At 46.2% G+C, this 57,671-nt stretch carries 60 protein-coding genes (1 of these 60 running past the window's edge); 25 read left to right on the top strand and 35 right to left on the bottom strand.

From position 1 onward, the window contains the following. The first annotated feature begins 131 nt into the window (after positions 1–131). Complete coding sequence (locus tag AB4585_RS15170) at positions 132–677, top strand: gamma carbonic anhydrase family protein (RefSeq protein WP_017058763.1); 546 nt, start codon at positions 132–134, stop codon at positions 675–677. Here AB4585_RS15170 and AB4585_RS15175 read toward each other — a convergent pair. The 4 genes from AB4585_RS15175 to AB4585_RS15190 all read right to left on the bottom strand — a co-directional run bounded on the left by AB4585_RS15175 (position 674) and on the right by AB4585_RS15190 (position 3,363). After that, positions 674–943 (bottom strand): DUF1488 domain-containing protein, encoded by a 270-nt coding sequence (locus AB4585_RS15175; protein WP_017058764.1) that lies wholly within the window; start codon positions 941–943, stop codon positions 674–676. The two genes, AB4585_RS15170 and AB4585_RS15175, sit on opposite strands and share 4 nt — an antisense overlap. A gap of 17 nt (positions 944–960) precedes the next feature. Next, positions 961–1,791, bottom strand: coding sequence for a shikimate dehydrogenase (gene aroE, locus AB4585_RS15180; protein ID WP_017067739.1), 831 nt, complete (start codon positions 1,789–1,791; stop codon positions 961–963). A 77-nt stretch (positions 1,792–1,868) separates the two neighbouring features. After that, positions 1,869–2,786, bottom strand: coding sequence for an oxygen-dependent coproporphyrinogen oxidase (hemF, locus tag AB4585_RS15185; RefSeq protein ID WP_017069580.1), 918 nt, complete (start codon positions 2,784–2,786; stop codon positions 1,869–1,871). Between the two features lie 19 nt (positions 2,787–2,805). Beyond that, positions 2,806–3,363: an L-threonylcarbamoyladenylate synthase gene (locus tag AB4585_RS15190; RefSeq protein WP_017058767.1), complete on the bottom strand. Its 558-nt coding sequence runs from the start codon at positions 3,361–3,363 to the stop codon at positions 2,806–2,808. Between the two features lie 195 nt (positions 3,364–3,558). Between AB4585_RS15190 and purE the strand changes: the two genes are divergently transcribed. Beyond that, the gene (purE, locus tag AB4585_RS15195; protein WP_004735777.1) at positions 3,559–4,044 is read left to right on the top strand and encodes a 5-(carboxyamino)imidazole ribonucleotide mutase; all 486 of its coding nucleotides are present in this window, start codon (positions 3,559–3,561) and stop codon (positions 4,042–4,044) included. Between the two features lie 5 nt (positions 4,045–4,049). After that, positions 4,050–5,180 carry a 5-(carboxyamino)imidazole ribonucleotide synthase gene (locus tag AB4585_RS15200; RefSeq protein WP_136974244.1) on the top strand — a complete coding sequence of 377 codons (1,131 nt, stop codon included), beginning with the start codon at positions 4,050–4,052 and terminating at the stop codon, positions 5,178–5,180. Positions 5,181–5,268: 88 nt separating this feature from the next. Here the strand turns inward: AB4585_RS15200 and AB4585_RS15205 are convergent, their stop codons facing one another. From AB4585_RS15205 to AB4585_RS15220, 4 genes are read right to left on the bottom strand one after another with little or no spacing between them, the layout of a single operon-like run. Continuing rightward, on the bottom strand, positions 5,269–5,838 hold the full coding sequence (locus AB4585_RS15205; RefSeq protein ID WP_136974243.1) for a type I DNA topoisomerase: 570 nt from the start codon (positions 5,836–5,838) through the stop codon (positions 5,269–5,271). 12 nt (positions 5,839–5,850) lie between these two features. Next, the gene (locus tag AB4585_RS15210; protein ID WP_029235095.1) at positions 5,851–6,327 is read right to left on the bottom strand and encodes a DUF494 family protein; all 477 of its coding nucleotides are present in this window, start codon (positions 6,325–6,327) and stop codon (positions 5,851–5,853) included. A 3-nt stretch (positions 6,328–6,330) separates the two neighbouring features. After that, positions 6,331–7,443 carry a DNA-processing protein DprA gene (dprA, locus tag AB4585_RS15215; protein ID WP_372155380.1) on the bottom strand — a complete coding sequence of 371 codons (1,113 nt, stop codon included), beginning with the start codon at positions 7,441–7,443 and terminating at the stop codon, positions 6,331–6,333. Then, the gene (locus AB4585_RS15220) at positions 7,440–8,525 is read right to left on the bottom strand and encodes a LysM peptidoglycan-binding domain-containing protein (RefSeq protein WP_372155378.1); all 1,086 of its coding nucleotides are present in this window, start codon (positions 8,523–8,525) and stop codon (positions 7,440–7,442) included. Before AB4585_RS15220 ends, dprA begins: the two co-directional genes overlap by 4 nt. Before the next feature lie 140 nt (positions 8,526–8,665). Between AB4585_RS15220 and def the strand changes: the two genes are divergently transcribed. The 6 genes from def (at position 8,666) to AB4585_RS15250 (ending at position 15,165) form a co-directional block, all read left to right on the top strand. Continuing rightward, positions 8,666–9,178 carry a peptide deformylase gene (gene def / locus AB4585_RS15225; protein ID WP_017058772.1) on the top strand — a complete coding sequence of 171 codons (513 nt, stop codon included), beginning with the start codon at positions 8,666–8,668 and terminating at the stop codon, positions 9,176–9,178. A 37-nt stretch (positions 9,179–9,215) separates the two neighbouring features. Further along, complete coding sequence (gene fmt, locus AB4585_RS15230) at positions 9,216–10,163, top strand: methionyl-tRNA formyltransferase (protein WP_371725274.1); 948 nt, start codon at positions 9,216–9,218, stop codon at positions 10,161–10,163. 92 nt (positions 10,164–10,255) lie between these two features. Beyond that, positions 10,256–11,536 carry a 16S rRNA (cytosine(967)-C(5))-methyltransferase RsmB gene (gene rsmB / locus AB4585_RS15235; RefSeq protein WP_017058774.1) on the top strand — a complete coding sequence of 427 codons (1,281 nt, stop codon included), beginning with the start codon at positions 10,256–10,258 and terminating at the stop codon, positions 11,534–11,536. Positions 11,537–11,645: 109 nt separating this feature from the next. Next, positions 11,646–13,022 (top strand): Trk system potassium transporter TrkA, encoded by a 1,377-nt coding sequence (gene trkA / locus AB4585_RS15240; RefSeq protein ID WP_004735766.1) that lies wholly within the window; start codon positions 11,646–11,648, stop codon positions 13,020–13,022. An 80-nt stretch (positions 13,023–13,102) separates the two neighbouring features. Next, a complete protein-coding gene (locus AB4585_RS15245) occupies positions 13,103–14,548 on the top strand; it encodes a TrkH family potassium uptake protein (RefSeq protein ID WP_371969073.1) in 1,446 nt (481 codons plus the stop codon). Positions 14,549–14,574: 26 nt separating this feature from the next. Continuing rightward, on the top strand, positions 14,575–15,165 hold the full coding sequence (locus AB4585_RS15250) for a DUF3157 family protein (protein WP_372155375.1): 591 nt from the start codon (positions 14,575–14,577) through the stop codon (positions 15,163–15,165). Here the strand turns inward: AB4585_RS15250 and AB4585_RS15255 are convergent. Beyond that, positions 15,162–15,815 carry a hemolysin III family protein gene (locus tag AB4585_RS15255; protein ID WP_017063010.1) on the bottom strand — a complete coding sequence of 218 codons (654 nt, stop codon included), beginning with the start codon at positions 15,813–15,815 and terminating at the stop codon, positions 15,162–15,164. The two genes, AB4585_RS15250 and AB4585_RS15255, sit on opposite strands and share 4 nt — an antisense overlap. A 156-nt stretch (positions 15,816–15,971) precedes the next feature. Then, on the bottom strand, positions 15,972–16,763 hold the full coding sequence (locus tag AB4585_RS15260) for a sporulation protein (protein ID WP_017058778.1): 792 nt from the start codon (positions 16,761–16,763) through the stop codon (positions 15,972–15,974). 283 nt (positions 16,764–17,046) lie between these two features. Between AB4585_RS15260 and AB4585_RS15265 the strand changes: the two genes are divergently transcribed. The 6 genes from AB4585_RS15265 to AB4585_RS15290 all read left to right on the top strand — a co-directional run bounded on the left by AB4585_RS15265 (position 17,047) and on the right by AB4585_RS15290 (position 22,166). After that, positions 17,047–17,214: a hypothetical protein gene (locus tag AB4585_RS15265; RefSeq protein WP_004739323.1), complete on the top strand. Its 168-nt coding sequence runs from the start codon at positions 17,047–17,049 to the stop codon at positions 17,212–17,214. A gap of 131 nt (positions 17,215–17,345) precedes the next feature. Further along, positions 17,346–17,609: a YihD family protein gene (locus AB4585_RS15270; protein WP_009848104.1), complete on the top strand. Its 264-nt coding sequence runs from the start codon at positions 17,346–17,348 to the stop codon at positions 17,607–17,609. Between the two features lie 326 nt (positions 17,610–17,935). Further along, positions 17,936–19,354: a cytochrome c oxidase accessory protein CcoG gene (gene ccoG, locus AB4585_RS15275; RefSeq protein WP_017058780.1), complete on the top strand. Its 1,419-nt coding sequence runs from the start codon at positions 17,936–17,938 to the stop codon at positions 19,352–19,354. Between the two features lie 73 nt (positions 19,355–19,427). After that, a complete protein-coding gene (locus AB4585_RS15280; protein WP_017058781.1) occupies positions 19,428–20,414 on the top strand; it encodes a serine/threonine protein kinase in 987 nt (328 codons plus the stop codon). 55 nt (positions 20,415–20,469) lie between these two features. Next, positions 20,470–21,069, top strand: coding sequence for a thiol:disulfide interchange protein DsbA/DsbL (locus AB4585_RS15285; protein WP_017063015.1), 600 nt, complete (start codon positions 20,470–20,472; stop codon positions 21,067–21,069). Between the two features lie 140 nt (positions 21,070–21,209). Next, positions 21,210–22,166: a DUF2860 domain-containing protein gene (locus AB4585_RS15290; protein ID WP_017066751.1), complete on the top strand. Its 957-nt coding sequence runs from the start codon at positions 21,210–21,212 to the stop codon at positions 22,164–22,166. Between the two features lie 62 nt (positions 22,167–22,228). On the opposite strand, the gene AB4585_RS15295 is transcribed toward AB4585_RS15290, so the two are convergent. Next, a complete protein-coding gene (locus tag AB4585_RS15295) occupies positions 22,229–23,752 on the bottom strand; it encodes a YifB family Mg chelatase-like AAA ATPase (protein WP_372155373.1) in 1,524 nt (507 codons plus the stop codon). A 472-nt stretch (positions 23,753–24,224) separates the two neighbouring features. Here AB4585_RS15295 and ilvG point away from each other — a divergent pair, with 472 nt between their 5' ends. From ilvG to ilvA, 5 genes are read left to right on the top strand one after another with little or no spacing between them, the layout of a single operon-like run. Next, positions 24,225–25,871, top strand: a complete 1,647-nt coding sequence (gene ilvG, locus AB4585_RS15300) for an acetolactate synthase 2 catalytic subunit (protein ID WP_102321080.1) — start codon at positions 24,225–24,227, stop codon at positions 25,869–25,871. Position 25,872: 1 nt separating this feature from the next. After that, the gene (ilvM, locus tag AB4585_RS15305; RefSeq protein WP_017055442.1) at positions 25,873–26,157 is read left to right on the top strand and encodes an acetolactate synthase 2 small subunit; all 285 of its coding nucleotides are present in this window, start codon (positions 25,873–25,875) and stop codon (positions 26,155–26,157) included. A gap of 12 nt (positions 26,158–26,169) precedes the next feature. Next, on the top strand, positions 26,170–27,138 hold the full coding sequence (locus AB4585_RS15310) for a branched-chain amino acid transaminase (protein ID WP_065584154.1): 969 nt from the start codon (positions 26,170–26,172) through the stop codon (positions 27,136–27,138). A gap of 33 nt (positions 27,139–27,171) precedes the next feature. Further along, on the top strand, positions 27,172–29,013 hold the full coding sequence (ilvD, locus tag AB4585_RS15315) for a dihydroxy-acid dehydratase (protein WP_372155371.1): 1,842 nt from the start codon (positions 27,172–27,174) through the stop codon (positions 29,011–29,013). A 3-nt stretch (positions 29,014–29,016) separates the two neighbouring features. After that, positions 29,017–30,561: a threonine ammonia-lyase, biosynthetic gene (gene ilvA, locus AB4585_RS15320; RefSeq protein WP_372170181.1), complete on the top strand. Its 1,545-nt coding sequence runs from the start codon at positions 29,017–29,019 to the stop codon at positions 30,559–30,561. A 97-nt stretch (positions 30,562–30,658) separates the two neighbouring features. Here the strand turns inward: ilvA and punR are convergent, their stop codons facing one another. Further along, positions 30,659–31,573 (bottom strand): DNA-binding transcriptional activator PunR, encoded by a 915-nt coding sequence (punR, locus tag AB4585_RS15325; protein WP_136974240.1) that lies wholly within the window; start codon positions 31,571–31,573, stop codon positions 30,659–30,661. Positions 31,574–31,736: 163 nt separating this feature from the next. Between punR and punC the strand changes: the two genes are divergently transcribed. Beyond that, entirely contained in the window at positions 31,737–32,948 is a 1,212-nt protein-coding gene (gene punC, locus AB4585_RS15330; protein ID WP_017063021.1) for a purine nucleoside transporter PunC, read from the top strand. A gap of 124 nt (positions 32,949–33,072) precedes the next feature. Here the strand turns inward: punC and glmU are convergent, their stop codons facing one another. The 23 genes from glmU to AB4585_RS15445 all read right to left on the bottom strand — a co-directional run bounded on the left by glmU (position 33,073) and on the right by AB4585_RS15445 (position 53,268). Continuing rightward, on the bottom strand, positions 33,073–34,434 hold the full coding sequence (glmU, locus tag AB4585_RS15335; RefSeq protein ID WP_017058790.1) for a bifunctional UDP-N-acetylglucosamine diphosphorylase/glucosamine-1-phosphate N-acetyltransferase GlmU: 1,362 nt from the start codon (positions 34,432–34,434) through the stop codon (positions 33,073–33,075). Positions 34,435–34,616: 182 nt separating this feature from the next. Further along, the gene (locus AB4585_RS15340; RefSeq protein WP_017058791.1) at positions 34,617–35,039 is read right to left on the bottom strand and encodes a F0F1 ATP synthase subunit epsilon; all 423 of its coding nucleotides are present in this window, start codon (positions 35,037–35,039) and stop codon (positions 34,617–34,619) included. An 18-nt stretch (positions 35,040–35,057) separates the two neighbouring features. Continuing rightward, positions 35,058–36,461 (bottom strand): F0F1 ATP synthase subunit beta, encoded by a 1,404-nt coding sequence (atpD, locus tag AB4585_RS15345; RefSeq protein ID WP_017058792.1) that lies wholly within the window; start codon positions 36,459–36,461, stop codon positions 35,058–35,060. Between the two features lie 34 nt (positions 36,462–36,495). Further along, entirely contained in the window at positions 36,496–37,362 is an 867-nt protein-coding gene (atpG, locus tag AB4585_RS15350; protein ID WP_017058793.1) for a F0F1 ATP synthase subunit gamma, read from the bottom strand. Positions 37,363–37,410: 48 nt separating this feature from the next. After that, positions 37,411–38,952, bottom strand: coding sequence for a F0F1 ATP synthase subunit alpha (gene atpA / locus AB4585_RS15355; RefSeq protein WP_102321083.1), 1,542 nt, complete (start codon positions 38,950–38,952; stop codon positions 37,411–37,413). Between the two features lie 13 nt (positions 38,953–38,965). After that, a complete protein-coding gene (gene atpH, locus AB4585_RS15360; protein ID WP_017058795.1) occupies positions 38,966–39,499 on the bottom strand; it encodes a F0F1 ATP synthase subunit delta in 534 nt (177 codons plus the stop codon). Positions 39,500–39,514: 15 nt separating this feature from the next. Next, positions 39,515–39,985, bottom strand: a complete 471-nt coding sequence (gene atpF, locus AB4585_RS15365) for a F0F1 ATP synthase subunit B (RefSeq protein ID WP_032545592.1) — start codon at positions 39,983–39,985, stop codon at positions 39,515–39,517. Between the two features lie 59 nt (positions 39,986–40,044). Next, positions 40,045–40,302, bottom strand: coding sequence for a F0F1 ATP synthase subunit C (gene atpE / locus AB4585_RS15370; RefSeq protein WP_004411110.1), 258 nt, complete (start codon positions 40,300–40,302; stop codon positions 40,045–40,047). A 48-nt stretch (positions 40,303–40,350) separates the two neighbouring features. Further along, entirely contained in the window at positions 40,351–41,148 is a 798-nt protein-coding gene (atpB, locus tag AB4585_RS15375; RefSeq protein ID WP_017058797.1) for a F0F1 ATP synthase subunit A, read from the bottom strand. Positions 41,149–41,156: 8 nt separating this feature from the next. Further along, on the bottom strand, positions 41,157–41,546 hold the full coding sequence (locus AB4585_RS15380; RefSeq protein WP_017058798.1) for a F0F1 ATP synthase subunit I: 390 nt from the start codon (positions 41,544–41,546) through the stop codon (positions 41,157–41,159). A 192-nt stretch (positions 41,547–41,738) separates the two neighbouring features. Further along, positions 41,739–42,620, bottom strand: coding sequence for a ParB/RepB/Spo0J family partition protein (locus AB4585_RS15385; RefSeq protein ID WP_017058799.1), 882 nt, complete (start codon positions 42,618–42,620; stop codon positions 41,739–41,741). Between the two features lie 23 nt (positions 42,621–42,643). Further along, positions 42,644–43,417, bottom strand: a complete 774-nt coding sequence (locus AB4585_RS15390) for a ParA family protein (RefSeq protein ID WP_029235097.1) — start codon at positions 43,415–43,417, stop codon at positions 42,644–42,646. A 14-nt stretch (positions 43,418–43,431) separates the two neighbouring features. Next, positions 43,432–44,064, bottom strand: coding sequence for a 16S rRNA (guanine(527)-N(7))-methyltransferase RsmG (rsmG, locus tag AB4585_RS15395; protein ID WP_017058801.1), 633 nt, complete (start codon positions 44,062–44,064; stop codon positions 43,432–43,434). After that, positions 44,064–45,959, bottom strand: a complete 1,896-nt coding sequence (mnmG, locus tag AB4585_RS15400; protein ID WP_017058802.1) for a tRNA uridine-5-carboxymethylaminomethyl(34) synthesis enzyme MnmG — start codon at positions 45,957–45,959, stop codon at positions 44,064–44,066. Before mnmG ends, rsmG begins: the two co-directional genes overlap by 1 nt. A gap of 482 nt (positions 45,960–46,441) precedes the next feature. Then, complete coding sequence (mioC, locus tag AB4585_RS15405) at positions 46,442–46,876, bottom strand: FMN-binding protein MioC (RefSeq protein WP_017058804.1); 435 nt, start codon at positions 46,874–46,876, stop codon at positions 46,442–46,444. Between the two features lie 50 nt (positions 46,877–46,926). Then, positions 46,927–48,288 (bottom strand): tRNA uridine-5-carboxymethylaminomethyl(34) synthesis GTPase MnmE, encoded by a 1,362-nt coding sequence (gene mnmE, locus AB4585_RS15410; RefSeq protein ID WP_029235098.1) that lies wholly within the window; start codon positions 48,286–48,288, stop codon positions 46,927–46,929. A 130-nt stretch (positions 48,289–48,418) separates the two neighbouring features. Continuing rightward, the gene (gene yidC, locus AB4585_RS15415) at positions 48,419–50,041 is read right to left on the bottom strand and encodes a membrane protein insertase YidC (RefSeq protein WP_017058806.1); all 1,623 of its coding nucleotides are present in this window, start codon (positions 50,039–50,041) and stop codon (positions 48,419–48,421) included. Positions 50,042–50,043: 2 nt separating this feature from the next. Beyond that, positions 50,044–50,301, bottom strand: coding sequence for a membrane protein insertion efficiency factor YidD (gene yidD / locus AB4585_RS15420; protein WP_004735802.1), 258 nt, complete (start codon positions 50,299–50,301; stop codon positions 50,044–50,046). Then, a complete protein-coding gene (rnpA, locus tag AB4585_RS15425) occupies positions 50,268–50,591 on the bottom strand; it encodes a ribonuclease P protein component (RefSeq protein WP_017055478.1) in 324 nt (107 codons plus the stop codon). The genes yidD and rnpA overlap by 34 nt, the downstream gene beginning before the upstream one ends. A 45-nt stretch (positions 50,592–50,636) precedes the next feature. Then, complete coding sequence (rpmH, locus tag AB4585_RS15430; RefSeq protein ID WP_004735800.1) at positions 50,637–50,771, bottom strand: 50S ribosomal protein L34; 135 nt, start codon at positions 50,769–50,771, stop codon at positions 50,637–50,639. 206 nt (positions 50,772–50,977) lie between these two features. Then, positions 50,978–51,715 carry an amino acid ABC transporter ATP-binding protein gene (locus AB4585_RS15435; protein ID WP_017058807.1) on the bottom strand — a complete coding sequence of 246 codons (738 nt, stop codon included), beginning with the start codon at positions 51,713–51,715 and terminating at the stop codon, positions 50,978–50,980. Continuing rightward, positions 51,712–52,383: an amino acid ABC transporter permease gene (locus AB4585_RS15440; protein ID WP_009848134.1), complete on the bottom strand. Its 672-nt coding sequence runs from the start codon at positions 52,381–52,383 to the stop codon at positions 51,712–51,714. The genes AB4585_RS15435 and AB4585_RS15440 overlap by 4 nt, the downstream gene beginning before the upstream one ends. A gap of 135 nt (positions 52,384–52,518) precedes the next feature. Further along, on the bottom strand, positions 52,519–53,268 hold the full coding sequence (locus tag AB4585_RS15445; RefSeq protein ID WP_009848135.1) for an amino acid ABC transporter substrate-binding protein: 750 nt from the start codon (positions 53,266–53,268) through the stop codon (positions 52,519–52,521). Positions 53,269–53,579: 311 nt separating this feature from the next. On the opposite strand from AB4585_RS15445, the gene dnaA reads away from it, so the two are divergent. The 4 genes from dnaA to gyrB form a co-directional block, all read left to right on the top strand. After that, positions 53,580–55,001 (top strand): chromosomal replication initiator protein DnaA, encoded by a 1,422-nt coding sequence (gene dnaA / locus AB4585_RS15450; RefSeq protein WP_017058808.1) that lies wholly within the window; start codon positions 53,580–53,582, stop codon positions 54,999–55,001. Between the two features lie 81 nt (positions 55,002–55,082). Continuing rightward, positions 55,083–56,183: a DNA polymerase III subunit beta gene (dnaN, locus tag AB4585_RS15455; RefSeq protein WP_017058809.1), complete on the top strand. Its 1,101-nt coding sequence runs from the start codon at positions 55,083–55,085 to the stop codon at positions 56,181–56,183. Between the two features lie 53 nt (positions 56,184–56,236). After that, positions 56,237–57,316: a DNA replication/repair protein RecF gene (recF, locus tag AB4585_RS15460; RefSeq protein ID WP_017058810.1), complete on the top strand. Its 1,080-nt coding sequence runs from the start codon at positions 56,237–56,239 to the stop codon at positions 57,314–57,316. Between the two features lie 17 nt (positions 57,317–57,333). Beyond that, positions 57,334–57,671: the start of a DNA topoisomerase (ATP-hydrolyzing) subunit B gene (gene gyrB, locus AB4585_RS15465; protein ID WP_017058811.1), read on the top strand. It continues 2,080 nt past the right edge of the window; the window shows 338 of its 2,418 coding nt (coding positions 1–338); the start codon lies at positions 57,334–57,336; its stop codon lies off the right edge, out of view.

Raw genomic sequence — 57,671 nt, forward strand, 5'->3', positions numbered from 1 at the left:
CACACTGGCAAGCCCTTTTTGAAGTTTTTCTTACTTTTTTGATTGTTCGAGCGTTTTTTGTTCAAAACACCCCATTTTCACTAGTATTCCTCTTAATTAAGGGCTTAAGGTGCCTATATAAAGGAGGATTTATGAGTTCAATACGCAGTTATAAAGGAATATCCCCTCAGATTGGGCAAGGTGTCTATATAGATACCAGTTCAGTACTGGTTGGTGATATCAAAATCGGTAACGACTCTAGCGTGTGGCCTTTGGTTGCAGCTCGAGGGGATGTGAACCACATTCATATTGGAGAGAGAACGAATATCCAAGATGGTAGTGTCTTGCACGTCACCCATAAGAATGCTGAAAACCCTGACGGTTATCCTCTCTTAATAGGTAATGATGTCACTATCGGGCATAAAGTAATGCTGCATGGCTGCACTATTGAGGATCGTGTACTTGTTGGTATGGGAGCGATCGTGTTGGATGGCGTGATTATCCAAAAAGAAGTGATGATTGGTGCTGGTAGCTTAGTGCCACCAAACAAGGTACTTGAAAGCGGTTACCTCTATGTAGGAAGCCCAGTAAAACAAGCTCGCCCATTAAATGATAAAGAGCGTGCCTTTCTACAGAAGTCTGCAGACAACTACGTTCAGAATAAAAATGACTATCTAGACTCTGTAATTTCAGTCTAAAGCGCTTTGATCTGAATCCGATTAGAGGAGTCATACTCCTCTTCTTCTATTAACTCTTCCGCTAGCTCTTCAATATCGAAACGTAACTCTGAAAAGATAACTAAAGCTTGATCGCCTTCTTCTATATCTTTACCTGCCAATCGTGATAATTCCTCAATAGACATGACACATTCAATCAATGCGCCCGACTGTTGTGCTGGGAACGTGATTGTTCGGCTCTCTTCATCCCAATCTTGGATATCAGGAAATAGAATTGATTGATTCATTTTTTATAAACACCCCATTACATCTCTAGATTTTTACGTAATTCTCTTAAAATCTGTTTTGTTCCCGGACGAAGACCACGCCAAAGCATAAAGCTTTCTGCTGCCTGCCCCACTAGCATACCCAAACCATCATAAGCAGCATGAACACCATTATCTAATGCCCATTGATTGAATACCGTCGTTCCAGATCCATAAACCATGTCATAAACGGCGCTAGTAGAATTGAAAATCACCTCAGACACTTCAGGAAGCTGCCCGCTTAGACCAGATGAGGTAGAGTTAATAATGACATCAAAGCCTTCATTAACATCACTTAGCCCCATCCCCTTGATGTTGCCATGCGACGAAAACATCTCAGCCAGAAGTTCAGCCTTGGAGCTGGTTCGATTAGCGACCACCAGCTGTTGTGGCTTTTGGTCGAGAAGAGGTTGAATCACTCCTCTCGCAGCACCACCAGCGCCAAGAAGAAGAACACGTGCTCCTTTTAGCGTGACTTGATGTTGAAGCAGGTCTTGAACTAAGCCCTCACCATCGGTGTTATCACCAATGATCTCTCCATCATCTAACTTCTTAAGGGTATTTACGGCACCAGCTAGTTCAGCTCTCTCAGTTAGGCGATTGGCTAACTGATAGGCATCTTCTTTAAAAGGCGCTGTGACATTGCACCCTCGACCACCTTCGCTGAAAAAGGTTTTGGCAGCAGTGATAAATTGACCGTGCTCTGGCTGTAATGCTGTATAGGTAAGTTGTTGGCTGGTTTGGCGAGCAAATAATGTGTGAATGAATGGCGATTTGCTTTGCCCAATAGGATTACCGAAAACGGCATAACGATCTACTTGCTGTGTCATATCCTTACCTAACAGAAATAATAAAAAGGGTCATCTATATAGATGACCCTATCACTATCCCTATAAGGAAGGAAGAACTACCAAACTCGAGGTTTGAGGTAGTCACTATAAAGCAGAGCTTCTGGTGAGCCCGCTTGCGGTTCATAGCGATATTCCCAACGAGCCAACGGCGGCATCGACATCAATATAGACTCTGTGCGCCCACCGCTTTGCAGGCCAAATAAGGTACCACGGTCGTAAACTAGGTTGAATTCAACATAGCGGCCACGACGGTATAGTTGGAAGTCACGCTCACGTTCGCCATAAGGTGTATCTTTGCGACGCTCGACAATAGGTAAGTACGCCGCAGCAAAACCTTCACCGACAGCCTGCATATAAGCAAAGCTCTTATCGAAACCCCACTCATTTAAGTCATCAAAGAACAGACCACCAACACCACGTGTTTCGTCTCGGTGAGGAAGATAGAAGTACTTATCACACCACTCTTTGTGTTCTTGATAAACATCATCACCAAACGGCGCACAAAGATCTTTAGCAGTTTGATGCCAAGATTGGCAATCTTCATCGACAGGATAAAATGGCGTTAAGTCAAAACCACCACCAAACCACCAAATCGGGTCTTCCCCTTCTTTTTCCGCAATGAAGAATCGAACGTTCGCGTGTGAGGTTGGGATATATGGGTTTTTAGGGTGGATAACTAATGAAACCCCCATCGCCTCAAACTTACGTCCGGCTAACTCAGGACGGTGAGCGGTTGCAGAGGCAGGCATTGCTTTACCAGCGACGTGAGAGAAGTTAACTCCACCCTGTTCAAATAAAGCACCATTGGTCATCACGCGAGTACGACCACCGCCACCTAGACGATCGCCAGGTTCTCGCTCCCATGCATCTTCTTCAAACAACGCTACACCATCAGCTTGCTCAAGCTGCTGGCAAATCGAATCTTGTAGGCTCAGTAAAAACTGCTTTACTGCTTCTTTATCAATTGCTGACATCTTACTTCCTTTGCAGGGTTTAACCCTGTCTTAATATTTTCGACGTTTTTGCATCTCTAATTTCGCTTGGCTTCTCACGGCCACCCGTTTGGCCTTCTAGAATCGCGACTAAGTGTTGACCCAGTTGCTGTTGAACTTCTTCAGTCGTCATACAAGGCGGCTCGCCAGTCAGGTTGGCACTGGTAGAGGTTAACGGCTTGCCGAACTCATTACACATTCGTTGAACCAAAGGGTGATCCGTCACTCGTACCGCGATGGAATCAAACTGGCCGCTGACCCAGTCAGTAACTTTGCTGCTGGTTGGCATAATCCAAGTGACCGGACCTGGCCATGTCGCTTTCACTGTTACCAACTGTTCTTCCGTCAACTGGCTTTCATCAATATAAGGAAGCAGCTGCTCGTAACTTGCAGCAATCAAGATCAAGCCCTTTTCAACTGGACGCTGTTTTAACTCGAGTAATTTCTTGATGGCATGTGGATTATCAGGATCACAACCAACCCCAAAAACGCCTTCGGTCGGGTAAGCAATGACTTCACCTTGTTGTAATGCCTGCAATGTATGTTGAAAGTTATCCACGGGTTGCCTCATTAAGTCAGTTATCGAACTCGCTAAGTGTACAAATTATCATTCACTGTGACTAAAGCTATTTGTTTATAAAATGTATCAATTAACAACTTAGACTGACGCAAACGTTTTCCTTAAGTAATTTTACCCGTATAATGCGCGCAAAATATCTAATCACTAATTAAATCGTACCTGAAGGAGTTTGAGATGACTGTCGGTATTATCATGGGTTCTAAATCTGATTGGCCAACAATGAAGCTAGCTGCAGAAATGTTGGATCAGTTTGGCGTGGCGTACGAAACAAAAGTGGTTTCTGCTCACCGCACACCTCAGTTGCTTGCAGACTACGCAACCAGTGCGAAAGAGCGCGGTATTAAAGTCATTATTGCTGGTGCTGGCGGTGCTGCACACCTACCAGGCATGGCGGCTGCTTTCACAAGCGTGCCTGTTCTTGGTGTTCCGGTTCAGTCTAAAGCGCTGAAAGGTATGGACTCTCTGCTTTCTATCGTGCAAATGCCAAAAGGCATCGCGGTAGGTACTCTAGCTATCGGTGAAGCGGGAGCAGCGAACGCTGGCATCCTAGCTGCTCAAATCATTGGTACACACAATGAAGAAGTAATGGCGAAAGTAGAAGCGTTCCGCTCTGAGCAAACAGAAACGGTACTTGCTAATCCAAACCCTGCAGAGGACTAATTCCCATGCATGTTCTTGTGTTAGGCGCGGGCCAACTTGCTCGCATGATGTCCCTCGCTGGGGCACCGCTGAATATTGAAATTTCTGCTTTTGATGTTGGCAGCAAAAATATTGTTCATCCATTAACGCAAGCGATTCTAGGCAACGGCTTAGAAAATGCGATTGAGCGCGCGGACGTCATTACTGCTGAGTTCGAACACATCCCTCATGATGTGCTTGAAATATGTGAGCGCAGCGGTAAGTTCTTACCGACCACACAAGCAATCAAAGCTGGCGGTGACCGTCGCCTTGAAAAAGCGCTGTTAGACGAAGCGAACGTAAAAAACGCTAAGTACTATGTGATTAATGCTCGTGAAGACTTTGACGCAGCAATTGCTCATGTTGGCCTACCTATGGTGTTGAAGAGCACACTTGGTGGCTACGATGGCAAAGGCCAATGGCGTTTAAAGACCTTAGACAACGTTGAAGCAACTTGGACAGAAATGGCCGAGTGCATTGCTGCAACCGACAATCAAGCAATCGTGGCAGAAGAGTTTGTTCCGTTCGACCGTGAAGTATCACTGGTTGGTGCTCGTGGAACTAATGGAGAGGTTCAAGTGTACCCACTGGCTGAAAATGTTCACACCGATGGCGTGTTGAGCTTATCAACAGCCATTGACGACATTGAACTGCAAGAACAAGCGAAAACCATGTTCACCGCAGTTGCAGAGCGTTTAGATTACGTTGGCGTACTCGCGCTAGAGTTCTTTGATGTTCAAGGTTCACTGCTGGTGAATGAGATTGCACCACGTGTTCATAACTCGGGCCACTGGACACAACAAGGCGCTGAAACTTGTCAGTTTGAGAACCATCTACGTGCCGTATGTGGCATGCCATTAGGCAGCACTAAGCTGATTCGTCCAACCGCAATGATCAACATCCTTGGTGAAGATACCCTACCTGAAGCAATTCTTGCTCAAGGTGGTTGTCATGTTCATTGGTATGGCAAAGAAAAGCGTGCAGGTCGTAAGATGGGCCACATTAACGTGAGCGCTGATTACAACGCAGAATTACAAAGAGCGTTGTGCTCATTGGCTGAGATTCTTGATAAACAAGCCTACCCTGCTGTGCATGAGTTTGCTGAGCAGATGAAGTAAGCCTACATTGGCTTATTGATATAAAAAGTTTATTGGACACAAAAACGGCGCTCAGTGAGCGCCGTTTTTTTGTGTCTATAATATCGAGTTATTGAGATTGAATGTGGTGACACTTGCGATCTGCGCATTGCTTCTTGGTACCACTGGCCGTTTTCTTCTCCAGTAACAGTGGGAACTGGCACTCTTCACAGCGACCTATAACTGGTGGCTGATTAACGGCAAACTTACACTTAGGGTAGTTATCACACGCATAGAAGGTTTTGCCATAGCGAGATTTACGCTCAACCAAGTGACCTCGATCACACTCAGGGCAGGCAACAAGTGGCTGTTCTTCAGGTTGTTCTTTCGGTTGATCCAAAGATTCGATGTGATTACACTCTGGATAGCTGCTACAACCAATAAACATGCCAAAGCGACCTTGTCTTAGTACCAATTCGTTTTGGCATTTAGGACACGGTACACCCAACTCTTTCACCACGTGGCCATCGTTTTGATGCAACGGCTTAATGTAATCACAGCTCGGATACTGTTTACAGCCTAAAAATGGACCGTGCTTACCGTGGCGAAGCTGAATCTCTCCACCACACTGTGGACATGGTTCATGCTCTAATGCATGTTCATGTGCTGAAAAAAGCTGATTATCAATCTTACTACTCATGACAAGCCTGTGTTAATGCAAGATACCTTGCTCTTTGGTGTACAACAGCTCTTCCATTTGCGTGTAAGCACTTTCATTACCCGGTACATTGAATAGCACCATTAAGATAATCCATTTCAGATCATCCAATTCAAATTCGTTGGTCTCAAGCCCCATCACACGATCAATCACCATTTCACGAATCTCTGTCGTGAGGACGTTGATCTGCTCAAGGAACAACAAGAAACCACGACACTCCATATTAATACGTGATATCTCTTTACTTGTGTAAACACGCATCGAGGTATTAGAGCACATAGTAATCGCCGCTTGGTTATCGGTATCTTGCAGTGCAGCAAGGTCTTCTAACCAATGGAGAGCCTTATAAATATCATCTTGGTGAAACCCTGCTCGAAGAAGCTCATCTTCCAGCTCATCTTGATCCACCTGCAATTCAGAATCGCTATGGATGTAGGTTTCAAACAAGTACATCAGTATGTCCATCATCATAGCTTAGCCTCTCCCCTTTCGAATATAGCCACCGGAAACTGCAACAACATGCCCTGAGAGCTCAAGCTCTAAAAGCTGCATCATGACCTCATGCACAGGTATATGGGTTCTCTGTGCCAAAATATCAACGGGTGTCGCCTCTAATCCTACGTTAGCTAACAGCTGTGGAAATGGCAATTGCTCATTTTCACCCTCATTCGGCGTAGGCTCGAACAAACTGGGCTGCTGATCTATAGACCAGTCTAACAGACTCTTTATTTCAATCAGAACATCTTGAGCATTTTGTACTAAACATGCTCCAGCTTTAATTAAGCTATTACCTCCGCGACTAGTTGGGCTATGAATTGAACCGGGCAGCGCAAACACCTCTCGGCCTTGCTCCATGGCATAGCGAGCCGTAATCAAAGAACCACTCTTTTCAGCTGCCTCAACCACCAAAGTTCCGAGCGACAACCCACTTATAATACGGTTACGGCGAGGGAAATGTTCAGGTCTTGGTTTTGCTCTTGGACGAAACTCTGAAATCAGCGCCCCATTTTCACAGATCCTATCGGCTAAATTTCTGTGCCGCGCAGGGTAAATTGAATCTAAGCCAGAGCCCAGCACCGCGAAAGTCTCTCCTCCTTTATCCAAAGCACCATCATGAGCATAGCCGTCAATGCCCAACGCTAAGCCACTGGTGACGATCAAGCCATTTTGGACAAACTCTTTGGCGAAGGACTTCGCTGTCTGTAACCCTTCAATACTGGCATTACGACTGCCGACCATCGCGATTTGAGGCTCGATCAGTTTTTCAACGTGACCTTTAACGAAAAGCACACTTGGCGCAGAGGCGATCTCGTTCAGCAGTTTGGGATAATGTGAGCAATTCGGGGTAATAATGTGATGGTTAGGCTGTTTTGCTTGCCATGATAAGCAAGCCTCCACTTCTCTTGGGGCTTGCTCTCTTAGATAGGCAATTTGCTTGGCAGACAAGCCAATCGCTTGCAGCTGCTGACTTGAATAACCAACAATATTAGAAGGAGAATCAATACTCAGCAAACGAGCAAGGCGCTTGCCACCCAATTGTGGAACAAAACTTAACGTTAACCAAGCGATCAGTTGCTCTTCATTCACTCGCTTCCCTCTTCTGTCACTGCAAGGTCCAAAGGCGATACCGCCACAATGTCATTACTTACTGGCTTTGAACTTTGAGTGATCAACGCGAGGCTAAAATACTCATAAGGACGAATGACCATCAAGCTACCGAGCGAGGTACTTGGTAGCTGCACTTTATTACTCGCCGCAGACTCTTTATAGCTGTATTCACCCTGCTTACCAAACACCACAGCACCGCTTTCACTGAGGGTAAACATAGAACCTTGGCGAAGGTTATCCTGTGAACCTTTGTTGATCACCACTACCTGATTCTTCGCGCTGTACTGGCTGCCATCTAATGAGCCCAAGATATTAGCAAACTGACCTGCCGCACTAGGTGCAGGATAAAACGTGGTAGAGAGCTTCACCTGATCAACACCAAGTTCTGGTAGCACAAGGTCATTAAGCAGCACCTCTTGCAGCTGAGTGTCTATCTGCAAGCTGCTGAACTCAGCATCCACCTCTTTTAAGCGCGCAGTGGCGACCAGTCGCAAAGAGGTAACACTCGCTTGGGGTTGCTGCCGTTGGTAGGTTTCAACTGCGCGGTAGATACCCCACTTTTGATGTTGTTGGTTACCTGAGATAAACAACCGGTCTGCACCCGATAAGAAACGTTTACCATCACTGGTTCCTAATACTCGTTGTGCCGATTCGATATCTTGCTGCTCTACCAAGCGATCAGACTGTAAATAAGGTAGAACCAGTCCCTCGTTGACGGTAGGTACTGCTTTCTTCTCAGAAACACGAATCTTAGGGCTGAGTTTGATAACAGGCTTGAGGCTCAAGACAGGTTCACCATTAATCCAAACCAACGACAGTTTGTCTCCGGGATAAATAAGGTGAGGATTTTCTATCTCAGGGTTTACCTGCCATAACCTTGGCCACAACCACGGGCTATCAAGATACATCGCAGATATATCCCATAAGGTATCGCCCTTTACCACCACATACGCCTCAGGTGCGCCCTGCTTAATGGTTAAAGGTTGAGCGCTATTTTCAGCCGTAGCGGCGAACGAAAGCGAGGCACAAACAAGAGAAAAAATGGGAGAAAAATGACGCATGACCTAGGTTCCTTGGTCTGAATATATGACATCTGATTTGAGAATTACCTTCAGGATGCTGTCATTTGACCTCTAAAATGTCTAGAATTGAGCCAACAAGGTTTAAGCTGTTTCGGCACAGTTCAATATTTCGAGTGTATATGTCTGTATTACAAGTATTAACATTACCAGATGATCGTCTACGTACCGTGGCGAAACCGGTAAAAGAAGTTACCCCAGAGATTCAAAAGTTCGTTGATGACATGATTGAAACCATGTACGACGAAGAAGGTATCGGCCTTGCGGCAACGCAAGTAGATTTCCACCAACGCATCGTTGTTATCGATATTTCAGAAACACGTGATGAGCCAATGGTGCTTATCAACCCTGAAATTACTGAGAAGCGCGGCGAAGATGGAATCGAAGAAGGCTGCCTATCTGTACCAGGCGCTCGAGCTCTAGTACCTCGCGCTGCAGAAGTAACGGTTAAAGCACTAGACCGTGACGGCAACGAATTCACATTCGACGCTGACGACCTTCTGGCTATCTGTGTTCAGCACGAACTTGACCACCTAGAAGGCAAGTTGTTTGTTGATTACCTATCGCCACTAAAGCGTAAACGTATCCAAGATAAGCTAGCGAAGATTAAACGTTTCAACGAGAAACAAGGTTAATAACCGCTGCTATTACTAAATTAGAAGGAAGCCTACCTTGAGTCAGTCTTTAAGAATTGTCTTTGCAGGTACTCCGGATTTCGCCGCCCGTCACTTGGCGGCGTTGTTGTCTTCGGAGCATGAAGTTGTTGCTGTTTACACACAGCCAGATCGACCAGCAGGCCGCGGTAAAAAACTGACTGCGAGCCCAGTAAAAAACATCGCACTTGAAAACAATATTCCGGTTTACCAACCAGAAAACTTCAAGTCAGATGAGGCCAAGCAAGAGCTAGCTGAGTTGAACGCTGACATCATGGTTGTTGTCGCTTACGGCTTATTGCTTCCGCAGGTTGTATTAGATACGCCTCGCTTAGGTTGTATCAACGTACATGGCTCTATCCTACCGCGCTGGCGTGGTGCTGCTCCGATTCAACGCTCTATTTGGGCAGGTGATAAAGAGACAGGCGTGACGATCATGCAGATGGATATCGGCCTAGATACTGGCGACATGCTAAGTATCGCGACGCTGCCTATCGAAGCGACAGATACTAGCGCATCTATGTACGAGAAATTAGCGGGCCTTGGCCCTGATGCGCTTGTTGAATGTCTAGCGGACATCGCTTCTGGCAAAGCAGTTGCAGAAAAGCAAGACGATGAGCTTGCGAACTACGCGAAGAAGCTAAGCAAAGAAGAAGCGCGTATCAACTGGAGTGATGAAGCTGCGCATATTGAGCGCTGCGTTCGTGCCTTCAACCCATGGCCAATGAGTCACTTTGAAGCTGCTGAGAACAGCATTAAAGTATGGCAAAGCCGTGTGGCAGAGCAAACTTCTGATAAGCCTGCAGGTACCATTCTGCAAGCGGATAAAACTGGTATCTATGTTGCGACAGGGCAAGGCGTACTTGTTCTTGAACAACTGCAAATTCCAGGTAAAAAAGCCATGTCAGTTCAGGATATCTTGAACTCACGTGCAAGCTGGTTTGAAGTTGGTACACAACTTTCTTAATCCGCTTTTAAAGCTGCTAATTACGCAGCTTAGAAAACCTTTACGAGGGCAGAGATGCCCTCATGTATTCAAATAAATATTCGGTACCCCTCATGAATGTTCGCGCTGCTGCTGCAAATGTCCTATTCCAAGTTGTCGATAAAGGCCACTCTCTGTCACACGCTCTCCCTGCGGCTCAAAAAACGATCCGTCCACGAGACCATGCTCTACTGCAAGAGATTTGCTACGGCGCACTTCGTTACCTGCCTCGTTTAGAGTCAATCGCTAACGAACTGATGGAAAACCCGCTTAAAGGTAAAAAGCGTGTATTCCACCACCTAATCTTGGTGGGCATTTACCAACTAAGCTTCATGCGTATCCCTTCGCATGCCGCGGTTGCTGAAACGGTTGAGGGCACTAAAACACTGCGTGGTCCAAGCCTGAGTGGTTTGATCAACGCTGTGCTACGTAGCTACCTACGTGACCAAGAAGAACTGGACGAGAAAGCCGTTAGTCACAATGCAGGCAAATACGGCCACCCAAGCTGGATTCTAAAAATGCTTCAAGAGAGCTACCCAGATCAATGGGAGCAACTGGTTGAAGCAAACAACAGTAAGGCACCAATGTGGCTGCGCGTTAACCGCCAACACCACACTCGTGACGAGTATGTTGAACTACTTAAAAACGAAAACATTGAATACACATTGCACCCAGAAGCAGCCGATGCCATAAAATTAGCTGCACCTTGTGATGTTACTTTGCTTCCTGGCTTCGACAGAGGTTGGGTATCAGTGCAAGACGCTGCCGCTCAGCTTTCGGTTGACTACCTAACACCAAAAGATGGTGAGCTGATCTTAGATTGTTGTGCTGCGCCAGGTGGTAAAACGGCACACATTCTTGAGCACACTCAAGACACTGAAGTGGTTGCGATTGACTGCGACATTAAACGTCTAGACCGCGTTTACGATAACCTTGAGCGTCTACAACTGCGTGCCGACGTAATTTGTGGTGATGCTCGCTACCCAGAAGAGTGGTGGATGGGTGATAAGTTCGACCGTATCCTACTTGATGCACCTTGTTCAGCGACTGGCGTCATTCGCCGTCACCCTGACATCAAGTGGCTACGTCGTGCGTCTGACATTGATGCGCTGGCTGAACTGCAAAGCGAGATTATGGATGCAATGTGGCGTCAGCTGAAAGAAGGCGGCACCATGGTTTATGCGACTTGTTCTATCACGCCGCAAGAAAACGTGCTGCAAGTGAAAGCATTCCTAGCACGCACTGAGAACGCTACGTTGGTTGGGTCTGATATCGAAAATCCGGGTCGTCAAATACTACCTGGAGAAGAAGATATGGATGGCTTCTACTACGCAGTTCTAGTAAAACAGGCATAACAACTAACAGCGGCTAAGAATTTATTTCTTAGCCGCTGTTTCTTTCTAGTGCATTATCAAAATAAAGTTAGATAACTAGAATTACCACGGTAAAGAAAAGAGAAAGGCTATGAAGATCATTATCCTAGGTGCTGGACAAGTTGGCGGTACCCTTGCTGAAAACCTGGTTGGTGAAAACAACGACATCACCATTGTCGACCGTAATGCTGACCGACTTCGTGAACTTCAGGATAAGTACGACCTTAGGGTTGTAAACGGTTATGCCAGCCACCCAAACACACTACGTGAAGCGGGTGCGCAAGATGCCGACATGTTGGTTGCCGTAACCAACATGGATGAAACCAACATGGCTGCGTGTCAGGTTGCTTTCTCTCTTTTCAATACGCCGAACCGAATTGCTCGTATTCGCTCTCCTCAATACCTAGAAGAGAAAGAAGCGTTATTCAAATCAGGTGCCATCCCAGTCGATCACCTGATCGCACCCGAAGAGCTAGTGACCAGCTACATCGAGCGCCTGATTCAATACCCAGGCGCACTGCAGGTTGTGAGCTTTGCTGAACAGAAGGTTAGCCTAGTAGCAGTAAAAGCCTACTACGGTGGTCCACTGGTTGGTAACGCATTGTCTGCTTTGCGTGAGCACATGCCGCACATTGATACCCGTGTTGCCGCTATTTTCCGTCAAGGTCGCCCTATTCGTCCACAAGGCACCACCATCATTGAAGCCGATGATGAAGTGTTCTTCGTCGCAGCGAGTAACCACATCCGCTCAGTAATGAGTGAGCTACAGCGCCTAGAGAAACCGTACCGCCGCATCATGATTGTCGGTGGTGGTAACATTGGTGCAAGCTTGGCAAAACGCCTTGAGCAGAGCTACAGTATCAAGCTTATCGAGCGCAGCTACACTCGCGCCGAGAAGCTGTCTGAAGAATTAGAAAACACCATCGTATTCTGTGGTGATGCCGCCGATCAAGAGCTGCTGACCGAGGAGAACATCGATCAAGTGGACGTGTTCATCGCCCTAACCAATGAAGATGAAACCAACATCATGTCAGCCATGCTGGCGAAGCGAATGGGTGCCAAGAAGGTAATGGTACTGATTCAGCGTGGTGCTTACGTAGACCTTGTTCAGGGTGGCGTGATTGATATTGCTATCTCTCCACAGCAAGCGACCATTTCTGCGCTGCTTACTCACGTTCGTCGTGCTGATATTGTTAACGTATCATCTCTACGTCGCGGCGCTGCAGAGGCGATCGAAGCCATTGCTCACGGTGACGAAACCACATCGAAAGTGGTTGGCCGAGCGATTGGCGACATCAAGCTACCACCGGGCACCACTATTGGTGCGATTGTTCGCGGAGAAGAAGTACTTATCGCGCACGATAGAACCGTAATCGAACAAGATGACCACGTAGTGATGTTCCTAGTGGACAAGAAATACGTACCTGATGTTGAGTCTCTATTCCAACCGAGCCCGTTCTTCTTATAGCCTTGTTCTCGTAAGTATCTTCTCGCAACCTTCTTCTTGTGAGAACGACGCTTCGGCACAAAGCGATGGTCTATTAAGCTATGGTCAACTTTCGTCCGATATTATTAGTGATAGGGTTAGTGTTATCAAAACTCGCCCTTTTCATGTACATCCCCACATTGGTTGCCTTTTTCACAGGCACCGGTGGCTTCCTCGAGTTTGGTCAATCGGTAGTGATCACGCACATTGTGGCATTCATCTGCTTAAGCTTAGGCCGCTCCGCTAAGTTTCGATTAGGGGTGCGGGACATGTTCCTGATCACCTCTCTGGTCTGGACTATTGCCAGCGCCTTCGCTGCACTACCCTTTGTCTTCATCAACCACATCAGCTTCACTGATGCCTATTTTGAAACCATGTCGGGTATCACCACGACAGGATCAACCGTATTAAGCGGCTTAGACAGCATGTCACCAAGCATTCTATTATGGCGATCTATATTGCAGTGGCTTGGTGGTGTTGGGTTCATCGTAATGGCAGTAGCGGTTCTACCAATGCTTAACGTCGGTGGTATGCGCTTGTTCCAAACTGAGTCTTCCGATTGGTCAGATAAAAGCAGCCCGAGAGCAAAAACCGTCGCCAAGAACATCGTGGCGGTCTATTTGGTATTAACAGGCCTATGCTTGGTGAGCTACCTATTTGCGGGCATGAGTGTGTTTGATGCCATCAACCACTCATTCACCACGCTATCTACAGGCGGTTACTCAACCTCAGACGGTTCTATGAACCACTTCTCGAACAGCGCTCACTGGGTGGGTACTGTATTCATGTTCTTAGGTGGCTTGCCGTTTTTACTCTTTGTCAGTGCGCTGCGCGGTAGAAAGCTCTCTATCCTCTACAAAGATGCCCAAGTGAGAGGCTTCGCTTACCTATTCTTAGTCACCAGTGCTGTGATATCCACATGGCTGGTGGTCAGAGATGGCTACACGGTATTGGATGCGATGCGTGTTTCGATGTTTAACATTGTGTCAGTCGTCACCACAACCGGTTTTGGCTTAGAAGACTTCACCGCGTGGGGCGCTTTGCCTACCACGCTGTTTGCCTTTTTAATGATGGCGGGCGCGTGCTCAGGTTCAACCTCTGGCGGTATCAAAATCTTCCGCTTCCAAATTGCAATGACCATGCTCCATAAACAAATGATGAAACTGATTCATCCATCGGGCGTGTTTGTTCAACGCTATAATCAACGACCAGTCAGTGACGACATCGTACGTTCACTCGTTGCATTTGGTCTGATGTTCTTTATCACGATTATCTTAATTGCCGGTGGGCTGAGTGCGATGGGACTTGATCCTGTAACCAGTATATCCGGTGCTATCACAGCCGTTGCCAATGTTGGTCCAGGAATGGGCAGCGTGATAGGTCCAACCGGAAACTTTGCTCCACTGCCTGACGCCGCAAAATGGCTATTAAGTTTAGGAATGCTGATGGGGCGACTCGAGATACTGACGCTCATCGTTCTATTTTTCCCAGCCTTTTGGCGACGCTAACCAAGCACAAAATCAAGGAAATACAGATGAAATCATACGTACTTCTCGCTGGCGCATTGCTCGCAAATTCAGTATTCGTAAGTGCTGCCTTGGCGGATCAAATGGTCACACTACCTGATGGCAAACAAGTGTTACTCAAAGATGATTATACTTGGCAATATGTGGCACCGAAGCAAACGGAAGCAGCAGCGACAACATCAGAGATCGCCGTGCCCGTTGCAACAGCACCTGTCGTAGCCGTCCCGGTAGCGACGAATACTCGTGGCACAACGGTTGTGGTTAATAGTAAAAAACCAAGCTTACAGCTGTCTCAGTCAGGAGTGGATGTTGTACTGGGTGCAAGTCGCTATGAAGATGGTGAGCTTATCATTCCGACAGCCATCACTAACCAAGGCACTCAAGCGGTCATTTTGGTATCACTTAACATCAGCGTATTTACTGCAGAAGGTGAGTTGTTGGCAGAAGAAGAAGTTGCGGTGTGGAAATCAATCAAACGAATGGCCGACACATACCTACGACCAAAGACGGGTGAAGAAGGCAAGCTCATCAAGCTCGACCTAGAACAACACCCTGAATATCAGATTAAAGCTGAGATTACTGAGGTACTGGCTCGCTAAACCGGAGTCACGTACAAATAAATAGCGAAGAAATGGCAAGCGCAGCCCGCCAACACAAACAAATGCCAGATGGCATGATTGTAAGGGATGCGTTTTGCCACATAGAAAATCACACCCAACGAGTAAATCACGCCACCGAGTGCTAGTAGCACCAAACCACCCATCTCGATATTCATCGCCAGTTGATAAACCACAATCAGCGATAACCAACCCATCGCCAAGTAAGTCACCAATGACAAACGCTTAAATCGGTAGACGAAGGCAATCTTCATAATGATTCCGACTAGCGCGATACCCCAAATCACTGCCATCAAACCCATCGCCAATGGTGTTCTTAAACTCACCAATAAAAATGGCGTGTAACTGCCCGCGATCAATAAGTAGATCGCACAGTGATCGAGAGTTTTCAGTAATCGCTTGGTCTTTTCTGTGGTGATCGAGTGATAAAGCGTGGAAGCGAGAAAGAGTAGGATAATACTGCTGCCATATACCGCCATACTCGCAATAGTCAGTATGTCGGCTTGATGGTCAAACGCACGAATCAGCAGCAGGATTAAACCAACCACGCCAAGCACAACACCCAAGCCATGGGTTATCGCATTGGCGCGTTCTTCGATGTCACTGTATTCGCTCGCCGATGATGCAGACATGATTATCCTACTAGAGTAAATGTTCGATTTGCCTAGTATTGCACATTAAGCTTACACGTGTAAGCTTAAATTTTTATGACATCTTTTATGACATTAATAACGCCTAAACGGTGTGATGAAGCTAAGGTCTCTAAAGCTACAGAACCAAAGAGCTAACTAAGATGCGTTGTCTAGATACTCAAGTACCATCTTGCCCGCATCTTGTGGTGACGTATCCAATGGCACACTCAATTGACGCTGCAGTTGGCCAATGCCTAACAAGCTCGCCAACATGCCTTTTGCACCATCGCGATTACGGTCTATCTCAAACCACAACTTAAGCTCGGTTTCATCACGATGAGCAACCACTTCCAGTTCACGCCAGCGGCCATGATATGGACCAGTGGTAGGGACAAACTCAAACTCTTGAACAAATGGCAGTTCAAAGCCCTCTACTGCTTCGCACTCAACTTGGCGAATGCGTAAACCTTGAGCTTCTAGTTCATTAAAAATACCATCAAGAAGTGCATCTGGGCGAACCGTTAAAATATCCTTATCCGATGGATCAATCGCCATCGCAATATCGAGCCCGGTTTCTAGCCACACCTTTGAATCACCAATCGTGACAGGTGTGTTCAGCGGGACATCAAACTCACATTCAAAATCACGGGTTTCACCCGGCTGAATAACAAAGGCATACGGCAGGCTCCATTTGGCCAACGAGTATGTCTGGTGCATTCGACGTGTTTGACCGCCCTCTTGCCTTTGCGAATTCATAGTAATTTCTTTGACGTAACGACAGCACAAGTTGAGATCGATATTGTCGATCTCTTGTGGCTGAGCGCCACCATAGACATGCACAATAATGCTCGCCTTCTTGCCTGGATAAAGCACTTCCTGTTGCAATACAGAATCCACCTTGGCAGATCCAATTCCAAAACTTGCTAACGTTTTCTTTAAGAACGACATATGCACCTCCTTTAAAGCATCATCTTAAGCCTGAAAGAGGTTCAAACTCAAATATACTGCTCACACTATTTTAGCTCTAATATCGTCTATTTATCACTCAGGCGTCGATCGATAACTTAGATAGTGATAATCTAAGCCTTGATATGCATGCATATCATTATCCTGATTTATTCTTCGGATTGGCGAAAGCCAGACGAGTGACGCTTCAAGCAATTGAGGTGGAGCTCATGGTAAATCAGGCCATTAGATTGGCAATGGATATGCCTGACCGTTAGGTAAATTAATGCGCCCAACAGCTGTCAGGTTCTCGCACACCAACCGTAGTGCGATGCGTCGTCGTAGTGGCTTTGTTGCTGCTCCAACGGCTAAGAAATTGGCTCCTACAATGACTCTAGTTGAGAAGACTGCTTTATTAGCACCGACTACAACGAAAGTGATTAAAGCCGCTTAACAAAAAGCGCAGTTTTTACTGCGCTTTTTTCTTGCCCGCTCCCATCTTGAAATGTGTTTACACATTGGTATTCCCTACCCGATTTGATACCTTAGCCACAAATCATTATAAAATTTGTGGAGAAATAAAGTATGAAGTGTCACCGCATTGAAGAACTGCTTGAACTGATGGAGCCTGAGTGGCAGAAAGATCAAGAGCTTAACCTATTAGAGTTCATCATTAAGCTATCAAAAGAAGCGGGCTACCAAGGCAAGCTTGAAGAACTGACTGACGATGTTCTTATCTATCACCTAAAAATGCGCAACAGCGAAAAAGATGAGATGATCCCGGGCCTGAAAAAAGACCAAGAAGATGATTTCAAAACCGCAATTCTAAAAGCACGTGGCCTTCTTTAGTCGCCCGTTAGTTTAGAGCTCAATTGCCGTATAGATAAAACACTCAATTTTAAAAAGCGACCACCAGGTCGCTTTTTTGTTTCTGTTCGCTATTTTTTCGTCACAACTGTTATGACTTTTGTTGTTAAAGGTTGATAGCGTTAAAGAAATGAGAACAAGATTGTCGCTATAATCGCCATCCATAAGAATCTTCTAAAATAATAAGAGTGAGTGCGATAACAACAAATGCACCAAGCTCAATTTCAACAGGTTCTCTAAACCATACTTTCAAGTAATGTCGTCATGCCCGACTTAACCGGGCAAACAAGCCACAAAAAGGATAGTCCATGAGTCAGGATAAAATCGATATCAAAGATGTGACTCCTAAAACCTTTAACCCGAAAACACATAAAGGTAATGGAGATCGATTTAACCCAAGTAACCGAATCTATGTTCGAGAAAGCAAAGGTAAATTCCAACAACTGCGTCGCTATGGCGGTTGGTTCTTACTTTTACTTTTTGCGCTTATCCCATGGATTCCCTTTGGTGAACGTCAAGCGATCTTGCTCGATATCGGCAGCCAACAGTTCAACTTCTTTGGCACCACCTTATACCCGCAAGATCTGACCCTACTCGCGATCCTATTTATGATTGCCGCGTTTGGCCTGTTTTTCATAACCACCTTCTTAGGCCGCGTCTGGTGTGGCTATTTATGCCCGCAAACCGTCTGGACCTTCATGTATATCTGGTTCGAAGAGAAGCTAGAAGGCGCTGCCAATAAGCGAAGAAAACAAGACTCGGGCAAATTGACGAGCAATTTAATCCTCAGAAAAACCCTCAAACACATTGCGTGGTGGGCGATTGCCATTGCGACGGGCTTAACCTTTGTTGGTTACTTCATCCCAATCAAAGAGTTAGTGGTTGGCTTCTTTACCTTTAACTCGTCTTTCTGGCCGGTGTTTTGGGTACTGTTCTTTGCTGGATGTACTTATGCCAATGCGGGTTGGATGCGTTCAATTGTTTGTCTGCACATGTGTCCTTACGCGCGTTTCCAGTCGGCAATGTTCGATAAAGACACCTTCATCGTTGGTTACAACACAGAACGTGGTGAAAGCCGTGGCCCTCGCTCTCGTAAAGCCGATCCAAAAGAGCTTGGTCTAGGCGACTGTATTGACTGTAATCTGTGTGTACAAGTGTGCCCTACGGGTATCGATATCCGTGACGGCCTGCAATACGAGTGTATTAACTGCGGCGCGTGTATTGATGCCTGTGACAACACGATGGAGCGTATGGGCTATGAGAAAGGCCTGATCAATTACACCACCGAGCACAGACTTGAAGGTCACTCGACCAAGGTAATGCGTCCCAAGCTGTTGGGCTATGGCGCTATCTTGATCGTGATGCTGGGCTTGTTCTTCGCCCAAATCGCGAGCGTTGATCCTGCCGGCCTAAGTGTTCTGCGTGACCGAAACCAACTGTTTAGAGTCAATAACCAAGGGTTGGTTGAAAACACCTACACCTTGAAAGTGATCAACAAGACTCAACAAGAGCAAGAGTACAAACTCGGTGTTAGCGGACTGCCCGATTCTATCTGGTATGGTAAACAGACGATTACTGTCGATCCAGGCGAGGTTTTGAACCTACCTATCAGTTTAGGCGCCGACCCAGAAAAACTGAGCTCACCAGTTTCGACAATTCAGTTTATACTCTCGGATAATGAAGAGTTTACGATGGAAGTCGAAAGCCGCTTTATCAAGAAGCTCTGATACCCACACCTTAGTGCTTGGTATAACAACCCAATAAATGGAAAAAGGCTCAGTAATGAGCCTTTTTTATTCTATGACGATGCAAGCCTTTAACTTTGATAACCTGACTCCTGACTTCATGTGGTACGCACTGGAGAGCATTGGAGTTCGTGCTGAATCCGGGCTTCTCGCTCTCAACAGCTACGAAAACCGGGTGTATCAATTCACCGATGAAGACCGTAAGCGCTACGTCGTTAAGTTTTATCGTCCGCAACGCTGGAACAAGGCACAGATCCAAGAAGAGCATGACTTCGCACTCGAGCTTATCGAGCAAGAGATGCCGGTTGCGCCTCCAATGCGAATCAACGGTGCAACCTTACATGAATACCAAGGCTACCTATTTGCACTATTTGAAAGTGTTGGCGGCAGACAGTATGAAGTTGACAATCTAGATCAATTGGAAGGCGTAGGACGCTTTCTTGGTCGTATTCATAAAGCCAGCGCGGGAAGAACATTCCAGCATCGCCCGACCATCAGCTTAGATGAATACCTTTATCAGCCACGTAAGATTCTAGAGAACTCTCAGTTTATCCCGACGCACCTAGAAAATGCCTTCTTCAATGACGTTGACCTTCTGATCAAAGAGCTAGAGAGCCAGTGGCCGAGCAACATTGAGAATATCCGCCTGCACGGTGACTGCCACCCTGGCAATATTTTGTGGCGCGATGGGCCAATGTTCGTCGATCTTGATGACGCACGTAACGGCCCTGCGATACAAGATCTGTGGATGCTGCTCAATGGCGAGCGCCAAGATAAGCTGATGCAACTGGATATTTTGCTAGAGAGTTACCAAGAGTTTTGCGATTTTAATACCGCACAACTGAAACTAATCGAACCACTACGCGGTCTACGTATGGTGCATTACATGGCATGGTTGGCGAAACGATGGCACGATCCTGCGTTTCCTCTGGCCTTCCCGTGGTTTAATGATCCGAAATATTGGGAGCAACAAGTACTTGCTTGTAAAGAGCAAATTGCTACCCTGCAAGAGCCACCACTTTCGTTAATGCCTCAGTGGTAACAGCAATCGCAACATACAACTAGATAAAAATTCAAACATAATGGAGATTGGATATATGAAAAAGCTATTCGCATTTTTCTCATTGATCATGTTGAGCCTTACCGCTCACGCTGCGAAATTTAACGAAGGTGAACACTACAAAGTTCTCGACCTAGAAGCATCAAAAAAACCAATGGTGACAGAGTTCTTCTCTTTTTACTGCCCACACTGTAATAGCTTTGAGCCAATCATCCAGCAGCTAAAACAACAGCTACCTAAAGACGCTAAGCTACAGAAGAACCATGTTTCATTCATGGGTGGCAACATGGGTCTGCCAATGAGCAAAGCTTACGCGACAATGATTGCACTGAAAGTTGAAGATAAAATGGTGCCAGTGATGTTTAACCGCATCCACACAATGAACAAGCCACCACGTGATGAAGAAGAACTGCGTCAAATCTTCCTAGACGAAGGCGTTGATGCGAAGAAATTCGATGCTGCGTATAACGGCTTTGCTGTAGATTCTATGGTTCGTCGCTTCGACAAAGCATTCAAAGACAGCGGCCTTTCAGGTGTACCCGCTGTTGTGGTTAACAACCGCTACCTAGTAGAAGCTCAAGGTATCAACTCTCTTGATGAGTACTTCGAGCTCGTGAACTTCTTATTAAAGAAGTAAGCCATTGATGAAAGGAAGCTTCGGCTTCCTTTTTTTTTGCTAGTTCAAAAATCATTATTGATAAATAATTAACCTGGAAGTTTAAAGCTTTACTGCTATTAATAACCCGTCCTAAGAACCGGTGGGCAAGGAGCCCTTGAATGAAAATAAAAATAACTCTCTTGGCATTGAGCGTTGCGGCTTCTCCCGCTTTTGCCAAGCTTGCAGACCAACAAGGTTTCAGTGGTGAAATCTCTCTCAATACCGGGGTTACCTCTTCCACCTCGAACTTTAATACCGATGCTGATAGCAATCTTTCATCCACAGATCAGAAGGCTTCTTCGGAAAGCTCTTTTCTGGTTGCTCCTTTAGGTAGTGTTGCTTATACCTTTGGTGAAAAGCTAAACCATCAGGTATACACAGGTACCGCGCGAGATGATGTAGCAACAGGTACTGTAGTTCTCGAAGTCGGTTACAAATACCAACTTGAGTCAGGCATGGTGATCGACGCTTCACTGCTGCCAACCATTATGTCTGGTGAAACTTGGGCTGATCCATACAACACCACATCAGCTCGCACCAAGACCGATGAAACTGGCAATGCGTTTCGTTTGAAGCTAAGCAACATTGCGGGCTCAGCTTTCTCGCTAGACATGGCCTATGCGACCAAAGATGTCGACAAGGATGATATTCAAGATCAAGAGCTCAAACGAGATGCCAATACTCTCTACTTGAAAGGTCAATATCGCCTGCCACTTAGTCGTACCATGATGCTTATTCCATCCGTCATCTATCAAACACGTGATGCTGATGGTAAAGCTGAATCTTACGACCAATTCGGTGGTGAGGTAAGCTTGTTTGGTGGCATGGGGCGTCACAAGTACGCACTAACAGCGGGTTACAACCAACGCTCTTACGATGCGAGCAACCCGATCTACGACAAGAAACGCAGCGACGACAATATCAACCTATTCGCCGCCTATGAGTATGATCAATTCATGGATTGGGAAAACTGGTCGTTTATTTCACTGGCAGGCTACGGCACCAGCGACTCGAACATTACCTTCTACGACGAGTCTCAATATATAGTTTCAGTTGGCTTGAACTACAAGTTCTAACCTTAGCGAGTATGAACTGCAATCCAACGAAAGCCTGCATCTAAGCAGGCTTTTTCTGCTTGCTAGACAGCTTGAGCCGTGAGTTGTTTCAGCAAGCGATCCATCGCGCGATAGCCTAGCGCTTCTGATAGATGTTTCTTTTCGATCTGCTCGTTACCGTCAAGGTCGGCAATGGTTCGTGCCACCTTAATAATTCGATGATAAGCACGAATCGATAAACCCAAGCGATGTAGTGCTGTCTCAAGAAACTCTGCATCTTCGCGTCGCAGTGGGCAATACTTCTCAATTTCTCGGCTACCTAACAGTGCATTCGATTTATGGTTGCGAGATAGCATTAACTCTCGCGCCTGCCTAACCCTTTGCTTAACTACTTGAGTGGTTTCACCGCGATCACCGCCTTCGGCCAACATTCCTTTTGGCAACAGAGGTATCTCCAATGACATATCGAACCTATCCAGCAAGGGCCCAGATAAGCGATTGAGGTAACGCAGGATGATCTGTGGGTTGGCGCGCGCCTGGTTACCTTCGTAATAACCCGTTGGACTTGGGTTAAGTGCACCGACCAATTGAAAACGCGCAGGAAAACGAGTCTTGCCCGCAGCACGGGAGATAATGATCTCGCCCGACTCTAGTGGCTCTCGTAATGAATCAAGCACCTTGCGCTCAAACTCCGGCATCTCATCTAAGAACAATAAGCCGTTATGCGCTAAAGAGATCTCTCCGGGGCGAGGCACCGAACCACCACCCACTAATGCCGCCATTGAACTGGAATGGTGAGGAGAGCGAAAAGGTCGTTGCTTCCAGTTGTATTGATTGATTTCTTGTTGCGTTAACGAGGCCACCGACGCGGTTTCCATCGCTTCGTCATCACTCATTTCAGGTAATAGGTCACGCAGTCGAGAAGCGAGCATAGTTTTTCCGGTTCCGGGTGGGCCAAGAAACAATAAGTTATGATTCCCAGCAGCGGCTATCTCTAGAGCTCGCTTGCCTTGTTGTTGGCCGATAATATCTTGTAGGTCGCGAAGCACTGAAACATCAGCCTGATGATGTTCCGTTCTATATAGCCCAAGCTGAGCCTGTCCACACATGTCAGCACAAACCTCCAACAAGGTTTGTGCAGATTTATGCGCTCCCTTGCCCACCAGCGCAGCCTGATCACCGTTATGATGTGGGACAACTAAGCATCGCTCTACACTGTCGGCGGCTAACGTCGCAGGCAAAACGCCCTTTACCGAGCGAAGTTCTCCTGACAATGCCAACTCACCGATAAATTCATGTTGAGCTACTTTTGATGTCGGAAGCTGATCTGACGCCACCAAAATCCCAAGCGCGATGGGCAGGTCAAAACGGCCACCTTCTTTGGGCAAATCGGCTGGGGCGAGATTAACCGTGATTCTTTTCGATGGAAACTCAAAGCGAGAATTGATGATCGCGCTTCTCACTCGATCTTTAGATTCCTTGACCGTTGTTTCAGGTAGACCCACCAGCGTGAAGCCAGGCATTCCGTTGCTTATATGCACCTCAACGGTCACTTCTGGCGCCTCTACACCCACACTAGCTCGGCTATGAATTATCGCGAGTCCCATAACTTTCCTTTGTCTTTGATTTAAAAGTATTCGCTCTGGATATTCGTTGCTCACCAAAGCGATAAGGTTGTTATATAGCTTGGTGGAATGGTATTTTAATGTGAAAAAAGAATGACATTTCCCTTGTCATGCGGCAGATTTGTGTGATAACACTAGAGATGTAGATATTTACTGAAGACAATAAACGAGAAAACTCGAATATTATGATTTTTAACGCTCGCATTTACGCACTGATTAACCTGATTATCGTAGTCATTATTAAGACTGCGCGGGGGCGAGTGGGAAGAAAGTAACCACGAATTAGAAAAAACCCCCGCACTGACAAGTCCGGGGGTTTTTTCTAATTTAAACATTCGATTTTTATATTTTTGAGCATTTTCGGCTTTGCCGATTTACAGGAAGAATGGGAGCACAAGATGTGCAGAGACAAAGGAAACAGTTACCAAAATAAAGGTAATACGGGAGAATTCCGATGAAAGGCGCAGAACTAGTCGTATCCGCACTCAAGCAACAAGGAATTGAGACCGTATTTGGTTACCCCGGTGGTGCCATCATGCCAATCTACGATGCACTCTATGACGGCGGGGTTGAACATATCCTATGTCGCCATGAGCAAGGCGCCGCTATGGCCGCGATCGGCATGGCTAGAGCAACACAAGATGTCGCTGTTTGTATGGCAACCTCGGGACCAGGTGCAACCAACCTAGTCACTGGCCTTGCTGATGCCTTTATGGATTCAATCCCATTGGTTGCTATCACAGGTCAGGTTGCAAGTTCCCACATTGGTACCGATGCATTCCAAGAAATGGATGTGATTGGTATGTCTCTGTCATGTACTAAACACAGCTACCTAGTAACTGATATTGAAGAGCTAGCTCCAACCCTCGCTGAAGCGTTTGTGGTAGCAAAGTCTGGCCGCCCTGGCCCGGTTATCGTCGATATCGCTAAAGACGTTCAACTAGCAGAAGCACCTGTTAACGCTCTTCCTGAATTTACTCCACCCGCAATTCCTGTTGCGACAACTGATGCCATTGAACAGGCACAGTACTTTTTGTCTCAAGCGACCCGTCCTGTTTTATACGTAGGTGGTGGTGTTCAACTTGCTAAAGCAACCGATGCGGTTCGTGAGTTTTTACGCCTAAACCCAATGCCAGCAGTAAGCACACTGAAAGGCTTGGGCACTATCGAACGTGACGACCCACACTACCTTGGCATGCTGGGTATGCACGGCACTAAAGCCGCTAACCTTGTGGTTCAAGAGAGTGACCTGTTGATTGTTGTCGGTGCTCGTTTTGATGACCGAGTAACTGGCAAACTCGATACCTTTGCGCCGCATGCTAAGGTTATCCATATCGATATCGATGCCGCTGAGTTCAGCAAACTGCGTCTTGCCAATGCGCCAATTCGCGGTGACATCAACAAGATCATGCCTCAACTAGAGCTAAGTCAAGACATCTCCTCTTGGGTTCATCACTCTGAAGGTCTTCGTAGCTCATTCAAATGGCGTTACGACCACCCTGGTGATCTGATTTTTGCTCCACTGCTGTTGAAGCAACTGTCAGACATGATGCCAGCAAGCTCTATCGTATCGACTGATGTGGGCCAACACCAAATGTGGGCAGCTCAGCACATTCAGCCTCGCGATCCACAGAACTTCATTACCTCTGCCGGTTTAGGCACCATGGGCTTTGGCTTGCCAGCTGCAATGGGTGCATCGGTTGGGCGTCCTGACGACCAATCTATACTTATCTCTGGTGACGGCTCGTTCATGATGAACATTCAAGAGCTTGGCACATTGAAGCGTCGTCAGATCCCAGTGAAGATGGTACTGCTTAATAACTCTCGTTTGGGCATGGTTCGCCAATGGCAATCACTGTTCTTTGATGGCCGCCACAGTGAAACTATCTTAGATGACAACCCTGATTTCGTGATGCTCGCGAAAGCGTTCGATATCCCGGGCAAAACCATCACTCGTAAAGAAGAAGTAGAACCAGCATTGAAAGAGATGCTAGAGAGCAAAACCGCTTACCTACTTCATGTTCTTATCGATGAAGAAGAAAACGTATGGCCACTAGTACCGCCAGGTGCTTCAAACAGTGAGATGTTGGAGAACACATAACATGAAAAGATACCTATTAGACATCAAAGCCGATGATAAGCCTGTACTACTAGAGCGTGTTCTTCGTGTTATCCGCCACCGTGGCTTCATTGTTAAGCAAGTTGCGGGCACTCAAAACCACGAAAGCAAAGTGGCGAGTGTTGAGATCATCGTAGACAGTGACCGTCCGATCTCGTTCTTGGTAAACCAAATCGAAAAGCTGTGGGATGTACGTACCGTTGACGTTATCTCGATCAGCCGTAATGAACTGCCAAACAACAACTTACAACAAAAGATAAACGCATAAGGAACCGCAAACATGACAGCTAAAACAGCAGACTATATTTGGTTTAACGGTGAGATGGTTCCTTGGGCAGAGGCGAACGTTCACGTCCTGACTCACGCAATGCACTACGGTACTTCTGTGTTTGAAGGTGTTCGTTGTTACAACACACCAAAAGGGCCGGTTATCTTCCGTCACCCTGAACATGCTAAGCGCCTAAAAGACTCAGCAAAAATCTATCGCTTCCCTATTCCTTACACTGAGGAAGAAATTATGGAAGCGACTCGCGAAACGCTACGCCAAAATAAGCTAGAGTCAGCGTACATCCGCCCTCTAGGTTTCGTAGGTAACGTTGGTTTGGGTGTCTGCCCGCCAGAAAATACTGAGATGGAACTGATCATCGCTGCTTTCCCTTGGGGGTCTTACCTAGGCGAAGAAGCACTAGAAAACGGCGTTGATGCAATGATTTCTAGCTGGAACCGTGCCGCTCCAAACACGATCCCAACCGCAGCAAAAGCCGGTGGTAACTACCTATCTTCACTATTAGTTGGTGGCGAAGCTCGCCGTCATGGTTACGATGAAGGCATCGCACTGAGTGTTGATGGTTACCTTTCTGAAGGGGCTGGTGAGAACATCTTTGTGGTACGTAACGGCGTGCTATCCACACCACCAGCGACCAGTGCGATTCTGCCGGGTATCACGCGTGATTCGATCATGACACTAGCAAAAGACATGGGTTATGAGATCCGTGAAGAGAACATTGCTCGTGAAGCGCTATACCTTGCCGATGAAGTATTCATGACAGGCACAGCGGCGGAAATCGTTCCGGTTCGCAGCGTAGACAAAATTACAGTAGGTGAAGGCAAACGCGGTCCTATCACTGAAAAAGTTCAAGCGGCTTACTTTGGTCTATTCAATGGCACCACTGAAGATAAGTGGGGCTGGTTAGACTACGTTTATCCAGCAGGCCAAACTTCAGAAAACCAAACGCAAACAACTAAGTAAGCAACAGCCAAATATTTTATAAGGATTTAAGCAATGCCAATCTATCGTTCAGCAACGACTACCCACGGACGCAACATGGCTGGTGCGCGCGCTTTATGGCGTGCAACTGGCGTTAAAGATGATGACTTCGGTAAGCCAATCATCGCAGTTGTAAACTCGTTCACTCAATTCGTACCAGGCCACGTTCACCTTAAAGATATGGGGCAACTGGTTGCGGGTGAAATCGAGAAAGCGGGCGGTATCGCTAAAGAATTCAACACCATCGCAGTCGATGATGGTATCGCAATGGGCCACGGCGGCATGCTGTACTCACTGCCATCACGTGAGCTTATCGCGGATTCAGTAGAATACATGGTCAATGCACACTGTGCGGATGCGATGGTGTGTATCTCTAACTGTGACAAAATCACTCCGGGAATGATGATGGCAGCAATGCGCCTTAACATCCCAGTGATCTTTGTATCAGGCGGCCCAATGGAAGCGGGTAAAACTAAGCTTTCCGATCAAATCATCAAGCTAGACCTTGTTGACGCAATGATCCAAGGTGCCGATCCAACCATTTCTGATGAGCAAAGTGAGCAAGTAGAGCGTTCTGCATGTCCGACATGTGGTTCATGTTCAGGTATGTTCACAGCGAACTCAATGAACTGTCTAACAGAAGCGCTTGGTCTATCTCAGCCAGGTAACGGTTCTATGCTAGCAACCCACGCAGACCGTGAAGAGCTATTCATCAATGCTGGTAAGCGCATCGTTGACCTAACCAAGCGTTACTACGAGCAAGATGACGCATCAGCACTGCCTCGTAACATCGCGAACCGCGCAGCCTTTGAAAATGCAATGGCTCTAGATATCGCAATGGGTGGCTCGAGTAACACCGTTCTTCACCTATTGGCAGCAGCTCAAGAAGGTGAAGTCGACTTTGATATGGGTGATATCGACGAGATGTCTCGCCGCGTTCCACACCTATGTAAGGTTGCGCCTTCAACACCTAAATACCACATGGAAGACGTTCACCGCGCTGGTGGTGTTATGGCTATCCTAGGTGAACTAGACCGCGCAGGCCTACTGAACAACCAAACTCGCACTGTACTTGGCCTAAGCATGCAAGAGCAGCTAGCTCAATACGACATCATGCAAACAGAAGATGAAGCGGTGCTTAAGTTCTTCCGCGCTGGCCCTGCTGGCATTCGTACTACCAAAGCCTTCTCACAAGATTGTCGTTGGGATCGCCTTGATGATGACCGCGTCGATGGTTGTATCCGTACCAAAGAGAACGCATTCAGCCAAGAAGGTGGTCTAGCGGTACTTTCAGGTAACATCGCGGTTGATGGTTGTATCGTTAAGACCGCGGGTGTTGATGAAGAAAACCTTAAATTCCAAGGCCCTGCAATCGTATTCGAAAGCCAAGATACGGCAGTAGACGGCATCTTAGCGGGTAAAGTAAAAGCAGGTGAAGTGGTTGTTATTCGTTACGAAGGTCCTAAAGGTGGTCCGGGCATGCAAGAAATGCTCTACCCAACGACTTACCTAAAATCTATGGGTCTAGGTAAATCTTGTGCTCTTCTAACTGACGGACGTTTCTCTGGTGGTACATCAGGTTTGTCTATCGGTCACGCGTCTCCAGAAGCTGCAAGTGGCGGTGTGATTGGTCTAGTAAACACTGGCGATATCATCACTATCGACATCCCTAGCCGTTCAATCACACTTGATGTGCCTGAAGCCGAGCTAGAAGCGCGTCGTGTTAAGCAAGACGCACTAGGCTGGAAACCAGAAAACCGTCAGCGTGAAGTTTCATTCGCACTGAAAGCTTACGCAAGCATGGCAACCAGTGCCGACAAAGGCGCCGTGCGTGATAAGTCTAAGCTAGAGGGCTAGTCTATGAGTGATGACACGGTCAGTCCCCAAAAACAAACTGGCGCAGATTATCTGCGTCAGATCCTGAGAGCGCCGGTTTACGAAGCGGCAATCGTAACACCTCTACAGGATATGCCGCGTCTAAGCGCGCGCATTGGTAATCAGGTTCAGCTTAAACGAGAAGACCGTCAGCCGGTGCACTCGTTCAAGCTACGTGGTGCCTACAACATGGTATCAAGCCTTTCTGAGCAGCAAAAAGCCGCAGGTGTGATTGCTGCATCGGCGGGTAATCATGCTCAAGGTATGGCTCTGTCTGGCTCTAAGCTGGGCATTCAGACTACGATTGTGATGCCAAAAACCACGCCAGACATCAAGGTTGATGCGGTACGTGGCTTTGGCGGTAACGTGGTTCTGCACGGCAGCAACTTTGATGAGGCCAAGGCAGAAGCCGAGCGTCTTTCTGCTGAACATGGCTTTACCTTTGTGCCGCCTTTCGATCACCCACTGGTGATTGCAGGACAAGGCACGATGGGTATGGAGATGCTGCAGCAGAATGGTCATATGGATTACATCTTTGTGCCGGTTGGTGGTGGTGGCTTAGCTGCGGGTGTTGCTGTATTAGTAAAACAGCTGATGCCAGAGATTAAAGTCATTGCAGTAGAACCAGAAGATTCGTCTTGCTTAAAAGCGGCCCTCGATGCCGGTGAACCTGTGGTACTGGATCAAGTCAGCATGTTTGCCGATGGCGTTGCGGTTAAGCGCATTGGTGAAGAGACATTCCGTCTGTGTCAGCAGTACATCGATGGTCACATTGCCGTGTCTAGCGATGAGATCTGCTCTGCGGTCAAAGACATCTTTGAAGACACTCGTGCGATTGCCGAGCCTTCTGGTGCGCTTGCTCTGGCTGGTTTAAAGAAGTTTGCAGAGCAGAACCAACTGCAAGGCAAACAACTGGCAACTGTACTTTCTGGTGCTAATACCAACTTCCACGGTCTGCGTTATGTCTCTGAACGTTGTGAACTAGGTGAGAAGCGAGAAGGTCTACTTGCGGTTACGATTCCAGAGCGACAAGGAGCATTCCTAGAGTTCTGTAATATTATTGGTGGTCGAGCGGTAACTGAGTTTAACTACCGCCACAACGACGAAAGCCTAGCGAATATCTTCGTTGGTGTACGCCTACAAGGTGGTCAAGAAGAACTCGAACACATCATCAATGACTTACGTGAGGGCGGCTACCCGGTTGTCGATCTCTCTGATGATGAGATGGCAAAACTGCACATTCGTTACATGATTGGCGGTAAACCATCGAAGCCACTGAAAGAACGCCTATACAGCTTTGAGTTCCCAGAGTACCCAGGTGCATTGATTAAATTCCTTGGTACCTTAGGGACACACTGGAATATCAGCCTATTCAATTACCGTAACCACGGTGCCGACTACGGCCGTGTATTGTGTGGCTTTGAACTTGATGACGATGATTTGGCTCAGTTCTCAACACATCTACGAGAGCTTGGCTATCAGTGTAAAGATGAAACCGATAACCCTTCCTACAAGTTCTTCTTGTCATAAGAGTTAACGACCGAATCAAAAAGAGCGAGTATTTACTCGCTCTTTTTATTGGTGCTGATTCAACTCAAACTTGAAAAGGATCTTCTCGCTAAGATCATTAGACCGCCTTGCGATGATCCAACCAATCTTGGTGAAGTTGTTCACTCGATCCTAGGTATTTCACCATCCACTCGATCAACTTATGGTTATCGTCTTTTCGCCACACCAAACAACAATGACTCTGCGGACTCGGTTCAGGCAGTATTTTTTCCACCAGCAAGCCTTGTTCGATAATTGGCGCGGCAATGTGCCTCGGCATATAACCCACCCCTACTCCATTTTTAAGGCATTCAATTGCGCTATACCAATTGGGTAACAACAGGCGTCTTTGACTTGAGTAGTGGCCTGTGTGTCGCTTAGGGAGCACACTGGAGGTATCATCCAAGCAGATGGCTGGATATTGGCTCACGAACTCTTCATTGAGGTTCTGTTCGCGCACACACGGGTGACTTGGCGACATTACAAATGCCCAATCTAATTGCCCCATGTCTTTGACTTCAAAATCGCCACCAACTGGCACAGCTGAGGTGGCGCCAATCACGATATCCGCCCTGCCCTGTGCAATCGCTTCCCATGAGCCGTTGAATACCTCCATGTTGATCTGAAGTTCGGCAAACTCAAAGGTTTGATAGAACTCTTCAATCATCGGCTTCATCTTGTCGAGCTTCACCACATTATCGAGCGTCAGACGCAAGGTTTTCTTCCAACCTCGAGCTGCTCGACGAGTCTGGGCACTGACCTCTTCCATTTGCCTCAGTAGTGCACGCGCCTCTTCAATGAACAGTTCACCTGCCGGAGTGAGCTCAACCTTTCTCGGTAAACGCCTGAAAAGCAGCACATCCAGTTCTTGTTCGACCTGTCTGACACCATAACTGATCGCCGAGGGCACTTTGTGCAACTGCTCAGCCGCCGCGGTAAAACTGCCCAAGCGCGCTACCGTATCGAGCATTTCTAAAGAGGATTTAGAGAACATAAGCCTTCAAATTTTTTGATTGATAACCACATATTTTAGCGTTTTATTTTATCAGGTCTGAAAAATAGAATGTCAGCATAAATAAACAGGGGCTTTCACTTCTGTATATCAAACAATTTTTTTGATGATAAAAACATCACTACCTTTAGCTTAATGGCATCTTATGAATATTTCTAAATTTCAATTGGTCTACCTTGCAGTTCTTTCAATGCTTGGCTTTATTGCGACCGATATGTACCTTCCTGCATTTAAGGCAATGGAAGTTGATTTCGCAACCGGCCCAGAGCAGATTGCCCTGTCTTTAACGGTATTCCTTGGCGGTATGGCAATGGGTCAGCTTCTTTGGGGTCTGGCGAGTGACAAGTATGGTCACCGTAATACGCTGGCGGTTGGTCTTGTTATCTTTACTGCAGCTTCATTCGGCTTAGCATTCAGCACCGAGGTATGGCATCTACTGACACTGCGCTTCATTCAAGCGATCGGCGTATGTGCTCCTGCGGTAATCTGGCAAGCAATGGTTATCAAGCGTTACTCACAAAGCAGTAGCCAACAAATTTTTGCAACCATCATGCCTTTGGTTGCGCTATCTCCTGCATTAGCACCTCAGCTAGGTGTGTTACTGGCGGATAGCTTTGGCTGGCACAGCATCTTCATCACATTAACCTTGATGGGTGCACTGCTAGTGGCGACAACAATGGCTCAACCAAAAGAAGCGCCTGAAGTAAAACAGACATCGATTAAGACAGACATCAAGATGTTGCTTAAATCAAAGCCTTACATGGGTAATGTCTTAATGTTTGCTTCAGCATCTGCAGCGTTCTTCGCTTACCTAACGGGTATGCCAGAGATCATGGCTCAACTAGGTTATGAAGCAAAAGACATCGGTTTGAGCTTTATCCCACAAACAATCGCGTTCATGGCGGGTGGTTACTTCGGTAAGCAAGCAGTGAAGAAATATGGCGATGGCGTTGTACTAAGAAACCTTATCGGTTTGTTCAGTGTAGCGGCGATGCTTATCTTTATCGCATCACAGTGGGAACTGACGTCAATCTGGCCTCTACTTGCGCCTTTCTGTTTGATTGCTGTCGCAAACGGCGCACTTTACCCAATCGTAGTAAACCGTGCTCTATCAAGCGCTAAACAAAGCCCAGCAACAGCTGCTGGTCTACAAAACAGCCTGCAAATCAGTATCAGTGGCCTATCAAGTGCATTGGTCGCGGCAATGGCTAGCCAAGCACTAAGCGCGACGGGTATTGCCGTTGTGATCTGTTTGGGTGCGTTGTGGGTTGGCTATATTGTTTCGAACAAAGAGCTTTCTGAACACTTCGCGACACCTGACAACTCTCGAGTAGTCGCTGACGAGAAACAAGACTAGTTTCTAAGTTAACGAAAACAAAAAAGAGCGATATTACTCGCTCTTTTTTTATATCTAGATAAATAAGAAAAAGCCAGTAGCGGTACTACTGACTTTCATTTAAATCATCTTATTTGTTAAGAGACTACTTTTTCTTAGTCGGACGCTGCCAGTCAGCAATCTTACGTTCTTTCGCACGGCTGATAACCAGCTCATTTTCAGAAACATCGCGTGTTACGGTAGAGCCAGCTCCAACGGTAGCACCATTACCAATCGTAACAGGCGCTATTAATTGACTATCTGAACCAACAAACACGTCATCACCAATAATGGTCTTAAACTTATTCGCCCCATCGTAGTTACAAGTAATTGCACCCGCACCCACGTTTACGCGCTGACCAATTTCAGCATCCCCAAGATAAGTCAGGTGGTTGGCTTTAGAGCCTTCGCCAAGGCGAGTATTCTTCACTTCAACAAAGTTACCGACGTGCGAGTTATTACGCATATCGGCACCCGGACGTAGGCGAGTGAATGGACCAACGGTACAGTCTTCCCCCACCGTTGCCCCTTCAATAACGCTGTATGGACGAACGATGGTGTTGTCGTCAATCTCACAGTCTTTCAGTACACATCCCGTACCAATAACCACATTATCACCAATGCTGACACTGCCTTCAATGATAACGTTAGTATCGATCTCGACATCCATACCGCACTGCAGATCACCGCGTAGATCAAAGCGGCTAGGGTCGCGTAGCATCACGCCTTGCTTCAATAGCTTATCGGCTTGCGTAGCTTGGTAAGCGCGCTCTAGGCGAGCCAGTTGCGAACGATCGTTAACGCCTTCCACTTCAATTGGGCTTACTGGGTGTACCGCTTCAACTGCACGACCTTCGTCGTGAGCCGCAGCGATAACGTCAGTCAGGTAATATTCACCCTGTGCGTTGTCGTTGCTTAGACCTGACAACCAGCGCTTCAGATCGCCACCAGTCGCCACCATAACGCCGGTATTGATCTCTTTGATAAGCTTCTGCTCATCCGTTGCATCTTTCTGTTCAACGATAGCCACAACAGGGCCATTACGACGAATAATACGTCCGTAGCCCATCGGGTTGTCTAACACGACAGTAAGTAGCGCGATGCCACCGTTTGGTTGAGCGTCTAATAGGTTTTCAATGGTTTCAGGTGAGATTAGTGGAACATCACCGTAGAGCACCAATACTTTTTCATCATCAGCGAAATGTGCAGATGCTTGATCCACAGCGTGACCTGTGCCGAGCTGTTCAGCTTGCAGTGCCCAGTTTACAGATTCTTCAGCTAAGGTAGCCTTCATCTGATCACCACCGTGGCCGTAAACCAGGTTGATGTTTTGAGCGCCTAGACCATTACATGTATCGATAACATGCTTCACCATTGGCTTACCCGCAAGTGTGTGCAGAACCTTTGGTGTGTTTGAATACATGCGAGTGCCTTTGCCCGCCGCGAGAATTACCGCGCTAAACTTCATTGTAAACCTATCCAACGTTATTTTTATTAAGCCGATATTGTAACCGTTTTTGGGCAAAAAATTAAATCGCAATAACCATTTAACCGGTAGTGATACGTAAAAGAAGCATTTTTGAGAATCTAAAAATGCAAAAAGGCGACCCTTAGGTCGCCTTTATCTCAGAGTCTGTAATCTTAAAAAGATTAACGACGCTGTTTTGTCAGTTCGATAACTCGTAACTGAGCAATGGCTTTAGCCAGTTCACCGGCCGCTTGTGCGAAGTCTATGTCGCCATGCTGATTTTGGATATTCTCCACAGCCTTGCGCTTAGCTTCTTCCGCCTTTGCTGCGTCTAGCTCTTCACCACGGATAGCTGTATCAGCCAGTACAGTTGCTGTACCAGGCTGAACTTCTACCATACCACCAGAAACATAAATGATTTCTTCGTGGCCGTGCTGCTTAACAATACGCACCATGCCAGGCTTGATAGCGGTCAGCAGTGGACAGTGACCATGGAAAATACCAAGTTCACCCTCACTACCGGTCACCTGAAACGTCTCAACAAGGCCTGAGAAAATTTGTTTCTCTGCACTTACAACGTCTAGGTGAAAGGTTATTGCTGCCATATCGCCTCCTAGTTAGCCTTATAGCTTCTTAGCATTCTCGATAGCTTCGTCAATTGCACCACAGTACATGAACGCTTGCTCTGGAATGTCATCGTATTCACCAGATAGAAGACCTTGGAAGCCACGTAGAGTCTCTTTAAGAGGTACGTAAATGCCTGGGTCACCTGTAAATACTTCCGCTACGTGGTAAGGCTGAGTTAGGAACTTCTCAATCTTACGAGCACGAGATACAACTTGCTTATCTTCTTCAGATAGCTCGTCCATACCTAGGATAGCAATGATATCTTTCAGCTCTTTATAGCGCTGAAGAGTAGACTGAACGCCACGAGCGATGTCGTAGTGCTCTTGTCCAACTACCAATGGATCCAGTTGACGTGAAGTAGAATCTAGCGGGTCGATCGCAGGGTATAGACCCATAGATGCGATGTTACGGTTAAGTACAACCGTTGCATCCAAGTGAGCGAACGTTGTTGCTGGAGACGGGTCAGTCAAGTCATCCGCAGGTACGTATACCGCCTGTACAGACGTGATAGAACCAGCTTTAGTTGACGTGATACGCTCTTGTAGAACACCCATTTCTTCAGCCAGTGTAGGTTGGTAACCTACCGCAGAAGGCATACGACCTAGAAGTGCTGATACTTCAGTACCTGCTAGTGTGTAACGGTAGATGTTATCAACGAACAGTAGAACGTCACGACCTTCGTCACGGAAGCGCTCTGCCATTGTTAGGCCAGTCAGGGCAACACGTAGACGGTTACCTGGTGGCTCGTTCATCTGACCGTAAACCATCGCTACTTTTGATTCTTCAGGTTTTTCGATGTTTACAACACCTGCTTCCTGCATCTCAAAGTAGAAATCGTTACCTTCACGAGTACGCTCACCTACACCTGCAAATACAGATAGGCCTGAGTGTTGAAGTGCGATGTTGTTGATAAGTTCCATCATGTTAACGGTCTTACCTACACCAGCACCACCGAATAGACCGATTTTACCACCCTTAGCGAATGGACAAATCAAGTCGATTACTTTAACACCAGTTTCTAGAAGAGCTGTCTCGTTAGACTGCTCTTCGTAGCTTGGAGCTTCACGGTGAATGGCGTAATGCTCTTCAGCACCAATCTCGCCACACTCATCAATCGCGTCACCTAGGACATTCATGATACGACCCAATGTCTTAGTACCTACTGGTACTGAGATTGGAGCGCCAGTATTTTCAACTGTCAAACCACGACGTAAACCATCAGAGCTACCCATTACGATTGCGCGAACTACGCCACCGCCAAGTTGTTGCTGAACTTCAAGAACTAGACGTTCTTGTACTTCATTAACATTCAGAGCGTCGTATACACGAGGTACTTCACCCTGTGGGAACTCTACGTCGACTACCGCACCGATGATCTGTACGATCTTACCTGTAGCCATCGTTAATCCTCTAACTATTTAGTTTTACCTAAGCTTAAACCGCAGCTGCGCCTGAAACGATCTCAGAAAGTTCTTGTGTAATTGCCGCTTGACGCGCTTTGTTGTACACAAGTTCTAAGTCATCAATAATGTCACCAGCGTTATCTGTTGCTGATTTCATAGCAATCATTCGAGCCGCTTGCTCACAAGCAAGGTTCTCGACCACACCTTGATATACTTGAGATTCGACGTAGCGAACCAGTAGTGCATCTAGTAGTGGTTTTGGCTCAGGCTCATAAATGTAGTCCCAAGCATGATCGCGTTTCATGTCTTCGCTGTCTGATTTAGGCAAAGGAAGTAATTGATCGATCGTTGGTTCTTGTACCATAGTGTTTTCAAACTTGTTGAACACTACGAACAGGCGATCCAATTCGCCTTCATCATATTTCTTCAGCATAACGCTTACAGAGCCAATCAAGTCTTCAAGGCTTGGGCGATCGCCCAGACCAGAAACTTGAGCTGCTACTTTCGCGCCGCTGTTGTTGAAAAATGCTGTCGCTTTTGAACCTACAATTGCAAGTTCAACGTCAGCACCTTTCTCAGACCAATCTTTCATGTCGTTCATGGCTTTTTTGAACAAGTTAATGTTCAAACCACCACAAAGACCACGGTCTGTAGAAACGATGATGTAACCAACACGTTTGGCTTCACGTTCCTCAAGATAAGGATGCTTATACTCGAGGCTACCATTAGCCAAATGACCGATCACTTTACGCATTGTTTCTGCATATGGACGAGTAGCTTCCATTGCGTCTTGAGAACGACGCATTTTTGAAGCTGCTACCATTTCCATTGCTTTCGTAATCTTCTGTGTGCTTTTAACACTACCGATTTTATTACGTATCTCTTTTGCGCCGGCCATCGTTACTCTCCGTTAATGGTATGAGGTGGCCCTAAGACCACCTACCAATTACCAGGTCTGGGTTGCCTTGAAATCGTCAACAAGCTTCTTCAGCTCAGCTTCGATTTCTTTATTGAAAGCACCCGTTGTGTCGATCTGTGTTGCTAGATCGGCATATTGACCACGAGCAAACGACAGTAAAGCAGCTTCAAAGTCTAGAACTTTAGAAAGTTCAACGTCTTGAAGGTATCCACGCTCTGCAGCGAAGATTACTAGAGCTTGATCAAATACAGACATAGGAGCGTATTGCTTCTGCTTCATCAGTTCTGTAACTTTTTGACCGTGGTCTAGCTGCTTCTTAGTCGCTTCATCAAGATCCGAAGAGAACTGAGCAAATGCTGCAAGTTCACGGTATTGAGCTAGAGCAGTACGGATACCGCCAGATAGCTTCTTGATGATTTTAGTCTGCGCCGAACCACCTACACGAGAAACTGAGATACCAGGGTCAACAGCTGGACGTACGCCCGCGTTGAATAGCTCAGTTTGTAGGAAGATCTGACCATCGGTAATCGAGATTACGTTCGTCGGTACGAATGCAGATACGTCACCAGCTTGCGTTTCGATGATAGGAAGAGCAGTTAAAGAACCCGTCTTGCCTTTCACTTCGCCTTTAGTGAATTCTTCTACGTAGTGTTCGCTTACACGAGCAGCACGCTCTAGTAGACGAGAGTGAAGGTAGAAAACATCACCAGGGAACGCTTCACGACCTGGTGGACGCTTAAGCAGTAGTGAGATCTGACGGTAAGCGACAGCTTGCTTAGATAGATCATCATAAACAATCAGTGCATCTTCACCGCGATCACGGAAGTATTCACCCATCGCACAACCAGCATACGGTGCAAGGTATTGCAGCGCTGCAGATTCAGAAGCCGATGCAACAACAACAACAGTGTTTGCTAGTGCGCCGTGCTCTTCTAGTTTGCGAACTACGTTAGCGATAGTCGACGCTTTTTGGCCGATTGCAACGTAGATAGAGAAAATACCAGAATTTTTTTGGTTAATAATCGCATCGATCGCCATCGCTGTTTTACCAGTCTGACGGTCACCGATAATAAGTTCACGCTGACCACGACCGATAGGGATCATTGAGTCAACTGACTTGTAACCAGTTTGAACAGGTTGATCTACCGATTTACGGTCGATTACACCTGGTGCGATAATTTCTACAGGCGAAGTCAATTTCGCATCAATAGGACCTTTACCATCAATTGGCTCACCTAGCGTGTTTACCACACGACCAAGCATTTCAGGACCTACTGGTACTTCGAGAATACGACCCGTACCTGTAACTTTCATGCCTTCCTGTAGGTCAGCATATGGGCCCATTACAACAGCACCAACCGAATCACGGTTCAAGTTAAGTGCTAGCGCGTAACGGCCACCCGGTAGTTCAATCATTTCACCTTGCATCACGTCCGCTAGGCCGTGAATGCTAAGGATGCCATCGCTTACCGAAACGATAGTACCTTCATTGCGAGCTTCACTAACAACGTCGAAAGATTCAATACGTTGTTTAATTAGATCGCTAATTTCAGTGGAATTAAGTTGCATGCTCCAATCCCCATTAAGACTGCAATGCATCGCTCAGGCGGTCTAAACGACTGCGCGCTGAGTTATCGATGACTAGGTCTCCGGCTCGAATAATAACTCCACTAAGTAGAGTCTCATCTATACTGCAATTCAGCTGAACTTTGCGCGCTAAGCGCTGTTCCAATTTGCTGCTGATCTCTGCGCGTTGTTCTTTAGAAAGTTCAACCGCTGAAGTGACTTCAACGTCGATCTCTTTCTCGTGCTCTTGTTTGAGCAATAAGAACTCTTTGCAAACATCAGGAAAAGCCATTAAGCGGCCATTCTCTGCCATTACTTTTATCAAGTTCTGGCCGAATTCATCAAATTGTTCGCCACAAATTACAATGAATACTTCAGCTAATTTTTCAGCAGTTTGAGAGCTGCTTAAGAAATTGTGAACATCATCATTTTGTGCCACTTCGGCAGCAAAAGTAAGCATCTGACCCCATTGGTCTAGCTCACCTTTCTCTACCGCAAAGTCAAACGCTGCTTTAGCATAGGGGCGTGCGATTGTAGTCAAATCAGACATATACAGCCCCTTGCTTTAAAGTTTTGCAGTAATGTTGTTAAGAAGATCATCGTGTACATCTTTATCGATTGTACGCTCAAGGATTTTCTCAGCACCAGCAATTGCCAGAGTTGCGACTTGTTTGCGCAGGTCATCACGGGCACGTGTGCGCTCAGCTTCAATTTCGGCTTCCGCTTGCGCTAAGATTTTCTGGCGCTCTGCCTGAGCCTCTTCGCGAGCTTCATCAATAATTTGAGCCTTGCGTTTATTTGCCTGTTCAATAACCTCAGTTGCGGTGCGCTTCGCTTCTTTCAATTGGTCAGAAGCGTTGGCTTGTGCTAGATCCAAGTTTTTAGCAGCGCGTTCAGCGGCTACTAGACCGTCAGCAATTTTTTTCTGACGCTCTTCAATTGCTTGCATGATTGGTGGCCATACATATTTCATGCAGAACCAAACAAACATAGAAAAAGCAATTGCTTGACCTAACAGAGTTGCGTTCATATTCACAACAGCTACCCCTCGTTAAGAATCAACTACAAAAATTTAATTAACTAATTAACAGTTAATTAGCCTGCTAGTTGACCAACAAATGGGTTAGCAAACGTGAATAGTAGTGCGATTACGATACCGATCATTGGAACAGCATCCAGTAGACCAGCGATGATGAACATCTTAACTTGTAGCATTGGAGCCATTTCAGGTTGACGCGCAGCGCCTTCTAGGAATTTACCACCAAGAATAGCAAAACCAATTGCAGTACCTACGGCACAAAGACCAACAATAATAGCAACAGCGATTGCTGAAAAACTTAGTACAGTTTCCATTTACGTTCTCCGATTAACATTAATAGTTAGAATAAAACTTAAAAATTTTTAGTGATCGCCATCTTCATGGGCCATTGATAAATAAACAATTGTTAACATCATGAAAACAAATGCTTGAATCAAAATAACCAAGATATGGAAGATAGCCCAAGGTAGAGAGCCTACCCATTGTAAATACCACGGTAGCATTGCCGCACAAAGAATGAATACAACCTCACCTGCGAACATGTTACCGAATAGACGCATACCAAGTGATAGAGGCTTCGCGAGTAGCGATACCACTTCAATCAGTAGGTTAAACGGGATCATGATTGGGTGATTAAATGGATGTAAAGCAAGTTCTTTGGCGAATCCACCTAAGCCTTTTACTTTGATGCTGTAGTAGATCATCAGAGCAAAAACACCTAAGGCCATTGACATGGTTATATTAACATCAGCTGAAGGAACCACTTTCAAATAAGGGATACCTAGCCAATGCTCCGCAGGATATGGTAAGAAATCGATAGGCACTAAGTCCATCAAGTTCATTAAAATAATCCAGCAGAATATAGTCAGTGCTAATGGAGCAATCAGAGGGTTGCGGCCATGGAAAGTGTCTTTAACGTTGCCATCAACGAATTCAACTACCATTTCAACAAAACACTGAAGCTTACCAGGTACACCTACTGTTGCTTTCTTAGCGACTGAGCGAAAAACCCAAAGGAATAACATCCCTGTCAACACCGAAAAAAACAGACTGTCTATATGTACGTTCCAGAAACTTGTCTCCTCTACAAGACCAAACTTAGCTAAAGAAAGGTTTTGTAAGTGGTGCTCAATGTATCCGGATGCTGTTGGCGCAGCCATAACTCATCCTATTTTTTATTGTTAATGAAAAGCACTGGCGCAAAGATATTAATACCTAGAACCAGTAAATAGGTCAGTTTGAGGGGAACTAATTCCACCTGCATATACATGTAGACAATAGAGAATAGTAGAACTGTGATAAGGATTTTTAGCGCTTCGCCTGCATAGAACGACGCCGCAACTAACTTAGTTGCGCGAGCTCCACTAAATAGGAAAGCACACACACAAAAAACTGCATTTGCGATGACAAAAATACCGCCACCGATTAATGCAGCAAAACCCCAATCAGGATTAACAGCTAAACCTAACCCTATCGCCACTAATATAACCGCGCTAAGCTCGATCAATAACATTTGCTTTGCAAGCACTCGTCCTGGTCTTGCTAACGCCGCTACCATGTATTCGTTCCTCTTTTAAGCCTTCTTTACTACTCGCTTAAAAGCGTGCTGAGAAATTGGCGAAAATTATACGTTCAGCCAAATTGATTGCAATAACAATGCAGCAATCATTTACATTTTTGCATACAAACCTACAACTTTTGTACGAAATTACTTGTTTATTACATAATTGACCTAAATCAATTATCTCATTTAGTACTCTAGTTTAGCAATAAGTTGCTCTAATTTGTGAGGCTCATCAAGAGTAATTGTCACTTTTGACTTACCGCTAACAGAACGAGTAACTGAAACGTTTGCTTGCAATTTTTCCGTGAGTCTTCGTGAAAGTTCGATAGCTTCTGTGTCTTCAGGCTTCGATTCACCTTCAACGTCTGGTTTTAAGCACTTTTTGACAAGTTGCTCAGTTTGACGCACGGTCATTTTTTTGGTTGCCGCAGTGTTTGCTGCTTCAACCTGGGTATCACCTTCAAGCGCAAGCAGTGCTCGAGCATGCCCCATTTCCAGTTGTTTATTGGAAACTAAACCTTTTACTTCATTTTCGAGCTGATTTAGACGTAATAAGTTACTCACCGTAGCTCTCGATTTACCGATTACATCAGCGACTTGTTGGTGTGTCAGCTCAAATTCGTTCTGTAGTCGCTCTAGCGCTTGTGCTTCTTCGATAACATTCAGATCTTCACGCTGAATATTCTCAATCAACGCCATCGCGATAGCGGCTTTGTCTTCGACTCTCTTGACCAAACATGGCACTTGTTTAAGGCCAGCTTGACGAGCCGCTCTCCAACGACGTTCACCAGCAATAATCTCGAACTGGTCGTGCGCCAATGGGCGAACTACGATCGGTTGGATAATGCCTTGAGATTGAATTGATGCTGCCAGCTCTTCTAGCGCTTCAGGCGCAATATCCTTACGCGGTTGATATACACCAGGCTTCAAGCAACCAACAGCCAGTTCAATAAGCTCACCATCAGCCGACAACGCCTGACTATGAGAAGCAACTTGCTGTTTTTCACGAGCCAATGAGCTAGTTGCAAGCAATGCATCTAGCCCTTTTCCTAAACCACGCTTAGACATTGAGCGAATTCCTTTGGTTGGACCTATACTGGGACTTCTTCACGACGCAACATTTCGCCAGCAAGAGCAAGGTAAGCCTTAGCTCCTGCGGAATATTTGTCGTAGTACATTGCTGGCTTGCCGTGACTCGGGGCTTCTGCCAGACGCACATTTCTAGGGATCACAGTTCGGTAGACTTTGCTACCAAAGTGTTTTTTGAGTTGATCAGATACTTCGTTCGATAAGCGGTTGCGAGGATCGTACATAGTACGCAGAAGACCTTCGATCTTCAGGTTCTCGTTTACAACAGCCGCTAGCTTACTGATGGTATCCATCAATGCAGTCAAACCTTCCAAAGCAAAGTATTCACATTGCATAGGAACCAATACGGAGTCGGCCGCAGCCATCGCGTTGATTGTAAGAAGGTTTAATGAGGGCGGGCAATCAATAAAGATGAAATCATAGTTATTGCGAATGGGTTCGAGTGCATTTTTTAAACGAACTTCACGAGCAAACACTTCCATCAGCTTGATTTCTGCCGCAGTAACATCACCGTTCGCGGCGATGAGGTCATAATTGCCAGATGTACTCCGGCAAACCACCTCATCAAATGGGGTGTCTTCAACCAACAAATCGTAAGCTGTTGCTTCAACTTGATACTTGTCGACACCGCTCGCCATAGTGGCATTACCTTGAGGATCGAGGTCAACAACCAATATCTTGCGTTTTGTTGCCGCCATTGATGCTGCTAAATTAATGCAAGTTGTTGTTTTTCCTACGCCACCCTTCTGGTTGGCAATTGCTACGATTCTACCCACTATGGCCTCGCTGATTATCCCTGACGCGATAAAGTAACTAGATGACGCTCTCCATCAAGCTCTGGCACTTGCAAAGCTTTAATGTCTGTCACTGAACACCATTCAGGTAACAGGTCGATTTCGTCTCTAGGATGTTGTCCCTTAAGAGCCAAAAATACACCGGATTGCTCTTTAGGTAAATGGTGACACCACTCTACCATGTCTGTCATTGACGCAAATGCACGACTGAGCACTGCATCAAACTTTTCTTCTGGTTGAAATTCTTCAACGCGACTTTGAACCGGTACCACGTTGTCGATACCCAGCTCATGAATCACCTGTTTGATAAAACGAATACGCTTACCTAGGCTGTCTAGCAAGTAAAACTCGCAGTCTGGATTCATGATTGAGAGCGGAATCCCAGGAAGACCAGGTCCCGTACCCACATCGATAAAGCGCTTACCTTGTAAGTGAGTGCTAACAATGATGCTATCTAAGATATGTTTCACCATCATTTCTTGTGGGTCACGAACTGATGTTAGGTTATAAGCTTTGTTCCACTTGTTCAGTAACTCAACGTAGCCAACCAACTGGCCACGTTGTTTTTCAGATACTTCAAGTTCAGTCTGGCCAATAAGGTGATCCAGTTTTTCGCGTAATGCGCTCATTATGCTTCCTCACCTTTTTTCAACAGGCCGTGTTTTTTCAAGTAAACCAACAGAATTGAGATTGCTGCAGGTGTGATACCTGAAATTCGCGAAGCAATACCAATTGAGTCAGGCTTAGCTGTCGTTAGTTTAAGAACCACTTCGTTAGAAAGTCCTTTTACCTTGCTGTAATCGATATCAGCAGGCAGTTTGGTGTTTTCATGACGCAGTGATTTTTCAATTTCGTCTTGTTGACGCTGAATGTAACCATCGTACTTCACTTGGATCTCAACTTGCTCAGACGCTTGTTGATCTTCCAGTGCAGGACCAAAACGATCCAATGCGGTTAACTGTGAATAAGTCATTTCAGGGCGACGAAGAAGATCTTCACCGCTCGCTTCACGAGACATTGGTGTTTTCAGAATTTGGTTCAGTTGATCAATATCTTCAGATTTTGGATTAATCCAAGTCTCTTTCAGACGTTGACGCTCCTTCTCCATGTTTTCCATCTTCTCGTTGAAACGAGCCCAACGAGCGTCATCAACAAGGCCAAGTTCACGCGACTTTTCAGTCAAGCGGATATCGGCGTTGTCTTCACGAAGCAGCAGACGGTATTCCGCGCGAGACGTAAACATGCGGTAAGGTTCTTTGGTACCCATGGTAGATAGGTCGTCGATAAGCACGCCCATGTAAGCTTGGTCACGACGTGGACTCCAGCCTTCTTTGCCTTGAGTAAACAAACTTGCATTCAGACCGGCCATCAAGCCTTGTGCAGCCGCTTCTTCATAGCCAGTGGTACCGTTGATTTGACCCGCAAAGAATAGACCTTTGATAAACTTAGTTTCGTAAGTCAGCTTAAGGTCGCGAGGATCAAAGAAATCGTACTCAATCGCATAGCCAGGGCGAACGATATGAGCATTTTCAAAGCCCTTCATCGAACGAACAATTTGAACCTGTACATCAAACGGCAGACTGGTAGAGATACCATTCGGGTATAGCTCGTGAGTCGTTAGACCTTCTGGCTCAATAAAAATTTGGTGACTGTTCTTGTCAGCAAAACGCATTACTTTGTCTTCAATCGAAGGGCAGTAACGAGGGCCAATGCCTTCAATCACACCCGCGTACATAGGGCTGCGATCAAGGTTGGCACGAATTACGTCATGCGTATTTTCATTGGTATGCGTGATGTAACATGGAATTTGACGAGGTTGTTGAGCTCGGCTGCCCATGAACGAGAAAACAGGCGTCGGGTTATCACCGTGCTGAACCTCAAGCTCAGAAAAATCAACGCTACGCGCATCGATACGAGGAGGAGTACCTGTTTTCAGGCGATCAACTCGGAATGGAAGATCACGAAGACGGTCAGCCAGTGCGATCGATGGTGGATCACCAGCACGGCCACCTGAAGAACTTTCCATACCAATATGGATCTTGCCGCCTAGGAATGTGCCCACAGTCAGAACCACAGCGCTTGCGCGGAACTTAAGGCCCATCTGCGTTACCACACCTACCACTTGATCCTGTTCAACGATCAAGTCATCAACCGACTGTTGGAACAAAGTCAGGTTTGGCGTGTTTTCAAGAACGTTACGAACAAAGGCTTTGTACAGTGCGCGGTCAGCTTGTGCACGAGTAGCACGAACCGCAGGGCCTTTTGATGCGTTCAATGTTCTGAACTGAATACCTGCATGATCAATAGCTTGCGCCATTAATCCACCCATTGCATCGACCTCTTTTACCAAGTGGCCCTTACCGATCCCGCCAATGGCTGGGTTACAAGACATTTGTCCTAGTGTATCGATATTATGAGTAAGTAATAACGTACTTTGACCAGTACGTGCAGATGCGAGTGCGGCTTCCGTTCCTGCATGGCCACCACCAACAACGATGACGTCAAATTTTTCGTGATAAAGCATGAACCGACCTCAGGTATTCAAACGTTTTCTAGATTGATAAAAAGGAGCGATATTCTACCTGTTTTCATAGCCTGAGAAAACGTTTTTGGGATTTTTCGAAAAAGCTGTTTTTAATTAATATAGATAAGATCTTTAAGGAGATCTTTTATTAGATCTATTATTAGGATCGAGGGTATCTGTGGATAAGTCGAAAATGATCAACGAGAACATGGATCTTTTTTGGATCAAATGATGTGATCTAACTTTGATCAGGATGAGGATTAGCTGGGATCAAAATGGCTACTTATTCACAGGAGGAAATTAGCCTAAAACTTGTTATTTGGATAACTATAGGTTAATCACCGTATATGTATGATCTTATCCACAGCAGAAATTGAAAATAGATCGCTAATTTTCGATGTTTTTGAAAAAAAGTTATTCACAATCACGATGTTCAGAGACAAAAAAAGCGGCATAAGCCGCTTTTTGAGAGAGGAGAGAGGTTAAAACTGGTCGCTATGATCGTTGAACCAAGCTTCTGCTGCGTCTTCTGGTACCGGAGTTTCCAATACATCGATGGTAAAACAGTCAGAAATAGGCTGAGCACCGAGCTCTTTCATCTGGCTGTGGACTGATTTTCCCGCCAAACAGAAGGTATCGTAACTCGAATCACCAAGCGCCACGACAGCAAAGCGAACCGGGCTTAAATCTGGAGATTGCTGGGTCAATGCGTCGATAAACGGCTTAATATTATCTGGAAATTCACCCGCACCATGAGTTGAAGTCACCAGCAACCAAAAGCCTTGTTGGGGAATATCATCGAATTCAGGCTGATTATGAAGGGTGATCTCGTGGCCTTGCTCTTCAAGAAGATCATTAAGGTGATCGCCAACGTACTCTGCACCACCTAAGGTGCTGCCTGTAATAATGTGGATCATTAAGCTGTCCTTACTAAAGAAAAAGGCCAGCATGAGCCGGCCTTTAAAGGTTATTTACCAATACAGAAAGAGGTGAAGATACGGCCGAGTAGGTCATCTGAGCTAAACTCACCAGTAATCTCGTTAAGGTGTTGCTGCGTTATACGCAGTTCTTCTGCCAAGATTTCCCCTGCCATATAGCCTTCGAGCTGTTGCTGGCCAATATCTAGATGCTCAGATGCGCGTTCTAGGGCATCTAAGTGGCGACGACGTGCCATGAAGCCACCTTCATTGCCACCAGCAAAGCCCATGCAATCTTTTAAGTGATTACGTAGTGCATCAACGCCTTGTCCCGTCTTTGCTGATAGTCGAATCAGAGTTGGATCATTAACATGGCAAATCCCGAGATCTTCACCGGTTTGATCGGCTTTGTTACGAATCACGGTCATTCCGATGTTATTCGGCAGACGATCAACGAAATCGGGCCAGATATCTTTCGGGTCGGTTGCATCGGTAGTGGTGCCATCGACCATAAATAAAACGCGATCGGCTTGAGCAATTTCTTCCCAAGCGCGTTCGATACCGATTTTTTCGACTTCATCCGAGGCTTCACGCAGGCCTGCGGTATCAATAATGTGCAGTGGCATACCATCAATATGGATATGTTCACGCAGTACATCACGGGTTGTACCAGCAATATCAGTCACAATCGCGGAGTCTTTACCCGATAATGCATTCAGTAAGCTCGACTTACCGGCATTAGGACGACCTGCAATCACCACCTTCATGCCTTCACGCATGATGGCACCTTGATTGGCTTCTTGGCGAACCGCTTCGAGGTTGTCGATGATAGCTTGTAAGTCAGCACTTACTTTACCGTCAGCAAGGAAATCAATCTCTTCTTCTGGGAAGTCGATAGCGGCTTCAACATAGATGCGTAAGTGAATCAGAGAGTCCACCAGCGTATTAATGCGTTTCGAGAACTCACCTTGCAACGATTGCAGAGCTGATTTCGCCGCTTCTTCTGAACTGGCATCAATGAGGTCAGCAATCGCTTCTGCTTGGGTTAAATCCATCTTGTCGTTCAAGAAGGCACGCTCCGAGAACTCACCTGGGCGTGCTGCGCGTAGCCCTGGAATAGCGAGGATGCGCTTGATGAGCATATCCATTACCACAGGACCACCGTGGCCTTGCAGCTCTAAAACGTCTTCACCGGTAAACGAGTGCGGGTTAGGAAAGTAAAGCGCGATGCCTTGGTCTAGCTCTAAACCATCGTGAGATTTAAAAGGGGTGTACTCAGCGTAACGTGGTTTCAGTACTTTGCCGGTAACTTCAAGCGCAACTTGGGCTGCTTGTGGGCCTGAAACGCGAATAATACCGACGCCGCCACGGCCGGGTGCAGTCGCTTGAGCAACAATCGTATCTGTAGTCATAGTTGTGCCTGCTAGCATGTGAAAGCCAAAAAGGGGCGCTCACGATTAATCAATTAGCTGAATTGTAATCAGCTAAAAACAAAAAGGCGACCTTTTGGTCGCCTTTCTTTGTCTCTTTCTATTATCGAACTTACTTAGAATGTAAGCCTTTCTTTTCCAGCGCGCGGTAGATAAGCGTTTGCTGAATCAGAGTTACGATGTTCGATACTAGCCAGTATAGAACCAGACCTGAAGGGAAGAACAGGAAGAAGAATGTGAACATAACCGGCATAAAGGTCATGATCTTCTGCTGCATTGGATCCGTTACAGTTGTCGGGCTCATCTTCTGGATTAGGAACATTGAAGCACCCATCAGAAGTGGCAAGATGTAGTATGGGTCTTGTGCTGAAAGGTCAGTAATCCAACCGAAGAACGGTGAGTGACGCAGTTCAACAGACTCCATTAGTGCCCAGTATAGCGAAATGAAGATAGGCATTTGCAGAAGGATAGGTAAACAGCCACCTAGTGGGTTTACTTTCTCTTTCTTGTAAAGCTCCATCATTTCTTGGCTCATGCGTTGACGGTCGTCGCCGATACGCTCACGCATTGCAGTCAGCTTAGGCTGAAGCATACGCATTTTCGCCATAGACGTGTACTGAGCTTTCGTTAGTGGGTACATAGCACCACGAACGATGAAAGTTAGACAGATGATTGCCAGACCCCAGTTCACAACGATGCCTTGAATGAACGAAAGCAGAGTATGAAGTGGTTTAGCAATGAACCATAACCAACCGTAGTCAACTACTAGGTCTAGGTTAGGTGCAACAGCAGCCATTTGGTCTTGAAGTTTAGGACCAACCCAAAGCGTTGCTTTGAAGTTTGCTTCGTCGCCAGTAGCGATGGTTTTGTTCGGCATGCGAACACCGATGTCGCCAAGGTTACCAATTACACGAGTGTAAAGGTTGCTGCCTGCTTCGTCGCGTGGGATCCATGCACTTGCAAAGTAGTGCTGAATCATCGCTGCCCAACCTTGACCGTTTGCTAGGTTAAGAGACAGGTTGCGATCTTGCATGTCGTCGAAGCTGTATTTTTTGTAACGCGTATCTTCCGTAGAGTAAGCACCACCACGGTAAGTTGGCATTGTTAGGCTACCGCCGTCATCCATTACGTTCTGACGCAGGTGAGCGTACATGCCGAATGTCGCGTTGTTACCAGAGTTGTTGACTACATCGTATTCAACATCCATTGCGTAGCTGCCACGCTTAAGGATGAATGTTTTCGTGTAATCAAGGCCGTTCGCTTGGTAAGTCATCGGGATGCGTAGTTCATCCTGACCATCAGCAAGCGTGAAGCTGTCTGCTGAAACTGTGTAGCTTGGGCGGTTTGTGCTGCTTAAATCGATACCTTGAGGACCCACTAGACCGCTTTGTGCGATAAATTGGTGACCTGGTTCGTTTTTAAGAAGAACAAACGTATCTTCAGAATCGAACTCAGCAGAGTAATCGTTTAGGTTTGCTTTAACGACATCACCACCAACCGTATCAATTGACAGAGTCAGTACATCAGTTGTTACTGTGATAGTTTTAGCAGAAGAAGCAACTTGACCAGGAGCCGGGTCTAGATCATCTGCATAAGATGGCGCTGGTAGGGTGCTGCCAGATTGTGCCTGCTCAACCGCTTGTGGTGCTGGATTCTGAGCTACGTTCCATTGTTGGAACAGTAGGAAAGAAACCAAAGCCAATGCGATTAACAGGATATTACGTTGAGAATCCATCGTTATTTATCTCTGTCTTGTTTTTGGACTGGTGGAACGGGGTCAAAGCCCCCTTCGTTCAAAGGATGGCATTTTAATAGACGTTTGCCTGATAACCAACACCCTTTTACAAAACCGTGAGCTTTCAACGCTTCTATCGCATATAAAGAGCAGGTTGGAGTAAATCGGCAGCGTGGGCCGATGAGTGGACTAATAAACCATCTATAAAAATAGATGGGTATTAGCGCTATCCACGCGAAGGGCGAGACAGGCGAAGCCATAATTTGTCGAGTAGCTTGAACATTTCTTCATTGCTTAAATCTTGCGCGCTCTTTTTAGCGATTACAACAAAATCTTTGTTAGGAAGTTTGTGTTGAGTGTTACGAAAGCTTTCACGAGTAAGACGCTTGAATCGGTTACGACCCACGGCGGTTTTAATCTGCTTTTTCGGAACGGCTAATCCAAGACGAGGATTTGAAAGAGAGTTATTTCGGGCAATGATGGTGAAATGAGGGGAGCCAGCTCGATGAGCTTGCTTGAAGACATTTTGATAATGTTCGGGAGTTAACAAGCGTAACTCCCGACCGAAGGCTAGCTTATTCAAAATAATCAAAGATTACTTAGAAAGACGCTTACGGCCTTTTGCACGACGTGCATTGATTGTTGCGCGACCGTTCTTAGTAGCCATGCGAGCACGGAAACCGTGAGTACGCTTACGCTTTAGAACTGTAGGTTGAAAAGTGCGTTTCATTGTAATTACCTTACTGATCAGTAGTTTTAGGTTTTTGTTAAACCCGGCGTGGGCATTTTTTCTCTTCTTTATATAAGAAAGGAAAACCGACGCCTCTCAACAAAGAGGCGGAATTGTAATCACTGTCACAAAAAGTGTCAATGATTGGGTTAACTAAAATTCCGGTCGGGGGATTATACGTAGAATAACTAAAATCACAAGGATCCTTAGTCGATCCCAACCTTATTTAAGAATTTTTTTAATTTAGGATCCTGTGGATTACCAAAAATATCCTGTGGAGATCCCTGCTCGATAATATGACCGTCAGCCATGAAGATCACTCGGTCTGCGACCTCTCTCGCGAACTGCATTTCATGGGTAACCACCAGCATGGTTTGATGCTGATTTGCCAGTTTTTTCATTAGGTTAAGCACTTCGCCAACCCACTCAGGATCGAGCGCTGAAGTCGGCTCATCAAACAGTAAAAGCTCGGGTTGTAGTGCCATTGCACGGCCAATACCCACCCGTTGTTGCTGGCCACCAGAGAGCGCGGCTGGGTAGCTATCACCTTTGTCACCTAAGCCAATATCATCAAGTATTTGTTGTGCTTTTTCATGGGCTTGCTGTTTTTTCCAACCACGAACGGTAATTAAACCTTCAGCAATATTCTGTCTCGCGGTTTGGTGAGCGAACAGTGCATAGTTTTGGAACACAAAACCGGTCTTACGACGCAGTGCAAGCACCTCTGCCTTAGTGTGTTTCTGAGTATCAACCTTGATATCATCAATCGAAATCGTGCCTTGATCGGCTTGCTCTAGAAAATTCACACAACGCAGTAGGGTAGATTTACCCGTACCACTTGAACCTATGATGACAATTATCTCACCTTGTTTGATTTCTAGGTCGATCCCTTTCAAAACTTCGGTGTCACCAAACTGCTTGTGGATATTTTGTAATTTGATCATCGTACATACGCCTTATTCAGTTTCACTTCGGCCCAAATTTGAATACGAGTGAGGATAACCACCACGCCCCAGTAAATCAGTGCGACTGCTAAGAAAGCCTCGAAGAAGCGGAAACTTGAAGAAGCCTCCATCTGAGCTTTAGCCATGATTTCGGCGACACCTAGGGTGAAGGCAAGTGAAGTCGACTTGATCATATCGATGAAGTAGTTCATCAACGACGGCAGTGCCACGCGAGTTGCTTGCGGTAAGATCACTCGGCGCATCGCTTGGCTGGTTGTCATACCGACCGAAAGGCTGGCTTCCATCTGGCTGCGATCAATACCGATAATCGCGGCACGAATACTTTCTGCCATATACGCGGCAAAGTGCAGGGTTAAGCCAATCACAGCGGCGCTGAAGGCATCCAACCCAACCATCCACGGGAAGACTTGTGGTAAGCCGTAATAAAGGAGGAACAGCTGCACCAACAGTGGTGTGCCTCGGAAGAAGCTAATGTACAGCTGGCTCAGTTGGTCGAGCACTGGGATTTTGAATACACGAATATTCGCCAGTATCAGAGACAGGATCAGAGCAAAGAACAAGCCCCAGGTCGCCATCTCCATCGTGGTGCCTAAATACTTCAGTAGTATTGGCAACAGCTCTAGCATGTAATTAAAGTCAAATCCCATAATCTATCTCGTATTTTTATTGGCAGTGTTGTTCTATATGTAAGTACTGTTGTATCAGGTTTTTTAATCAGTGCACAAAAGCAAAAAGCCCACCGCTGTATAAAGCAGTGGGCCTTGAATGGAGAAAGTGAGTAATTACTTCTGAGTAATGTCCGCACCAAACCATTTCTGAGAGATACTTTCTAGCGTACCATCTGCGCGCATTGCTGCTAATGCTTCATTTACTTCTGCTTGCAGTTTTTTGCCGTTATCGTTGTCGACGAAAGGCCAAGCGTTTTCAATTGTTTCGAATGGCTGACCTGCTAGTTGTAATGGTAGACCAGTCTTCTTGATAAGCTCTAGTGCTGATAGGCGATCCATTACGAATGCATCGGCACGACCCAGTGCCACGTCATGTTCAATACCTGTATCGTAGGTTTTTACATTGATCTTGCCATCTTTGTCGTAGCTGCGAAGCAGTTGTTCAAAGTTTGAGCCTAGGTTTACCGCAACCGTCTTGCCATCAAGGTCTTCGATGCCTTTAATGCTGTCATTACCTTTACGAACGGTAATTTGTGCGCCGTCTACTACGTATGGGTCTGCGAATAGGTATTTCGCTTTACGTGCATCCGTCATTGTAATTTGGTTTGAAATGGTATCGATGCGACCCGTTTCAAGAAGACCAAACAGACCAGAGAAGTTTGCCGTTACGTATTCAACCTTGTAATCGTTACGCTTACCGATCTCATCCCATAAATCCACTTCAAAACCCTGTAGCTGGTCTTGTTTAACGAACGTAAACGGGAAATAGCGACCAGACATGCCGACTTTAACTTCAGTCGCAGCTTGAACAGTAGCAGCAGAGAGTGCGATAGCCGCAATTGCAGCCTTAATCCAGTTATTCATTTGGTAACTCCTTATATTTATGGGTTTGGATGTTACTGGGAAAATGCTCACTAGAATAAATAACCAGATGTTATTAACCATAACCAGATTGAATTCCCGATTTGGGGATAACTAGCAAGGATCCGGGCATAAGTGGATCATTGTGTGAGTAAATTAGGGGCAAGATGTGTGGATCCACCGATAAATTACAAATTTATTGTGAATAACTTGGATCTTATTCACTGGATCTGTGATCAATTGCTGGTGATCTGACTTATCAACAGGTAAAATTAGCGGTCATTTCATATTACTTTAAATAGAGTGAGGGCACCGTGTCATCTTCGCTTTGGTTGCAGTGTTTGCAACAGCTTCAAGAAGAGTTACCAGCTACAGAATTCAGTATGTGGGTTCGTCCGTTACAAGCGGAACTCAATGACAATACTCTAACTCTATTTGCACCGAACCGTTTCGTACTCGATTGGGTTCGTGATAAGTATCTAAATAGCATTAACCGTCTGCTGCAAGAATATTGCGGTAACGATATCCCACATCTTCATTTTGAAGTGGGAAGCAAGCGTGTGATTGCACCAAAGCCTGCGACACCGACACCAACTCAGACTCGCACTGCAGCTGATGTGGCCGCTGAGTCATCAGCACCTGCGCAATTACAAGCTCGCAAACCTGTCCATAATATCTGGCGTGATGAAGAGCCTGTCGCGGTTGACTTGAATCACCGCTCAAACGTGAACCCAAAACATAAGTTCAATAACTTTGTTGAAGGTAAGTCGAACCAACTCGGTTTGGCTGCGGCACGTCAGGTTTCTGATAACCCAGGTACAGCCTACAACCCGTTGTTCCTATACGGCGGCACTGGTTTAGGTAAAACGCACTTGTTGCATGCGGTGGGTAACGCCATTGTTGATAATAAGCCGAATGCGAAAGTGGTTTACATGCACTCAGAGCGTTTTGTTCAGGATATGGTAAAGGCTCTGCAAAACAACGCGATCGAAGAATTTAAGCGCTACTACCGTAGTGTTGATGCATTGCTTATCGATGACATCCAATTCTTTGCTAATAAAGAGCGTTCTCAAGAAGAGTTCTTCCATACCTTTAACGCGCTGCTTGAAGGCAATCAACAGATCATCCTAACGTCTGACCGTTATCCAAAAGAGATCAACGGGGTAGAAGATCGTCTTAAATCTCGTTTCGGCTGGGGTTTGACGGTAGCGATTGAGCCACCAGAGCTTGAGACACGTGTTGCGATCTTGATGAAGAAAGCCGAAGACCACCAAATTCACCTTGCGGATGAAGTGGCGTTCTTTATTGCCAAGCGTCTACGCTCTAACGTTCGTGAACTGGAAGGCGCATTGAACCGTGTTATTGCGAATGCAAACTTCACTGGCCGCCCGATCACGATCGACTTCGTGCGTGAAGCACTGCGTGACCTACTTGCACTGCAAGAAAAACTGGTCACTATTGATAACATTCAAAAGACAGTAGCCGAGTACTACAAAATCAAAGTCGCTGATCTATTGTCTAAGCGTCGTTCTCGTTCTGTTGCTCGTCCACGTCAATTGGCGATGGCACTGGCGAAAGAGCTAACAAACCACAGCTTGCCTGAGATTGGCGATGCATTCGGTGGTCGTGACCACACGACGGTACTGCATGCTTGTCGTAAGATTGCTCAGCTGCGTGAAGAGAGCCACGACATTAAAGAAGATTATTCGAACTTGATTCGTACCCTTTCTTCTTAATACACAGTATTCTTAACCTTAATAAGCAGAATCTTGGCCACGTACTATTACGCAGTGCCATTTAGACCGTAAGAGCAAGATATGAAATTTACCATTGAACGTAGTCACCTGATTAAGCCATTACAACAAGTATCTGGCGCACTCGGTGGCAGGCCAACGCTTCCAATTCTAGGAAACCTACTGATTAAAGTAGAAGATAACGTGTTGTCGATGACAGCGACGGATCTAGAAGTTGAACTGATCAGCCGTGTAACGCTTGAAGGTGATTTCGAAGCGGGTAGCATTACCGTACCTTCACGTAAATTCCTAGATATCTGCCGTGGATTGCCAGATAACTCAGTGATCACGGTGGTATTGGATGGTGACCGTATTCAGGTTCGCTCTGGTCGTAGCCGCTTCTCTTTAGCAACATTACCTGCGGCAGATTTTCCAAATATTGAAGACTGGAGCAGTGAAGTTGAAGTGTCAGTGACACAAGCTGAACTTCGCGGTCTTATCGAGAAAACACAATTCTCAATGGCGAACCAAGATGTTCGTTACTACCTCAACGGTATGTTGTTTGAGATTGAAGGCTCTATCCTGCGCAGCGTAGCGACCGATGGTCACCGTATGGCAGTATCTCAAGCACAACTGGGTGCGGATTTTGCTCAGAAGCAGATCATTGTTCCTCGTAAAGGTGTTCAAGAGTTAGTGAAGCTATTGGATGCACCTGAACAGCCAGTAACACTGCAAATTGGTAACTCTAACGTGCGAGCTGAAGTGAACAACTATGTCTTCACTTCTAAGCTGGTTGATGGTCGTTTCCCTGATTATCGCCGCGTAATGCCGCAAAATACCACCAAGACACTTGAAGCTGGCTGTGATGAATTACGTTCAGCATTTTCTCGTGCTGCGATTCTATCGAATGAAAAATTCCGTGGTGTTCGCGTTAACCTTGCGGATAGCGAGATGCGCATTACCGCGAACAACCCAGAGCAAGAAGAAGCAGAAGAAGTACTCGATGTTAACTTCGACGGTGACGCGCTAGAGATTGGCTTCAACGTAAGCTACGTATTGGATGTTCTGAACACACTGCGTTGTGAACAGGTTCGCATCTCAATGTCAGACGCCAATGCGAGTGCTCTTATCGAGAACGCACAAGATGACAGCGCGATGTACGTTGTTATGCCAATTCGCTTATAAGCAGCCCTATGTTGACCTACCAAGTCGTGATTGAAGATTAATATGAAGACGTTATGCCTTTATCGCGCTTAATCGTTAAGCAGTTTAGAAATATTGAAGCCTGTGACATTCAACCGTCATCAGGCTTTAACTTTCTTATAGGGGCTAACGGAAGCGGCAAAACCAGTGTCCTTGAAGCTGTGTATCTGCTCGGACATGGTCGCTCATTCAAGAGTTCACTTACCGGTCGTATCATACAAAACGAGTGTAGTGAGCTGTTTGTACATGGCCGTTTTATGACCTCGGATCAATTTGAGCTGCCAATTGGCATTAATAAGCAGCGCGATGGCACGACAGAGGTTAAAATAAGCGGTCAAACTGGGCAAAAGTTGGCTCAGTTAGCTCAAGTCTTACCTTTGCAGTTGATTCACCCTGAAGGGTTTGATTTACTAACCGATGGACCTAAGCATCGCCGAGCATTCATTGATTGGGGAGTCTTCCACAGTGAGTCGGGCTTTTATGATGCGTGGGGCAGGGTAAAGCGCCTCAATAAGCAGCGAAACGCCTTATTGAAAACGGCAACGCACTATCGAGAGCTGAGCTATTGGGACCAAGAATTGGCCCGTTTAGCAGAAAGCATCAGTCAGTGGCGTGCCACCTACGTTGATCAGCTCAAAGAAGTCGCCGAAGAAATCTGTGCGACCTTCCTTCCTGAGTTTGAGATAAAGATTAACTACTATCGTGGCTGGGACAAAGACACCCCGTACGCCGATATATTAGAAAAGAATTTTGAAAGGGATCAGCAGCTTGGTTACACCTTTAGTGGGCCAAACAAAGCGGATCTGAAGATAAAAGTGAACGGCACTCCAGTGGAAGATGTCTTGTCACGAGGTCAATTGAAGTTGATGGTGTGCGCGCTACGAGTAGCACAAGGGCAACACCTCACTCAAATGACAGGTAAGCAGTGCATCTATTTGATAGATGACTTCGCTTCCGAATTAGATAGCCAACGCCGAGCACGTCTTGCTGAGTGTTTAAAGGCGACCCAGGCTCAAGTTTTTGTAAGCTCTATTACCGCTGATCAGATTGCAGATATGCATGACGAAAATAGCAGGATGTTTCATGTGGAACATGGCAAAATAGAGCAAGGATAATTAGTCAGAGAGTAACTATGTCAGATAATTACGATTCATCGAGTATTAAAGTACTGAAGGGTCTGGATGCGGTACGTAAGCGTCCTGGAATGTACATTGGCGACACGGATGATGGTACCGGTCTGCACCACATGGTTTTTGAGGTGGTAGATAACTCTATTGATGAAGCGCTAGCTGGTCACTGTAATGACATCATTGTAACTATCCATGAAGATAGTTCTGTGTCTGTGAGCGATGACGGCCGTGGTATTCCAACAGAATTGCACCCAGAAGAAAACGTATCTGCAGCCGAAGTAATCATGACGGTTCTTCACGCTGGTGGTAAGTTCGATGATAACTCGTACAAGGTATCTGG

This window comes from Vibrio sp. 10N.222.49.C9, from assembly GCF_041474985.1.
GTDB classification, from domain to species: Bacteria; Pseudomonadota; Gammaproteobacteria; order Enterobacterales; family Vibrionaceae; genus Vibrio; species Vibrio crassostreae_C.

Coding starts and splice junctions, on each gene's coding strand:
- AB4585_RS15170 (WP_017058763.1), top strand. CDS start 132: ATGAGTTCAATACGCAGTTATAAAGGAATATCCCCTCAGATTGGGCAA.
- AB4585_RS15175 (WP_017058764.1), bottom strand. CDS start 943: ATGAATCAATCAATTCTATTTCCTGATATCCAAGATTGGGATGAAGAG.
- aroE (WP_017067739.1), bottom strand. CDS start 1,791: ATGACACAGCAAGTAGATCGTTATGCCGTTTTCGGTAATCCTATTGGG.
- hemF (WP_017069580.1), bottom strand. CDS start 2,786: ATGTCAGCAATTGATAAAGAAGCAGTAAAGCAGTTTTTACTGAGCCTA.
- purE (WP_004735777.1), top strand. CDS start 3,559: ATGACTGTCGGTATTATCATGGGTTCTAAATCTGATTGGCCAACAATG.
- AB4585_RS15200 (WP_136974244.1), top strand. CDS start 4,050: ATGCATGTTCTTGTGTTAGGCGCGGGCCAACTTGCTCGCATGATGTCC.
- AB4585_RS15205 (WP_136974243.1), bottom strand. CDS start 5,838: ATGAGTAGTAAGATTGATAATCAGCTTTTTTCAGCACATGAACATGCA.
- AB4585_RS15210 (WP_029235095.1), bottom strand. CDS start 6,327: ATGATGATGGACATACTGATGTACTTGTTTGAAACCTACATCCATAGC.
- AB4585_RS15220 (WP_372155378.1), bottom strand. CDS start 8,525: ATGCGTCATTTTTCTCCCATTTTTTCTCTTGTTTGTGCCTCGCTTTCG.
- def (WP_017058772.1), top strand. CDS start 8,666: ATGTCTGTATTACAAGTATTAACATTACCAGATGATCGTCTACGTACC.
- rsmB (WP_017058774.1), top strand. CDS start 10,256: ATGAATGTTCGCGCTGCTGCTGCAAATGTCCTATTCCAAGTTGTCGAT.
- trkA (WP_004735766.1), top strand. CDS start 11,646: ATGAAGATCATTATCCTAGGTGCTGGACAAGTTGGCGGTACCCTTGCT.
- AB4585_RS15245 (WP_371969073.1), top strand. CDS start 13,103: ATGGTCAACTTTCGTCCGATATTATTAGTGATAGGGTTAGTGTTATCA.
- AB4585_RS15250 (WP_372155375.1), top strand. CDS start 14,575: ATGAAATCATACGTACTTCTCGCTGGCGCATTGCTCGCAAATTCAGTA.
- AB4585_RS15255 (WP_017063010.1), bottom strand. CDS start 15,815: ATGTCTGCATCATCGGCGAGCGAATACAGTGACATCGAAGAACGCGCC.
- AB4585_RS15260 (WP_017058778.1), bottom strand. CDS start 16,763: ATGTCGTTCTTAAAGAAAACGTTAGCAAGTTTTGGAATTGGATCTGCC.
- AB4585_RS15265 (WP_004739323.1), top strand. CDS start 17,047: ATGCGCCCAACAGCTGTCAGGTTCTCGCACACCAACCGTAGTGCGATG.
- AB4585_RS15270 (WP_009848104.1), top strand. CDS start 17,346: ATGAAGTGTCACCGCATTGAAGAACTGCTTGAACTGATGGAGCCTGAG.
- ccoG (WP_017058780.1), top strand. CDS start 17,936: ATGAGTCAGGATAAAATCGATATCAAAGATGTGACTCCTAAAACCTTT.
- AB4585_RS15280 (WP_017058781.1), top strand. CDS start 19,428: ATGACGATGCAAGCCTTTAACTTTGATAACCTGACTCCTGACTTCATG.
- AB4585_RS15285 (WP_017063015.1), top strand. CDS start 20,470: ATGAAAAAGCTATTCGCATTTTTCTCATTGATCATGTTGAGCCTTACC.
- AB4585_RS15290 (WP_017066751.1), top strand. CDS start 21,210: ATGAAAATAAAAATAACTCTCTTGGCATTGAGCGTTGCGGCTTCTCCC.
- AB4585_RS15295 (WP_372155373.1), bottom strand. CDS start 23,752: ATGGGACTCGCGATAATTCATAGCCGAGCTAGTGTGGGTGTAGAGGCG.
- ilvG (WP_102321080.1), top strand. CDS start 24,225: ATGAAAGGCGCAGAACTAGTCGTATCCGCACTCAAGCAACAAGGAATT.
- ilvM (WP_017055442.1), top strand. CDS start 25,873: ATGAAAAGATACCTATTAGACATCAAAGCCGATGATAAGCCTGTACTA.
- AB4585_RS15310 (WP_065584154.1), top strand. CDS start 26,170: ATGACAGCTAAAACAGCAGACTATATTTGGTTTAACGGTGAGATGGTT.
- ilvD (WP_372155371.1), top strand. CDS start 27,172: ATGCCAATCTATCGTTCAGCAACGACTACCCACGGACGCAACATGGCT.
- ilvA (WP_372170181.1), top strand. CDS start 29,017: ATGAGTGATGACACGGTCAGTCCCCAAAAACAAACTGGCGCAGATTAT.
- punR (WP_136974240.1), bottom strand. CDS start 31,573: ATGTTCTCTAAATCCTCTTTAGAAATGCTCGATACGGTAGCGCGCTTG.
- punC (WP_017063021.1), top strand. CDS start 31,737: ATGAATATTTCTAAATTTCAATTGGTCTACCTTGCAGTTCTTTCAATG.
- glmU (WP_017058790.1), bottom strand. CDS start 34,434: ATGAAGTTTAGCGCGGTAATTCTCGCGGCGGGCAAAGGCACTCGCATG.
- AB4585_RS15340 (WP_017058791.1), bottom strand. CDS start 35,039: ATGGCAGCAATAACCTTTCACCTAGACGTTGTAAGTGCAGAGAAACAA.
- atpD (WP_017058792.1), bottom strand. CDS start 36,461: ATGGCTACAGGTAAGATCGTACAGATCATCGGTGCGGTAGTCGACGTA.
- atpG (WP_017058793.1), bottom strand. CDS start 37,362: ATGGCCGGCGCAAAAGAGATACGTAATAAAATCGGTAGTGTTAAAAGC.
- atpA (WP_102321083.1), bottom strand. CDS start 38,952: ATGCAACTTAATTCCACTGAAATTAGCGATCTAATTAAACAACGTATT.
- atpH (WP_017058795.1), bottom strand. CDS start 39,499: ATGTCTGATTTGACTACAATCGCACGCCCCTATGCTAAAGCAGCGTTT.
- atpE (WP_004411110.1), bottom strand. CDS start 40,302: ATGGAAACTGTACTAAGTTTTTCAGCAATCGCTGTTGCTATTATTGTT.
- atpB (WP_017058797.1), bottom strand. CDS start 41,148: ATGGCTGCGCCAACAGCATCCGGATACATTGAGCACCACTTACAAAAC.
- AB4585_RS15380 (WP_017058798.1), bottom strand. CDS start 41,546: ATGGTAGCGGCGTTAGCAAGACCAGGACGAGTGCTTGCAAAGCAAATG.
- AB4585_RS15385 (WP_017058799.1), bottom strand. CDS start 42,620: ATGTCTAAGCGTGGTTTAGGAAAAGGGCTAGATGCATTGCTTGCAACT.
- rsmG (WP_017058801.1), bottom strand. CDS start 44,064: ATGAGCGCATTACGCGAAAAACTGGATCACCTTATTGGCCAGACTGAA.
- mnmG (WP_017058802.1), bottom strand. CDS start 45,959: ATGCTTTATCACGAAAAATTTGACGTCATCGTTGTTGGTGGTGGCCAT.
- mioC (WP_017058804.1), bottom strand. CDS start 46,876: ATGATCCACATTATTACAGGCAGCACCTTAGGTGGTGCAGAGTACGTT.
- mnmE (WP_029235098.1), bottom strand. CDS start 48,288: ATGACTACAGATACGATTGTTGCTCAAGCGACTGCACCCGGCCGTGGC.
- yidC (WP_017058806.1), bottom strand. CDS start 50,041: ATGGATTCTCAACGTAATATCCTGTTAATCGCATTGGCTTTGGTTTCT.
- yidD (WP_004735802.1), bottom strand. CDS start 50,301: ATGGCTTCGCCTGTCTCGCCCTTCGCGTGGATAGCGCTAATACCCATC.
- rpmH (WP_004735800.1), bottom strand. CDS start 50,771: ATGAAACGCACTTTTCAACCTACAGTTCTAAAGCGTAAGCGTACTCAC.
- AB4585_RS15435 (WP_017058807.1), bottom strand. CDS start 51,715: ATGATCAAATTACAAAATATCCACAAGCAGTTTGGTGACACCGAAGTT.
- AB4585_RS15440 (WP_009848134.1), bottom strand. CDS start 52,383: ATGGGATTTGACTTTAATTACATGCTAGAGCTGTTGCCAATACTACTG.
- AB4585_RS15445 (WP_009848135.1), bottom strand. CDS start 53,268: ATGAATAACTGGATTAAGGCTGCAATTGCGGCTATCGCACTCTCTGCT.
- dnaN (WP_017058809.1), top strand. CDS start 55,083: ATGAAATTTACCATTGAACGTAGTCACCTGATTAAGCCATTACAACAA.
- recF (WP_017058810.1), top strand. CDS start 56,237: ATGCCTTTATCGCGCTTAATCGTTAAGCAGTTTAGAAATATTGAAGCC.